Consider the following 57,671-nt stretch of genomic DNA (forward strand, 5'->3'; position numbering starts at 1 on the left):
TTTTGTCTTGACCCGGAAATAGGCTTTGAGTGGATAGGCGAATATGATATAACTGCCGATGAGCTGCTGTCCGGCGCGGGCGGCAACAACGCCACCAAAACCGAACAGGCTGAAAAGCTGATACTTGACCTACTGGCAGACGGAAAAGAGCTTGCCAGCGAGGACATAGAGAAAGCCGCAGCCGCCGCGGGGATTTCTGCCCGTACTGTCCGGGCGGCAAAGAAAAACCTTGACGGGCGCATTACCTCAAAGCGTATCGGCGCAGCATGGTATCACGCCCTAAAAAAGTGAACTGGCAAAATCCAAGTGGCAAAACCCAGATACCTTGCCACTTTGCCACTTCAACTATAATCCCACAGCCCCATGTATGACCGCGTGGGGCTTTATCGTTGAAAAAAGAGCCTATGTTGCGTCAATAACTCTAAAAAGCACTTGACAAAACGCTTCATGGGGCAGCAAAACGGATATTGCACCGTTTATGGACCAAAAACCGGAAAACAACATCATTCTGACGCAGAGCGAGGGGCTTATGATGTCCGGCAGGCCGAAGAACCCGGCCAACGCCCGGAATAAAAATGTGCTGGTGGTCGGCGGTTCCGGCTCCGGCAAAACGAGGTTTTTTATCAAGCCCAATCTCATGCAGATGCACAGCTCCTATGTCGTTACCGATCCGAAGGGCACGGTCTTGATTGAGGTTGGAAAGCTGTTAAGCCGGGGCACACCGAAGCTGGATAAGGACGGAAAGCCGGTCCGTGGCAAGAATGGTAAGATCGTGTATGAGCCGTATAAAATCAAGGTATTCAACACCATCAATTTCTCAAAGAGTATGCACTATAACCCTTTTGCGTATATCCACAATGAGAAGGACATTCTCAAACTGGTAACGGTGCTGATCGCCAACACGAAAGGCGAAGGGAAATCGGGAGACGATTTCTGGGTCAAGGCCGAAACACTGCTCTATACGGCGCTGATCGGCTACATCTATTATGAAGCGCCCTCCAATGAGCAGAACTTTTCCACGCTGGTGGAAATGATAAACGCTATGGAGGTCCGGGAGGATGACGAGACTTTCAAGAACGCGGTAGATTTGCTGTTTGACGCACTGGAGCAGAAAGACCCGGATCACTTTGCCCTCCGGCAGTATAAAAAATACAAGCTGGCCGCAGGCAAGACGGCTAAGTCGATCTTAATTAGCTGCGGCGCCAGGCTTGCCCCGTTTGACATTAAGGAAGTCCGGGAGATCACCATGTATGACGAGCTGGAACTTGACCTGGTGGGCGACAGGAAAACGGCGCTGTTCTTTATTATCAGTGATACGGACGCGACCTTTAATTTCCTTGTCAGTATGGCTTATACCCAGCTATTCAACCTGCTCTGTGAGCGGGCGGATGATAAATTTGGTGGCAGGCTCCCGGTCCATGTGCGGTGCCTGATCGACGAGGCGGCCAATATAGGCCAAATCCCGAACCTGGAAAAGCTGATGGCAACGATCCGTTCCAGGGAAATATCCGCCTGCCTGGTATTGCAGGCCCAGAGTCAGCTCAAAGCGCTTTATAAGGACAACATGGACACGATCATCGGCAACTGTGATTCTTCTCTTTTCCTGGGAGGTAAGGAGGAAACCACCTTGAAAAGCTGGAACTCCCTGCTGGGGAAAGAAACCATTGATCTATATAACACCAGCGTCACGAAGGGCACCCAGGAATCCCACGGGCAGAACTTTCAAAAGCTGGGAAAAGATTTGATGTCCGTTGACGAGCTTGCGGTGATGGACGGCGGAAAATGCCTCCTGCAGATCAGGGGCGTGCGTCCCTTCCTGTCCCGGAAGTATGACATTACCAAACACCCGAATTACAAATATCTTTCGGATTTTGACGAAAAGAACGCCTTTGACATAGAGAAATACCTGTCTACAAGACTGCCTGTACGTCCCAGAGAGCTGTACCCCAACTATGAGATCACGCCGGAAGAACTGGCAGCGCAGACAAGCGCGTAAAACCCGCCGTATCATTTCCTTATTGTATGGCGGGTTTTTCTATACCCTTTGGAAAGGAGGCGCCTATTGCGGATTCGTGATTCTCCCTGACAACTGAATATCCCCCGCAGGTCTTGTCCTGCCCCTTATGCTGCCGTCATGTTTTTGTAGGTTTTCTATTTGAACATGGCGGCGGCTTTTTTCGTTTCCGGCCCAATGCGGCCACAACAATAAATTCTATGAACATTAAGGAGGATTAACTTTATGGCTTTTTTTACAAGCGCGATTGACACGCTGAAAATTCTCGTGATCGCCCTGGGCGCGGGTCTCGGCGCATGGGGTGTCATCAACCTTTTGGAAGGTTACGGCAACGACAACCCCGGTGCAAAATCCCAGGGGATCAAGCAGTTCATGGCTAATTAAAGGGAACAAAAAGAAAGGAAAAACCAATCCAGACGGTATCAGCGGCAGGCTACAAGAATAAATTGTGATTTCACAAGATTGATGCTATAATAAGAGAAAAGTTCCTGCCGGGGCAGCCGCCCCGGTGGTATGGATAGAAAGGCAGGAAAACAATATGCACATCAGCTATAAACCACTCTGGCACACACTGTTAGAGCGTGATATGAGGAAAGAAGATTTAAGGCTTGCCGCCGGTATGACAACGAATATGATTGCCAACATGAGCAAAGAGGGAAAGCACATCAGCATGGACACATTAGCCCGTATCTGCGAAACGCTGAATTGTGAGATTACCGATGTGATTGAGTTAGTACCAGACGAGCCTGCTTCCACAGGAGGTAAGGAACATGAGCGAATTAAAACCAAGAATAACAGAAAACGGAATTGATTATATCCTTGTTGGAGATTACTACATCCCAGACTTGAAGCTGCCGGAGGAACACTGCCCTATCGGAAAGTACGGACGGATGCACCGGGAATATTTAAGGGAAGCCCACCCAGCCAGATTGAATACATTGATACTGACCGGAGAATTGTGGACATATCTTGCAGACCTGAACGAACAGGCACAGGAACGGTTAGACACCATCATGGAGCAGATGAAAGTTGCCGAGGGCGTGACCGAGGAATTGAAGCGTACCCGTCAAATGGAATGGGTGCAGCGTTGCAATAACATTCACAACCGAGCAGAAGAAATTGTTTTGCATGAGATGATTTATTCATAACGGTATGATAGAATGATTATGACAAATTAGAATTTGGGAGATGCCTATGAAGAAGTTTTTGAATGATATAAGGAATGCAGAAAATCCAATATCCAATAATAGAAAACTTATAAATACCATAGCGATATTGTTTCTCGGAATAGCTTTGGGAACTTTCTCAAAATATCTGGATTTTCGTCAAACTGAACTTCCAGGTGTGCTTATGGCAATAAATGGAGTCTTAGATATTGGTAATTTTCTTGGGCGTTTTGCAATCTGGATATTGATTGCACTGTGTATTTCTATTTATAGCAATTCTGCAATAAGAGCAAGCATCAATGTTTTTGTATTCTTTGTTGGTATGGTTGCAAGCTACTATTTGTATTCAAACTATATTGCAGGATTTTTCCCAAGAAGTTATGCGATGATTTGGTTTGGATTTACAGCTGTTTCTCCATTATTGGCTTTTGTCTGTTGGTATGCAAAGGGGAAAAGCAAACTGGCATTTATACTATCAGCGCTGATTTTGGCAGTATTGTTTAATATGACTTTCGTATATGGATGGGGATATTTCGAAGCACGCTCTGTTTTAGAATTGATAGTCTTTATTATCGGACTTACTGTTTTGAGGAGGGACACATTGAAAAGTTCTGTGCTAATGGGAACAATTAGTATAGTTCTTGCATTTTTACTTGATATGGTTATTCCATTTCATTTTGGATAAACAACTTCCAGTGTCATTCTGAAAATTTAACTGAATAACCACAGCACAAACCGCTGCTACATGGAAGCTAACAAACCATGCAACAGCGGTTTTTCTTTATCGTTTTTTCCTCTGGCTGATAGGCGTTCCCATTTTCTTTGATTTTTTGAGAATCCGAATCAGCCAGCGAAATTCTTCGTCTGACAGATTTTTATAGTTGATACCAAGCTGCTTGCAGTAAAGAACAACCAGCTTTTCATCCCGGCTGCCCTTGAAATTTTCGACCGCTTCCAGATTTTCTTTCAGTTCATTAGCAACGGTGGTCTGGGGCGCACTCTCACTGTCCTTTTTGTGGGCTTCCCGAATATCCCGGATAATCAGGTTGAGGTCATCCAGAACCATGTGACTGAAATACTCATCATCACTGATATGGGCGGCTTGCAGCACTTTCAAATGCGGGTCATCTTCGCCTGGGCGATACCGTTCAATGATTTCATGCCGGACGGTATCGACAAGTGCATTGAGGTTTTGAATCTGCATGGTAGCAATCCCGTCCACATAAATCTCAATGTCTGCAAGAAACTTGATGAAATCTTTATGTGTAGCAAGCTCACAGAGCAGACGGTTGTTAATCCGACCGCTTTTCAGCAGTGCCACCATCTCATCATTCAAATGCAGCTCCGTCAATGGTGTGTTGATCTGCTCCCTGTTCTCTGTCCGGCACAGTAGATAATCAACAGAGACCCCATAGAAGTCTGCCAGCGTGATAAGGTTGCCATGATTGATTTCCTTAAAATCCTCTTTTTCATAACTTCCAAGAGCTGATTTGGAAATGCCTGTCAGCTTTGATAGTTCTTCCAGATTTAAGCCTTTGTCCTTGCGGAGTTCCCAAAGGCGTTCCTGTATGCTTGTTGCTCCTTTCATGGGCGCACGCTCCTTTCCAATGGTTTCATTGCTGCCGCTTATCTGGATTATATCACACTTTCCGCAATCGTGGAAATTTCTGATTTTTACCCCTAATTCCTACTTTGTGGACATACGGCACAGGGCACAAAAATGTTCTATGATACAGGTAGTTCATCGATGGATTATTCCAATCGAATGACCAGCCTGTGTGGGATATGCTTCCCCGGCGATGTAGTGCCATGACTTTTGGCAGGGATGTGGAGGAACCCTGACCGAAACGAGCGTACCAAAGGGAGCGATACGCCGCTGTGAGATTCAGGGGAGGAACGACACCGGGGAGAACTGGCGAACTGACACCGAAATGATACCGAAACACGACAATCTGATAGGGGGATAGTCTACCCTATCGCTGATACTTCGGGAGATTTTAATCGGCTCTATGGCTGTAATTTTGCCGAAAATCGCCCCGAAACCATACACTAAAACGGGAGGAAACACAATATGCCGAGAATGAGTAAAAAGAGGAAGCATGAGCTTTCCTTTTACCTCAATGACCGGGGGCGTGTCACTTACAACGAATTATGCCGGAAATGCCAGCATGGGTGCAGGCAGAGCTTCCGGGCGGTTGTGATTGACTGCCCCCGTTATTTATCCAAACGAGCAAAGAAAAAGGAGGAACACACCGAATGAATTTTGAATTTATGACGATAGACACACCATTGCCGCCCTGTATGCCCTTTCCCAGAGCGTTGACAGGATTTCCAGTCAGCAGCACCGCAAAGGTCATGTACTGCCGGATGCTGGACGCTATGCTCTCCAAAGGTCAGGAGGACGAGAACGGAATCCTGTTTGTCTGCTTCCCTGTCACAGCCATTGCCGCAGTCCTGTCCCGCAGTCCCATGACGGTCAAGCGTTCTCTGAATGAACTGGAAACCGCCGGACTTATCATGCGGGTGCGTCAGGGCGTTGGAGAACCAAACAGGATTTATGTGCTGATACCGGGAAAGGAGGACGCTGCCCTTGCCTGATACCTCAAAGCTGGAAAAGATAAACCGGGAGCTGGAGAAAAGCGAAAAGAAACTGCGGAAAGCCATCAATGATGAAAAGGCATTGCAGCACCAGTTAAAGCAGCTTACCCGAAAGGAACGGACGCACCGGCTCTGTACTCGTGGCGGTATGCTGGAAAGTTTTCTGCAAGAGCCGGAACGCCTGACAGATGATGATGTCATGCTGTTGTTGAAACTCATTTTTCACAGGCAGGACACGCAGGAACTATTGAAAAAACTGTTGGAACGGGAGAAGCTGGAAACCCCTTAGTTTACTAAGGGCGCAATTATACACCACCCAGAGGTTGGTGCATTGCGTTCTCCGAAGGCTCCTCGCCGGAGGGCTGTGATTTTCCGCAGTCATGGTCTGCTCCAAATCATACAGGGGACGCTACGCTTCCCCTGCGCTGGCTGCCGCCAGCTACCCTTTTGTGGACTTGCCATCTGGGGACACCTTGCGTTGCAAGCTGTTCCCAGCCGACAAGTTTCATAAAATATGCTATCTTTTCGATAGCCAATGAAGTATAATGAAGATGACAACAAATCGGTAGTTGACAAGGAGTTTTGATAGCGTGAAAAAAATATTTCTTAAAATTGTGATAGGGGTTGTTCTTGCTTGTATTTTATTTGTTTGTTTTCTTTATACGAACAATGAGATCGGCGTGACTTCATCTAAGCTGGAGGCAGATATTCGTTCGTCGCAGAAGATTAAGGATGATTGGACGGTCGATGGAAGCGTTTCCAGCACGATGGCTGCATATATTTCTTACCCTCAGGATTTGAGTGACCATTCTTTTTCCGTCTATGTCAACCGTCCTGGTCTTTCCTTTGGATACTTTTTCCGTGGGGGTGGAAACCTTTCGGGGGTTCAAAGAGGAATTGCCGAGTACACCGTAGAAGGATATAATGAGCGAGCATTTATTTCTATGAATCAGCAACAGGTAACACAGCTTGAAATAGATGACGGCAACACAATTCAAGTGCTTGACATTGACAGCAATAAACCTTTTGCGATTGTTTTGCCTATAAGTGCGGGAACCATTACATTCTATGATGTGAATGGCAATACTGTGGAATACTGGAACAATTCTCTTTGACAACTTCCAGTTTGTCAGCTTCACATCGGGTCAACTTGCCCCGAACTTTTACAATTAAATACCCGCCGCCCACATAGCGGCACACCGAGCAGGAAATCTGAAAAAGGTCTCCTGCTTTTTTTCTGCCCAAAATGAGATGGTAAAACGCCACCCCATCCACCAATTACCGAAAGGAGGGACACGAAATGCCCTGTCCACACAACGAAATCACGATTGTTCAGCGCAGCCAGCGGCAGTCTGCGGTTGCCGCCGCTGCTTACCAGAGTGGCGAAAAGCTGTTCTGTGAATACGACCAGCAAGTGAAGCACTACCCGGAAAAGCGTGGTATCGTCCACAATGAGATTCTGCTCCCAGCAAATGCCCCGCCGGAGTATGCAGACCGTAATACCTTATGGAACGCCGCCGAAGCGGTGGAGAAGCAATGGAACTCCCAGCTTGCAAGGAGGTGGGTGCTTACCATCCCCAGAGAGATACCGCCCGACCAGTACGCTGTCCTTGTCCGGGAGTTTTGCCAGCAGCAGTTTGTTTCCAAAGGCATGATTGCTGATTTTGCAATCCATGACCCCCATCCGCCGGGACACAATCCCCATGCCCATGTCCTGCTGACTATGAGAGCAATGGACGAACATGGAAAATGGCTTCCCAAGAGCCGCAAGGTTTATGACCTTGATGAAAGCGGAGAACGGATAAAACTTCCGTCCGGCAGGTGGAAAAGCCACAAGGAGGATACGGTTGACTGGAACGACCAGAAGTATTGTGAAATCTGGCGGCATGAATGGGAGGTCATCCAGAACCGCTATCTGGAAGCCAATGACCGCCCGGAGCGTGTGGACTTGCGTTCCTATGCCAGACAGGGGCTTGATATTATCCCTACTGTCCATGAGGGGGTTGCTGTCCGGCAGATGGAAAAGCGTGGTATCCAGACGAATATCGGAAATCTGAACCGGGAAATCAGAGCCGCCAACAGTCTGATGAAGTCCATCCGGCAGCTTATCCAAAACCTCAAAGGCTGGATTACCGAGCTGGGAGAAAAACGGAAAGAGCTGCTTGCACAAAAAGCGGCGGAGGAAGCGACACTTCTTCCCAATCTGCTGATGAAGTACATGGAGATACGAAAGGAAGAACGGAAGGACTGGACGAGGGCTGGACAGAACCGGGGGACTTCACAGGACTTAAAGGCAGTCAGCGAAGCCCTGTCCTATCTCCGGCAAAAGGGGCTTTCCACTGTGGAGGACTTAGAAGCATTTCTGGAATCTTCCGGGAAATCAGCCGCCGATTACCGCAATCAGATGAAGCCAAAGGAAGCCCGGAGCAAAGTGATTGACGGGATTCTTGCCAGCCGGACAGACTGCAAAGAATGTAAGGCTGTCTATGAGAAGTACCAGAAGATATTTTTTAAGAAAACAAAGGAGAAATTCAAACAGGAACACCCGGAGGTTGCCCGGTATGAGAAAGCCGCTGACTACCTTGCCAAGCACCCGGACGATAAGGACAGTACCCAAAAGGAGCTGCAAGAGGAGCAGGAAACGCTTCTCAGCGAAATCGCAGAACTGAAAGTACCGCTGACCGAGGTACAGGAGGATTTGAAGAAGCTGCGGGACATCCGCTACTGGGTACGGAAAGCCACACCCGGCACAGAAGAAAGCAAAGAGCCGTCCAAGAAGCAGCCCATCAAGGAAGTCTTGCAGGATAAGGCAGACGAGAAAAAAGCACAAAGAACTGCCCAGGAACAGACGAAACACAAACAACAGGATATGGAACTTTAACAGGCACTTGCCATTTTCAATCAGAGAATGTCAGGTGCTTTTCTTTTTTCAAGGAGGGATAGATTTGAATGTATTTGAAGCTGTGAAGCAGTCCGTCACAACAAGACAGGCTGCGGAGCATTATGGAATCCATGTAGGTCGGAACGGGATGGCTTGCTGCCCGTTCCATAACGATAAAACCCCAAGCATGAAGCTGGATCGGCGTTACCACTGCTTCGGCTGCGGTGCGGATGGGGATGTGATTGATTTTGCCGCCGCCCTGTATGGGCTGAGAAAGAAAGAAGCCGCCGTACAGCTGGCACAGGACTTCGGGCTTTCCTATGAGGACTGGAAACCGCCGGGAAAGGAAAAAAAGCCAAAGCCCCGGCAGAAATCCCCGGAGGAACAGTTTCAGGAAGCAAAGAACCGCTGCTTCCGTATTCTTGCCGATTATCTCCACTTGCTTATGGCATGGAGAAAGGACTACGCCCCGCACTCCCCGGAGGAAGCCTTTCATCCCCGGTTCGTGGAAGCCTTACAGAAGCAAGCCCAAGTGGAATATCTGCTGGATATATTGCTGTTCGGGGAGACAGAGGAAAAAGCGGCTTTGATTGCGGACTACGGAAAGGATGTGATACAGCTTGAACAGCGAATGGCAGAGCTTGCAGCCGCAGACGCAGCAAGAATTAAAAAACACCATGAACGCCATGCAGCCACCCCAGAGCATTGAGGAAATCAAAGCGGGACTGGAAACTACCGAGAAAGGCGGTGTCCGTCAGAGCATACGGAACTGCCTGACCGTATTCCAGCGTGACCCGCTGCTTTCCGGGGCTATCGCATACAACATCCTGACCGACCGCAAGGACATCATAAAGCCCATCGGCTTCCACAGAGAAAGCACAGCCCTGAACGATACGGATATGAAGTATCTGCTTCTCTATCTGGAAGAAACCTATGGGCTTACCAATGAGAAAAAGATTGATAATGCCATCGGGATTGTGGCGAATGAAAACAAGTACCATCCCATCCGGGACTACCTAAGTGCCCTTGTGTGGGACGGGACAGAACGAATCCGTTTCTGTCTGCGGCACTTTCTGGGGGCTGACGCAGACGATTACACCTATGAAGCGTTGAAGCTGTTCCTGCTGGGTGCAATCTCACGAGCCTTTCAGCCGGGGTGCAAGTTTGAAATCATGCTCTGTCTGGTAGGCGGTCAGGGGGCTGGCAAGTCCACTTTCTTCCGTCTGCTGGCAGTCCGGGACGAGTGGTTCTCCGATGATTTGCGGAAGCTGGACGATGAAAATGTGTACCGCAAGCTGCAAGGTCACTGGATTATCGAAATGTCGGAAATGATGGCAACCGCCAACGCCAAGAGCATTGAGGAAATCAAGTCGTTTTTAAGCCGGCAGAAAGAGGTCTACAAGATACCCTATGAAACCCACCCGGCAGACCGCCCCCGTCAGTGCGTGTTTGGCGGCACTTCCAATGCCCTTGACTTCCTGCCCCTTGACCGTTCCGGCAACCGCCGCTTTATCCCGGTCATGGTGTACCCGGAGCAAGCTGAGGTTCACATTTTGGAGGACGAAGCCGCTTCCAGAGCCTATATCGAACAAATGTGGGCAGAAGCGATGGAGATTTACCGAAGCGGCAGGTTCAAGCTGGCTTTCAGCCCCGCCATGCAGCGGTATCTCAAAGAACACCAGCGGGATTTTATGCCGGAGGACACCAAAGCCGGGATGATACAGGCGTATCTTGATAAGTACACCGGGAGCATGGTCTGTTCCAAGCAGCTCTACAAGGAAGCCTTAAACCATGCCTTTGACGAGCCGAAGCAATGGGAAATCCGGGAAATCAACGAGATTATGAACCAGTGCATTTCCGGCTGGCGGTACTTCCCGAACCCAAGAATGTTTTCAGAATATGGCAGACAAAAGGGCTGGGAGCGTGAAAACCCGGCAACGGACTCCGGCAACCCGTCTGAAAAAACGATGGATGGTTTTGTGGAGGTCACAGAACAGATGGAGCTTCCATTCTGAAAATGACCGCCCGTTGCACCCCCTGTTGCTATCCCGTTGCCGAGCCGGTTGCCGGGGAAAACCCCTTATTTCCGGGCTTTTCTCCCTTATAACAACCAAAACAACAGAAAAATAAAAGAAAAGTATAAATAGTAACCATCGCCAGATTGAGATTGTTTGCAAGGTCTTTTGAAGCCCGTTGCCGGACTTCGTTGCCGACACCCTCTGTCTGGCTATTTTCATGTATGGAGGATAACTGCCTATGGCAAAAAACAAAACAGAGATTCATGTGACCACTGTATTTGACGGGGAACTGGACGCAACCGATGTGTTCGTCAGTCTGATTTCCCAGAAATACGGTAAAACAAATACAAAAGAATATCTTGCCAAAAAGAAAGATATAGGCTATAATGAAGATGAGGTTCAAAAGAGCCAGATACCGTCTGGATTGTGTGGGTAAATGGCTATGATGAACGAAATGGAATACAGAACAATCGGTTCGGCACTTGCCGGGGGCTATCGTGCGGCGGTCTATTGCAGGCTGTCAAAGGACGATGACCTGCAAGGCGAAAGTGCCAGTATCGCCAACCAGCGGGATATGCTGGAAAAATACTGCGAAAAGCAGGGATGGGAGGTTGTGGCAGTCTATCAGGACGATGGCTTCACAGGTCTTAATATGGAGCGTCCTGATTTACAGAGAATGTTGAGAGCCATTGAGCGCAGGCAAATCAACCTTGTCATCACGAAAGACCTCAGCCGACTGGGGCGGAACTATCTGCAAACCGGGCATTTGATTGAGGACTTTTTCCCAAGAAACGGTGTCCGCTATATCGCCATGAATGACGGTATCGACACCCTGCGGGATAACAACGATATTGCCCCGTTCAAGAATATCCTGAACGAGATGTACAGCAAGGATATTTCCAAGAAAGTCCATTCCTCTTATCTTCTGAAAGCGCAGAAAGGACAGTTTACCGGGTGTCTTGCCCCGTTTGGGTATCGGAAAGACCCGGAGGACAAAAACCATCTGCTCATTGACGAGGAAACCGCCCCGATTGTGCGACTGATTTTCGGATATGCCCTGAACGGTCATGGTCCGAACTATATCCGCAGACGGCTGGAGGAAGAAAAAATCCCCTGCCCCACATGGTGGAACCGGGAACGGGGGCTTCGCAATACCCGCACCAAATGGGAAAAGAAAGACCCAGAAAAAGGACGGTATATGTGGGACTTCTCCGTTATCAAAGACCTTTTGATGAATCCCGTCTACACCGGGGCGATTGCTTCCCAGAAAAAGGACTACCGTTTCAAAATCGGCACGATTGGGGAAAAGAAGCCGGAGGACTGGATTGTGGTGGAGGGGCAGCATGAACCGCTGATTGACCGCATGAGCTTTGACATTGTGCAGAATAAGCTGAAATCCCGCCAGCGTCCGGGGCAGACCAATGAAATCAGCCTGTTTGCCGGACTGATAAAATGCGGCGAGTGTGGGAAGTCGCTGACGGTACGCTACACAAACGCAAAACATCCTCAGCAGATTTATTCCTGCAAGACCTACAATGCCTTTGGAAAGAACCACTGCACCCAGCATCGGATTGACTATGACACCCTTTACAGCCATGTGCTGCGGAAAATCCGGGAATGTGCCAGAGCTGCCCTGATGGACGGGGAAGCGGTTGCCGACCGCCTGACCAATACCTGTGAAGCCGAGCAGCGGGAACAGCGGGAAGCAATGGAACGCTCCCTTACAAGGGACGAGGAACGGATTGAGATTCTGGACAAAATGGTAATGCGGCTTTATGAGGATATGATTGCAGGGCGTATCAGTGAACAGAATTTCAACACCATGCTGGAAAAGACACAGACCGAGCAGACGGAGCTTAAAACAAAAGTGTCCGAGGGCAGAAAGCGGCTGTCCGATGAAGTCCAGCTTGCCAATGATGCAAAACAATGGGTGGAAGCCATTCAGGAATACGCCAACATCACAGAGCTGGACGCAGCCACCCTTAACCGCTTAATCAAAGAAATCGTCGTGCATGAGCGCATTGACGAAGATAAAACAAGACACATTTCTATCGAAATTCATTTTAATCTCAAACCCATCCCGGAGGTGGAACAGGTCACTGCCTGACCTGTCCCGCCGGGACGGTTCTCTTAAAAATACCATATAGATTTTTTGTACGCCGCCGCCCGCCATCGAGCAGAGTTTTACACCTAATTGGGGATAAAACAGCTTATGGCGGGCGGCGGTATCGCCCTGGTGGGTGCCACGCTGATTCCGCTCCTGTCCGGCCTGTTCAGTTAATAGCCGATGGGCAGTCTGTTTGATTGGATAACAGACTGGATCAAAGAGGGCCTGATCGAAGCGATCACCGGGCAGTACACCAGTATTTTTGAATCGGTAAACAGCCAGGTCGCGGATGTGGCCGGGCAGGTCGGACAGACCCCGCAGGGCTGGAATGGCGGCGTGTTCAGTATGATCCAGAATCTTTCTGAAACCGTCGTCATTCCCATTGCGGGCATGATCCTGACCTTTGTGCTGGTATATGAGCTGATTCAGATGATTTTGGAAAAGAACAACATGCACGATTTTGATACGTTCAACATCTTCAAGTGGATCTTCAAGACCTTTGTAGCCACCTACCTGCTTACCAACTGTTTTACGATTGTCATGGCGGTGTTTGATGTCGCCCAAAATGTGGTATCGCGGAGCGCCGGCGTGATAAACGGGAACCTGGATGTCACGGCGGCGCTGGCTGACCTGGAAACGCAGCTTGAAGCAATGGGGATGTGGGAGCTGATCGGCTTATGGCTGGAAACCAACATCATCAACCTGTGTATGTGGGTACTGTCTATTGTGATCTTTGTCATTGTCTATGGCCGCATGATTGAAATATATCTCACGGTCAGCCTGGCACCCATACCGTTTTCCACAATGGCAAACCGTGAATGGGGACAGATGGGGACGAATTACCTTCGTTCCCTGTTCGCTCTGGGATTCCAGGGGTTCTTAATTCTGGTATGCGTCGCGATCTACGCGGTGCTGGTCCAGTCGATCCCCTCGTCCGGCGATATTCACGGTGCGATCTGGGGCACGGCGGGATATACCGTACTGCTGGCCTTCGCCCTCTTTAAGACAGGCTCGTTATCTAAAAGTATATTCAACTCGCATTAGCGGGTAACAACTACATTTTAACAAGGAGGAACTTTCATTATGAGTAAAACCAATACCGAACCCATGCAGCCGGACACTCAGGCGTCCGAAAGCTTGAAGCTGGATGTAACCGTGCGCCCGATTGCCCCGATGGGGAACCTCTTGGCCTTTGCCAACGTGACGATTGGCGACTGTTTCAAGATCGACGGCTTCCGTATCTGCTCCGGCGAGAACGGCCTGTATGTCAACATGCCTTCCACCCAGGATAAGCAGGGAAAATGGAGGGATGTGTGCTGGCCGGTGACGGCGGACTTTCGCAGGCAGCTCAACGACGCCCTGATCGAAGGGTACGGCCAGGCGATTGAAAATTTGCAGGCCACCCTTGAAGCGACCAGGGACGCAGAAAAGCCTTCCCTGACCGGCGCCCTGAAAGAAAATGCCGGAAAGGTCAAGACGCAGCCGGCAAAGCCCGCGCCTGCCAAGAGTGAGCAGGCCCGCTGATGGCGGAGGCTAAGAAATATGGCATTGTGTACGCGGACCCGCCCTGGCGCTATGACATGAAGCGCGGCAAAGGCGTGGCAGAAAACCATTACCCCACCATGAGCATGGATGAAATATGCGCACTGCCGGTTGCAGACCTTGCGGCCAAAGACAGTGCGCTTTTTCTATGGGCCACCTTCCCGCAGCTTAATGAGGCGTTCCGGGTGATTGAGGCATGGGGCTTCCACTATAAGACCCTGGCGTTTCTGTGGCTGAAGCAGAACCGGAAAGCCGATAGCTGGTTTTATGGGATGGGCTTCTGGACCCGCTCCAACGCGGAGGTATGTCTGCTGGCAACACGCGGGCACCCGAAACGCCAGTGTGCGGGAATCCACCAGTTTGTGATCTCCCATATCGAGCAGCACAGCAAGAAACCCGATGAAGTGCGGGACAAGATCATAAAGCTCATGGGAGATCAGCCCAGGGTGGAGCTTTTTGCCAGGCAGCAGACCCCCGGCTGGGATGTATGGGGCAATGAAGTGGATTGCAGTATTACAATGCCGCAAAACGGATAAAAAAGATTCTCGCAGATCGGAGGTGACAACGAAATGCCTTATGTACCCGTACCCAAAGACTTAACCAAAGTCAAGACCAAAGTAGCCGCTGGCCTGACAAAGCGCCAGCTTATTTGTTTCAGTCTGGCCGCGCTGGTGGGGCTGCCGGTATATTTCCTTACCCGCGGCGCCATCGGCAATTCGGCGGCGGTGCTCCTTATGATCGGCCTGATGATGCCCTTTTTCTTCTTTGCCATGTATGAGAAGGACGGGCAGCCGGCGGAAAAGCTGTTAAGGAACCGGCTCCGCTATAAGCTCTGGCCGAAGGACCGCCCTTACCGGACAGAAAACTTCTACAAATCCATATCCAAAAAGGAGGTATCACAGATTGCCAAAAACCAGACAGCAGGAGGCGCAGGAAAAACGTCTGCAAAGAAACGTAAAGCAGGCAAAAAAGACCCGCACCGAAGCAAGAAAGGCAGGAAGTAAAACTGCCTCTCCTGCCGGGCCGAAGAAAAAGCCCGGCTTTTTTTCCGGGCTGAAAGCGGACGCCCCGCAGACGGTCCAGCAGAGTATTCCCTATAAGGAAATGTACCGGGACGGTATCTGCCGTGTGAGCGGCAATTATTACACCAAGACGGTGCAGTTCTTTGATATTAACTACCAGCTCGCGCAGGCGGACGACAAGGCGCAGATTTTTGAGGGCTACTGCGATTTTCTCAATTACTTTGACGCCTCGATCCATGTGCAGCTCACCTTCATCAACCAGCGGGCCAATATGCAGGACTTTGTTCACAGCATAGAGATTCCTGCCCGTGGCGACGAGTACGACGGAATCCGCAGGGAGTACGCGGATATGTTAAAGAACCAGCTCCAAAAGGGCAACAACGGCCTTACCAAGCGGAAATACATCACCTTCGGGATTGAAGCGGAGGACCTTCGCACGGCGAAAATGCGTCTGGAACGGATCGAAACGGACGTGCTGGGGAACTTCAAAGCCCTGGGCGTGCAGGCAAGGCCCTTAAACGGGCTGGAACGTCTGGAGCTTCTGCACAGCCAGCTCCACCCGGACGGCCAGGAGAAACTTCATTTTAACTGGTCGGATTTGCCGAAAACCGGGCTCTCCACAAAGGACTATATCGCCCCTTCCGGTCTCTCCTTCTCCCAGGACGGCAAGACCTTCCGGGTGGGCGACCATTCCGGCGCGGTGTCCTTCTTGCAGATTTTGGCCCCGGAGCTGACGGATCGGCTGCTGGCGGAACTGCTTGACCTGGATGACGCCGTGACAATCAACCTGCATATCCAGTCTATCGACCAGGCCCAGGCGATCAAGAACATCAAACGCAAGATGTCTGATTTGCAGAAGATGACGATTGAGGAACAGAAGAAAGCGGTCCGCTCCGGCTATGACATGGACATCATACCTACCGACCTTGCCACTTATGGGGAAGAAGCGAAAAATCTCCTGCAGGATTTGCAGAGCCGGAATGAAAGGATGTTCCTTGTGACGGTTCTGGTGGAGAATATCGCCCCGAAGCGCAAAAAGCTGTTTACGGATATTTTTTCCGCTTCCGGTGTGGCGCAGAAATACAACTGTGCCCTGAAACGCCTGGACTTCCAGCAGGAGCAGGGCCTTATGTCCTCTCTATGCCTGGGGCAGAACCAGATCGAGATCGAGCGGGGTCTTACCACCAGCAGCACGGCCATTTTCGTGCCGTTTACCACCTGCGAGCTGTTTCAGGAGGGCGAGGCTTTGTATTACGGTCTCAATGCCCTTAGCAACAACCTGATTATGGCGAACCGCAAGAACCTGAAAAACCCCAACGGCCTGTTCCTGGGTACGCCCGGCAGTGGCAAATCTTTCTCTGCCAAGCGTGAGATCGTCAATGTGTTCCTTCTGACGGAGGACGACATTATCATAGCAGACCCGGAAAATGAGTACGGGCCTTTGGTAAAGCAGTTTGGAGCTCAGGGGCAGGTCATTGACATTTCCCCTAACTCCACTAACTACATCAATCCGATGGATATAAACCTGGACTATTCGGATGATGAAAACCCGATCACCCTGAAAAGTGATTTTATCCTGTCTCTGTGTGACCTTATCATCGGCGGCAAGGAGGGGCTTTCCCCTATTGAAAAGACGATCATTGACCGCTGCACAAGGCTTGTGTACCGGGACTATTTGCAGGACCCGCGCCCGGAAAACATGCCAATCCTGGGGGATTTGTACGACCTCCTTCGCAAACAGAGCGAACCGGAGGCGCAGAATATCGCCACGGCGCTGGAAATCTACGTCAATGGTTCCTTGAATGTGTTTAACCACCGTTCCAATATCCAGATGGATCACCACCGGGTACTGTGCTTCCAGTTGAAGTCATTGGGAAAGGCCCTGAAAGAGATCGGCCTTCTTATCATGCAGGACGCGGTCTGGAACCGTGTTACGGCCAACCGCTCCAAGCATAAGACGACCTGGTTCTATATCGACGAATTCCACCTCCTGCTGAAAGGACAGACCGGAAGTTTCAGTGTAGAGATATGGAAACGGTTCAGAAAATGGGGCGGGATTCCCAGCGGTTTAACGCAGAATGTGAAGGACCTGCTGGCTTCCAGGGAGATCGAGAACATCTTTGAGAACTCGGATTTTATCTACATGCTCAACCAGGCCCAGGGAGACCGGCAGATTTTGGCGAAGCAGTTAGGCATTTCGCCCCACCAGCTTTCCTATGTGACCCATTCCGGCCCCGGCGAGGGTCTTTTGTTTTTCGGCAATGTGATTATTCCTTTCGTCGATCACTTCCCGAAGGACACCCTTCTGTATTCGGTCCTTACCACAAGGCCGGATGAAGTGGCAGGCGCATGAGCGCCGGCAGACCAGCAACGATAATTCAGACTGGAGGTGATGGATATGTCCCGTGATAAAGAGTTCAGACGGCCCAAAGACGCGGTGCGGCAGCCGGCGGGAAAAACAGAAACCGACGTCCGGACCGGCGAGATGCGCGGGCAGGATTTTGATCTGCGCCGGGCCCGTGACGCTCCTGTGCAGGAAGATAACCGCCATAGAGGGTGGAACCTGTATCAAGGGGCTTCGGAGGACGGCGCAGTTCCAGCAACGGATTCCAATACGTATGCTGCTGCTTCCCGGCAGCCAGTGGATGAAATGGCGGCTTATGAATCTGCGGACTATGGAACACATGCGGAGGCTTTTTCCCGGCAGTCGTCCGGGGATTCTGACAGCTTCATTCAGGACAGCCGCAGCGTTCCGCAGCAAAACGGGCCGGATTTTTCCGGGCGTGACAGCTTCCGCGAAAGCAGGCAGCAGGATTCCAGGCACAGTGATTCCGGCAGGCTCCAGCGCCGGGATGCAGACTTTTCCCGGCGCGGCGGCCAGGAGTTGCCCGGTTCCGGCAGTTCGGAGGCTTCCGCTGCTTCGGAGGCCGGCAGCACAAATGCCGGGGAAACATCGGGCAGACGCCGGATGCACCAGCATGGCAACAAGTACCAGCAGCGTTTCCAGGAGGCGGCAAAAGCCGAGGAACCCCAGGAGAAACAGCCGGGTTCAGCCGAGGGAGAACCGAAACGGCCTTCCAAGCTGGAATTTACCGCTGACGAGCTGCCACCGGAGGCGGCGGATAAAAAGCTGACCCAGGCGAGGCGCAGGGCCGAGCGTGTGGAAAAGAAGCTGGAGGACGCCGAGGCGCGTCTGCCTTCCCGGAAAAAACTGCGGATGGAGACGGCTTCCGACCCGGAGACCGGCAAAGCAAAAAAACGGCTGAAATTTGAGCAGGAAGTAAAATCCCAGCGGGCGCATGTAAAGGGCTCCCTTCCCATGCGCCCGGTAAAGGCGGCAGCGAATACGGCTGTCGGCTACGCCCATAAGAAAATCTACCAGGCGGAGGAAGAAAATGTCGGCGTGAAAGCCGCCCACCGCACCGAGCTTGTGGGTGAGGCCTGGGCGCGCACCCTGTACCACCGCCATAAAACAGCGCCATACCGCCGGGTGACAAAGTTACAGCAGAAATCAGCGAGGGCTAACGCGAAGCTTGCCTACCGGCAGACCCTTTCGGAACACCCGGAGCTAAAGAAAAATTTCCTTGCCCGGATGTGGCAGAAGCAAAAGCTGAAACGGCAGTATGCCAAAGCCGCAAGGGAGGCACAGAAAACCGGAAAGCGGGCAAAGAACGCAGCCGTTACAACGGAAAAGATCGCTGCTTCGGTGGTAAACACCGTCAAGCGTCACCCGGTTATCTGCAGCATTCTCGTCCTTCTGCTTTTGGTGGTATTTCTCATTTCTTCGCTGTTTTCCTCGTTTTCCAATATCGGGACCGGGGGCCTGGGAAGTATCGCCGCCTCTACCTATCTGGCGGAGGACCAGGACATCAACAACGCGGAGCTTATCTATACCGAGTGGGAAACAGACCTGCAAATGGAAATAGACCGTGTGGAGACAGACCGGCCCGGTTATGACGAGTACCGCTATAACATCGGCGCAATCGAGCATGACCCCTATATCCTGATGGGCTATCTCACTTCTGCCTATCAGAATTTCACCTATGAGCAGATCGAGGGCGTCCTGCGGCAGCTTTTTAATGAGCAGTATTCCCTTACCTTTACGGAGGAAACGGAAATCCGCTACCGGACAGAGACCCATGTTGACCCGGAGACCGGCGAGGAAACCGAGGAAGAAGTACCGTATGAGTGGCACATTCTGAATGTAAAGCTCACGGCCACGCCTCTTGCAAACCTGGTGGTGCAGCGCATGAGCACCGAGCAGAAAGAAATCTGTGAGATTCTATTGCAGACCAAGGGCAACCGGCAGTATGTGAAAAATGTCTTTGGGATAAACTGGCTGCCCTATGTCACCAGCTACTACGGCTACCGGGTACACCCCATCAGCGGGGAAAAGAACTACCATACCGGCGTTGACATCGGCATGGCCCAGGGCACGGAAATCTTAGCCGGCCATGACGGTACGGTTACGCTGGCAGGAAACGCGGGCGGCTACGGCCTGTGTGTCGCCATTGAAGGCGAGGCTTACGAGGGGCATACCCTTACCACGAAATACGGCCACTGTTCACAGCTTCTTGTGTCCGTGGGCCAGGAAGTAAAGGCCGGGGATGTAATCGCGAAGGTCGGCAGCACCGGCAATTCCACCGGGCCGCACCTGCACCTGGAGGTATTGGTGGACGGGCAGTATTTGAATCCGCTGTATTTTGCAGATACCGGTGACACCGGCAGTACCGGGCTGCCAGCCATTGGCGCAGGCGGAGGCGGCAGCTACTTTGATTACGATATTCCGCCGGAGGCCCTTGCGGATGAACAGTTCGCGGCCATGATCGCGGAGGCGGAGAAATACTTAGGCTATCCGTATGTGTGGGGCGGCGCAAGCCCTTCCACTTCCTTTGACTGTTCAGGCTTCGTTTCCTGGGTAGTCAACCATACCGGCTGGAACTTCGGGCGGCTTACCGCGGACGGGCTTTTAGGCGTGTGTACGCCTGTATCGAGTGCGGACGCAAGACCCGGCGACCTGATTTTCTTCCAGGGGACCTATAACACCAGCGGCGCAAGCCATGTGGGAATCTATGTGGGTAACGGAATGATGATCCACTGCGGGGACCCGATCTCTTACGCAAATATCAATACAAGTTACTGGCAGCAGCATTTTTACACCTTTGCGCGGCTGCCTTAACAGAATGGAGGTAACAACTTGAACCCTAAAATTGAAAAACTGGCAAAAGACATTGAAAAGACCAAGGCGAAGATCGCGGAGCAGCAGGCCAGGCTCCAGGATTTGGAGAAACAGAAAACGGAGCTGGAGAACACCGACTTTGTGGCGGTGGCCCGCAGCTACCACCTGACGCCCCAGGAACTGGCCGAATTCTTAAAAACGCGGCAGATGGCGTCCGCACAGGAGTCTTCGCCGCAGGAACAGGAGGAAGTGCATGAGGACTAAACGAATCTCTCTCCTTGTGGCGCTTGTCTTTCTCATAGGCGCCATGACCTTGCCCATGACGGCTTTTGCCGCCGGGGGCAAGGACACCACGCCGCCCACGCTTACGGCGGTGCTGGATGGGGAAACCGTAAAGATCGTAAGCAGCGACGACAATTCCGGCGTGGAGGCGGTCTATATCGACAAGACCCGTGTAAATTCCCTTGTGGACGGGAAAGCCTCTGTCGCGCTGAAGGATTATGCCGGCACAGATAAAAAAGTGAGCGTCTACGCGGTGGATTATGCCGGCAACCGTTCTGATGCCGTGCAATTTGACAACCCCTATTACAAGGAACCGGTGTCCACGGAAAAGCCGGCTGCCCCCACGCAGCCGAGCCAGAGCAGCACCCCGGCAACAAAACCGGTACAGACCCAGGCAGCTTCTTCCGGCAGCACGGGCACCCAAAGCAGCAGTTCCAATACGGGAACGGATTCGGGCGGCACAAGCTCCCAGGACGGCAGCTCCGGCAGTACAGGAAATTCCGGCACACCGGAGCCCACCACTTCCTCCGTCCCGGAGGGCGCTTTCACCCCGGAGGGGACCGGGACCGTGCTGGACAGCGCCACCGGCGAGGATGGGGATAAACAGTTTTACACCATTACCACCGAGGCCGGGAATGTGTTCTACCTTATCATTGACGGCAAGCGTGACGACAACAACGTTTACTTTCTGAATGGCGTCACCGAGGCGGACCTGATGGCCCTTGCGGAAAAGAATGATGGCAGCGTGAGCGTGATCCCCGCTGCGGATGTCTGCACCTGTAAGGAGAAATGCGAGGCCGGAAAAGTCAATACCGGCTGCCCGGTCTGCAAAAATGACTTAAACGGCTGCATCGGAAAGGAAAAGCCGGCAGAGCCGGAGGAACCGGCTGAATCGGAACAGCCAAAGAAAGATACCGGCAGCGTCGGCACGATCATCTTTATCATCGTCGCCCTGCTTGCAGTCGGAGGCGTCGGCTATTATGTGAAGATCGTGCGCCCGAAACAGCAGGCGGCGGACGAGGACGAATTTGACGAGGACGACGGCTACGGGGAGGGCTTTGACCCGGACGAGGCTTACGGCGAACCGGAATATCTCTCCGAGGATGACTTTGAGGATAGCACCCATGAGGACGGCGAGTAATGCGCCGTCCTTACCTATTTTATGAAAGTGAGGTCTTTCTATCGTGAATATGAAAACGAATACACACCGCCGCGGTCTGCACAGGATCGTGGCATTTTTACTCTGCGCGGTATGCGTCTTTAGCCTGCTTCCCGCCCAGGCGTTTGCGGCAGGCGTGGGCCAGAAAGCAAGCTCCTGGCTGGGCGACCAGTATGTAGGGTCTGACGGGCAGCATTATTATTCCCCGGTGCCTACCAATTTCCTTGCTTACAATTCAGACGGAACCACGGATAAACGTTCCGGCTCCGGCGGCAGCGCCTACCGGCACTACATGCTGACAGATTCGGACGGCGTGACCCATTCGGTCTACTGCGTGGAGAGCGGGATTCCCTACAACACTTCCGAAAATACCTATACTTCGGAGAACGGGACCAACAGCGATTACCTGAATATGCTCCCGTCCGCTGCCAGGCGCGGCATTACCCTGACTGCGATCTATGGCTGGAAACCCGGCGCCTCCCTTCCTGTTTCCGGAATCAATGAGGACGATTATAAAATGGCGACGCAGATCATCCTCTGGGAATACCAGCAGCAGCTTCGCAGCGACCCCTACAGCCGGCACAGCAACGGCCACGCTTCGGCGGACCAGTATTACAGCGTGGTTGCCGGGCGTCCTGCGGAAAAGGCATACAACTGGATTCTGGAACAGGTGGCGTCCCACTCCACCGTCCCTTCCTTTACCGCGGCGAATAAGGGGGATGCCCCTGTTCTGGAACTGAAATGGGACACCAGCAGAAAGGTCTATACCCTGACTGTTACCGACACCAACAACCTGAATATCGACCTGCAAATGCTTTCCGGCAGCGGCGTGACCGTGAGCAGGAACGGCAACCAGTACACCTTCACCAGCAAAAACATGATTATGGAGCCGGTGAGCTTTGAGTTCAGAAAAGACATTCCGGTTGCCAACGACATGCTGATCTGGGGCCGCCCTGGTTATCAGACCATGATGACCGGCGCCAGCGACCCGGTTTCCTTCTTTATGAACATCAAAACGGAGACCTACGGCACCGCGAAGATCGTCAAGACCAGTGAGGACGGCATTGTGTCCGGCATTTCCTTCCGCATTTCCGGCACGGATATTTTGGGAAATGAAGTCAATGAGACTGTTACTACCGGGGATAACGGCCAGGTGGAAAAGAAATTCCTGCCCGGCACTTACCTGGTGACGGAAATCCCGGTTGACCGCTATGTGACCCCTTCCGCACAGTACATCACTATTGAGAGCGGCCAGACTGCTTCCGTCCATTTCAGCAATATTTTGAAGAAATTCCGCGTGCATGTGGTAAAGAGCGACGCGGACACCGGGACCGCCCAGGGCGACGCCACCCTTGCCGGGGCGACCTATGGGATTTATAACAATGGCGAGCTGGTAGATACCTATACCACCGGGCCGGACGGCAGCTTTATGACCCGTTACTATGTCTGCGGCGATAGCTGGACGGTACGGGAAATCGAGCCCAGCACCGGTTATCTTCTGAATGATACGGTCTATGAGGTGGGCGCTTCCCCGGCGCTGTACGAGGTGGAGCTGAACACTACGGAGAACCAGGTCACGGAAACCGTGATCTATGGCAATATCCAGCTTGTCAAGCATACGGACGACCCGGACCCGGATGTGTCCGAAGATGAAAATACGGAAGAACCGAATGAGGGTGTGATCGAGCACCCGGAGGCCGGCGCCGTCTTTGAAATCTACTTGAAGGCGGCGGGTAGCTATGATGCGGCGAAGGAAAGCGAGCGCGACCTGCTCACCACGGACAGCGACGGCTTTACTTCCTCCAAAATGCTGCCTTACGGCCATTATACGGTCCACCAGACAGCCGGTGAGGAAGGCAAGGCGTTCATTCCTGATTTTACCGTCTTTATTTCCGCAGACGGCCAGACCTACAGCTATATTCTGAATAACCGCACCATTACCGCAAGGCTCAAGGTGGAGAAATGCGACGCCGAGACCGGGAGCATTATCCCGATGACCGGCACGGGCTTCCAGATCAAGGACCTTTCCACCGGGGAATTTGTCACCCAGGAAATCTTCTACCCAAACCCGGAGACCCTTGATACCTTCTATGTTTCGGACGAAGGCTGGCTCATGCTGCCGGAACCTCTGCATACCGGGGATTATGAGCTTTATGAGGTGGCGGCTCCTTACGGTTATGTCCTTTCCAGTGAGCCCGTACCGTTCACCATTGACGGCAGCGAGGCGGTTGTGACCGTCACACAGTACAACATGCCCCAGAAGGGCCAGCTCACCATCACAAAGACCGGCGAGGTGTTCGCTTCCGTCCAGGAAAACGACGGCCTGTATCAGCCGGTATATGAAGTGGCCGGGCTTCCCGGCGCAGTTTATGATGTGATCGCTGACGAGGATATTTACACCGGCGACGGGACCCTCCGAGTAGCAAAGGACACAGTTGTAGAGACCCTTACCACCGGGGAAGATGGAACCGCCACAAGCGTACTTCTGTACCTGGGCCGCTACCGTCTGGAAGAACGGCAGGCGCCGGCTGGCATGGTCGTAAATGCTGTCCCGGAATATGCGGAGCTGACCTACGCGGGCGAGACCGTGGAGGTCACGCAGACCGCAGTAGGGTTGTATGACGAGCGCCAGAAAGTGGATGTTGCCCTGTTCAAAGCTCTGGAAACAGACGAGCTTTTCGGGCTTGGCATGAATGAGGAATACAAGGACATTTCCTTTGGTCTGTATGCTTCCGCTGACTTGACGGCGGCGGATGGCAGCGTGATCCCGGCAGGCGGGCTTCTGGAAGTGGTCTCCGTTTCCGCAAATGAGGCGGGCGGCTATGACGCTTGCTTTGATTCCGACCTTCCGTTTGGCAGCTATTATGTGCAGGAGCGCACCACCAACAGCGCCTATGTGCTTTCCGATACCAAATACCCGGTAGTTTTTGAATATGCGGGTCAGGAGGCTGCTCTTGTCTCTATCCTGATAAATGAGGGCGAGGCTGTTCCCAATGACCTGCTCCGCGGACGCATTGACGGTGTGAAATATGGCGAGAGCACGGAGGTTGGCGAAGATGTGAAGCTGGCCGGCGCGGTGATGGGCCTGTTTAAGCCTGACACCGAAGAATTTACCGAGGAAAACGCGCTGCTTACCGTAACCACCGGTGAGGATGGCAGCTTTGCCTTTGAGAATATCCCTTACGGTCACTGGATTGTAAAGGAAATTTCCGCTCCCGCGCTCTATACGGTGAGCCCGGAGGAACACCACATTTATATCGGTGCGGACGGCCAGACAATCGAATTCCGCGTGGATAATACCCTGATCCGCGGACGGGTGCAGCTCCATAAGACCGAGGCGGTGGATGAACCTTCCTCTGTGGAGAGCGATAAGGAGAATACTTTCCTGCGCTTCCTCTCCGGCGCGGTGTTTGAACTGTATGAGGACGCCAACGGCAACAAGGAGCTGGATGCCGAAGATACGCTGGTCGGCGCCCTGAAAGAGACAGACGGCGGATTCCACATGGCGGAGGATCTTCTGGCTAAGGGCTATTTCGTAAAAGAAAAGAAAGCGCCGGAGGGCTACCAGCCTGACGAAAAGGCTTATTACTTTGCGATCACCGAGGACGGCCAGACCGTTGTGATCGAAAACGGCGAGGCAGGCCGGGGATTTACCAATGAGGCATACCGCGGCAACCTGAAAATCACCAAAGATTCCAGTGACGGACGCAAGGACGGATTTGCCATTGAGGTCAAGAGCGCAGACGGTTCTTACTGTGAGACCTTCACCACACCGAAATCCGGCGTGATCGAGGTCAAGGGGCTGCGCGTCGGCATTTATACCGTAACCGAGCTTTCCAACCGTGCAAGCAAGGATTATATCATTCCTGACGCGGCCACGGTGGAGATCAAGGCGGACCAGACCGCAACGGTCCAGTTCTTTAATGAGAAACCAGAAAAACCGGAAACTCCTGATAATCCGAAAACACCGTCCAAGCCTTCCACACCGTCTAATCCTGATAAGGCAGTACCGCAGACCGGTGATGACAATTTCATTTTCCTGTACGGCGGCCTTCTGGCGCTGGCTCTGATCGGCGGTGGGATGTTTGCTGCCCTCTATTTCAAGAAGGGGAAATACAGCAGACAGACCCCTAAGACAAAGGCTGCGGGCATTGCGGCCCTCTCCCTCTGCGCGGCACTGGCGTTAGGCAGCGGCTTCCTGATGGTCCGTGACCTCTGCCAGTACAGTGAAAGCGCCGGGGCTTATGATGACCTCGCAGGACTGGTGGAGCTGCCGGAGCGGACCGAAACACCGGAGGATATGGAGACCGGGACCGCACCCATTGAAACGGAACCTGCTGGGTCAGCCCCTTCCGTGGTTCTTCCTATGGTGGATTTTGAATCTTTGCGGGAAAGCGGGCCGGACATCATCGGGTGGCTTACCCTTCCCGATACGGTGATCAACTACCCGGTAACGCAGGCGGATGACAACGAGTATTACCTGCACCACCTGTATGACGGCACCTACAATAAGGTGGGATGCCTGTTCGCGGATTATGAGAACAAGGCGGATTTTTCTGACCGGAACACCATTATTTACGGACATAACATGCGGGACGGCTCCATGTTCGCCGCCCTGAATGAGTATGACGAACAGAGCTACTTTGATACCCATAAGCAGATGTACCTTGTGACCCCGGAGGGCGGTTATCTCTGTGAGGTTTTCGCGGCGTTTGTGGCAAAGCCTTCCGAATCCGGCAGCGATACCTCTCCCTGGCGTCTTAGCTGGAAGGATGACGGCGCTTATACGACCTGGCTTACCGCTATGGCGGAGCGTTCTGTTGTGGAAACGGACGTCACGGTGACAAGCAGCGATAAGGTGCTGACCCTTTCCACCTGCACGCCCGGAGGCGCGAGCCGCTTCATCGTCATGGCAAAGCTGGTGGAAGTAAACAACGAAGCAGACTGAAAACCGGTGCGGGGGCATGTGCTCCCGCACCAGTCATTTACAAGGAGGATTTTTTCTATGGTGAATACCATTGTTTCAATACCCGGCTATGTGCATTTGTACCGCTCCCTTCTTAGGTTTTACGACATGCCGGAAAATGAGATCAGGGAAATGCTGTACCTGCTGAACACGGCCAACCTGGACTGCTACGAGTATTACCACCCCGAGCGGGAACTGGCCCTGAGCGGCCCGGTAGCTTTCTGCCACTGGCTGGAGACGATGGACTGCCGGCCCTACCGCACGGAGGTACAGCTTTACAAGTCGCTACTGTTCCTACAGCGCAGCGTGGACCGTGACCTGATCGTGACTTCCCAGCGGGAGGCATTGCAGACGCTTAAATGTATTATCTCCAATATCGAATACCGCTTTTACAAGGCTTATGAAATGGAGATCGAGGACAAGCGGACCGTGTACGGGGAATGTACCTACCGGCTGGTCCCCAGGGAGGACGAGCCGAGCGTGTGCCTGATGCACGACTGGATTTATCTGCCAAGCGCGTAAACTGTCACGGATTCTATACAGGATTCGGGACAAAACCATTTTCAAAGGAGGGATGCCTTATCACGCAGAAAGAGGTCAATGCCGTTTTTGACGGTCAGGTGGCTCTATGCAGGGAAATCCTGCAAAAGAAAACAAAGGAATACACAGGGGGCGATACGGACCGGCTGGGGGCTTTCAAGGCTGCCGCTGCTTTACAGCACACGACACCGGAGCGTGCCCTTGCCGGGATGCTGGCAAAGCATATCGTTTCCCTGTATGACATGTGCTTTGCCGACGGCATGAGCTTTGACGCCGGCACATGGGACGAGAAGATCACAGACAGTCTTAACTATCTGTTTTTACTGAAAGCGATTGTAAAGGAGGGACAGACCAATCAACAGAATTGAAGTAAAGGTTTTGAACTGCCAGGCGGTGGCGGAGGCCGAGAAAAACATGGTGTTTGCGGCCAGGCTTACCCAGCGCGGGCATAAGATCAATACAATGGAGGATCTGACGGCGCTTTATGAAAAGTCGTTCAGCAATGATACCGTAACGGCGATCAGCAAGCTCCCGCACCCCACGATCCAGAAATTCGCGGTTATCACCGTTGCCATTGTAGGCGCAAGCAGGCGTTTCCTTGCGCAGATCACCAGGCACCAGAACGAGGTAAAGTTTATGAGTGCGTCCTTACAGTACAGCAACTATGCGGGACAGGCGGATTTTGCTGTACCCTATGAGATTTTGACTGCGCCGAAGGCAATTCAGGAAATGTATCTGGAAAGCTGTAAATCCGATATGGATTGTTACGAAGAACTGTGCGCGGCAGGGATCGGGCACGACGCGGCGGGCTATGTCACGCCCCAGGGCCTTAGGAATGTGCTGATTATCAGCGCAACACCTTACCAGTGGAAACATATCATCGGCCAGCGGGTATGCCGGCGCAATACGGACGAGACCCGGATCGTGCTCCTGAAAATCTGGCAGGAGCTTTTTTCATTGAGCCAGGTACTCTTTGCTCCCGATCTTACCGGCCCTTTCTGCCAGAGAGATCAATGTCTGGAGGGGAAAATGAGCTGCAAAAGAAAGATCGCGGGCAGCATGACGCCCGGCGGGATTTTGGCGGCGGATTACCCGCTGCTTATGGAAGGCGGCGCCCATGAAGATTAAGCTGATCGATTTTGGCGTGCCGGAGGATCAGAGACCCTACCGGCCACATGGGAACGATGCCGGCGCGGATGTGTATATGCCCTATGACTGCACCCTACAGCCCGGCGAGATTACGAAAATTCCCCTGGGATTTGGGATCGAGGTGCCGGATGGGTTTGCCGGATATGTGTTCCCCCGCAGCAGCATGGCTGTCAAAGGGCTGGTCTGCGAGCTGCCGCCTGTAGATTCCGGCTACCGTGGGGAAATCCATGCAATTCTTAGCAATGTGAGCAGCCAGACGCGGCACATTCCCAAAGGTTCAAGGATCGGCCAGCTCGTCATTACGCCGGTGGTGATCGCGGATTTTGTGACAGAGCTTGGGGAGCAGCGGGGCACCGGCGCCTTTGGCAGTACAGGGAAATGATAAAGAGTGCAGCAGGAAAATGAGCCGCCAGACAAAAGGCGGCTCATTTTAGGACAAAACAGGGATTATCGCCGGTATAGGGATGGGACATTATCAGGACATTACCGGATACAATATTAAGAAAAGCGGCCAACTGCTGGCCGCTCTACCGTTTGCTATTGAGTTCTTTCATAATGCCGAGAATATATTCCATTGATTTTGAGTCCAGTTTTTTGGCCTCAGTCATAAATTCCTGTAGTGTCTGCGGGCAGGCATTTCCTTCATCAAAGAATTCCTGGGGTGTTACGCCGAGATATTCGCAGATGTAGAAAAAGGACTGCATGGCGGGAAGTGACTTCTTATTCTCAATGTTATTGATGTAATTGTTCGCCTGACCCAGCGACAAAGACATGTCACGGGCAGATACTCCCTTTAGCGCCCTTAGCTTTGCCAGCCGTTCCGGGACAAAATCTTCATACATCATAGTCACCTCCTTCTGCATAATAGATTGTACCTTACAGGAGGTAAATATTCGGTAGATGAAAAAGGGTATTTGCGTTGACTTGCTAAAATAAACCTACTACACTATAGCAAGGCGGTAGTTTTAATCTATTATCGGAGGTGCCAGATGAAAAAGAAAACATGCTGTGTCACGGGACACAGGGATTTACCGCAGAATCAGATCAACTATGTAAAGGCTGCCCTGCTGCGTGAAATTGAAAAATCGGTTGCGGACGGCTTTACCTGCTTCATGAGTGGGGTCGCGGAGGGCGTGGATCAGTATTTTGTGGAAATAGTTATGGAAAAGCAGAAAGATGATCCTTCATTGGAATTGATTGCCGTAATCCCATATCAGAAACGGCTGGACAGTCTCAGGGCAAAGAGGCGGACCTATGAAATGCTGGAGGCTTGCCGTGATGTGGTTGTGATACAGGAGGAATACCAGCCCAGCGTCTATTCCCACCGCAACCGCTATATGGTGGAACACTCTGACCGGGTAATCGCGGTGTATGACGGGCGGGAAAAAGGCGGAACCGTAAGGACGATCCGCTTCGCACATCAAATGAAAAAAGAACTGCGGGAAATACCCGTGGGAGAAATCTATTTCCCGAAAAAGTAAAACAGAATAAGACAACTTGGCACAGCGCTCACTTGGACAGTGGGCGTTTTCTTTTGCCCGAAAGGAGGCATTTTTATGTGGAGTATCATAACACACCTTATCGCATTTACAGCCGGTACGGTAGCCGGCGTTGTGCTGCTCTGTCTGATGCAGGCAGGAAAAATGGCGGATGAAGGTTACGAAAATATGGAACGGAGGAATAATAGATGAATACTGAAATTGCGGAATATATCAAAAACCATATCCGGGAGTATTTACCGCCGGAGTATCAGGAGGCTCATATCACTCTGGAAGAAGTGACAAAAGGAAATGACCGGAGGCTTACCGGCCTTATGATCCGAAACGACGGAGAAATTACTGTCCCGACAATCTATTTGGAACCCTATGCCAAGCAGCTTGCGCAGGGGCGGCCAATGGATGAAATCATACGGGAAATCGTACAGATCAGGACGGAACAAGATACCAGGGTTCCCTTTGAAGTATCGGACTTAATGGATTACAGACAAGTAAAGCCCATGCTTGCTATCCGTCTATGCGATCCTGAACAAAACCGGGAGTATTTGAAAGATAAACCGTTTACCCCGTGCGGAGAGTTGGCTGCGGTCTACCGGATTCAGGTCATGGAGAGCAAAGAGGGTGTTGCCTCTGCTGTTGTTACAGATCGTATGATGGAATTGTGGGGTGTTACTAAAGAGCAGCTTCATCAGGATGCAGTTGCGGCAGAAACAGAAAGAAGCCCGGTCTGTTTTTACAGTATGGAAGATATGATGGACGAAATCATGTTCTCGTCAAAACCTGAAAATCTGTTTGAGTGCACAGAACCGTTGGATGCAGCTACTATGCCAATGTATGTTCTGACAAATGCCAGCAAAGTAAACGGTTCCGGGATTCTTGCGCGGGACGGGGTTCTGGATAAAATCGGTGAGCTGCTTGGAAAGAATTTCTATGTTCTCCCCTCGTCTATACATGAGGTGCTGATCGTACCGGATAATGGCGATATGCAGGCAAAGGAACTGGAAAGCATGGTTAAGGAAGTTAATGCGACCCAGGTGGCTCCGGCTGACCTTCTTTCCGATAAGGTACAGTATTATGACCGGGCGGCAAAAACTCTTGGCCGGAAACAGGAAAAGGGGCTCCTGGAACGGCTGGCAGAAAATAAGGCGCAGGTAAAAGAACAGGCAGAAAAAGCACCAAAGGAAAAAACAGCGGCAAAACAGGAACCGAGTTTATAAGGGCAGCTATGCGGCTGCCTTTTCTATATTCAAAGAAATGGAGGATGACAAGTGAAATTAGTGATTGCAGAAAAGCCCTCTGTCGCTATGGCTTTGGCGGCGGTATTGGGCGCAGATGAGAAAAAGGACGGCTATCTGGAAGGCGGCGGCTACCTGGTGAGCTGGTGCGTCGGCCACCTTCTGGAGCTGGCACAGCCTGAAGCCTACGGGGAACAGTATGCCAGATGGCGCTATGGCGATCTGCCGATCCTGCCGGACGAATGGAAATATGAGGTGCCGAAGGACAAGAAGAAACAGCTTGACCTCCTGTGCCGGCTGATGAAGGACAAACGGGTGGATTCCGTGGTGTGCGCCACTGACGCCGGACGCGAGGGTGAGCTGATCTTCCGTCTGGTCTATGAGTATGCCGGGTGCAGGAAACCGATGGAACGCCTCTGGATTTCCAGTATGGAGGACGCGGCGATCCGGGACGGTTTTGAACACCTGCGCCCCGGTAAGGATTATGACCGTCTCTATGAGGCCGCGGTTTGCCGGGCCGGTGCGGACTGGCTGGTTGGGATCAATGCGACCAGGCTGTTTTCTGTCTTGTACGGCGTCACCCTGAATGTCGGGCGCGTCATGTCCCCAACGCTGGCGCTTTTGGTGCAGCGTGAGGCAGAGATTCAGGCATTTACCAGCAGGCCCTTCTATGTCCCAGAGATCACTTGCGGCGGTCTTACTGCTTCCGGTGATAAGCTGGCGGAAAAACAGGCAGCAGAGACAATCCGCAGGGAATGTGACGGGCAGACGGCTTCTGTCCTTTCAGTGGAAAAGCAGGTAAAGACCGTACAGCCTCCCCGCCTCTATGATCTGACGACCTTGCAGCGGGAATGTAACCGTATCTACGGCTACACCGCCCAGCAGACCCTTGACTACCTGCAATCCCTCTATGAGAAAAAGCTGGCGACCTATCCCCGTACCGACAGCCAGTATTTGACCGAGGATATGCAGGCAACCGCCGCCTCCCTGATCCTGTGGCTGCGGGACAACATGCCTTTCGGGAAAGGATGCCTGGAAGAACCGGATATTGACCGGGTAACGGATGGCAGTAAAGTCACCGACCACCATGCCATTATTCCCACCGTGGAGATCGCCCGGACGGACCTGTCTGCTCTCCCTTCCGGGGAACGGGATGTTTTGGCGCTGATCGCCATGAGGCTCCTTTGCGCCACCGGCCAGACGCACCGCTTTGAGGCGGTCACGGTGGTACTGGATTGTGCAGGCCATTCCTTCACAGCGAAAGGAAAGACCGTCTTGCAGGCAGGTTGGAAGGAAATTGAACGGCTCTACCGCATGGGGCTGAAACAGGCGGAACTGGAAAAGGAGGACCCCGCAGACGCGGCCTTGCCGGAGCTTACCCAGGGCCAGACCTTTGAACCGGTGGCAGCAGGCGTCCGGGAAGGCAAGACCTCCCCGCCAAAGCACTATACGGAGGATTCCCTGTTGGCAGCTATGGAAACGGCAGGCGCGGCAGACGCACCGGAGGATGCAGAGCGCAAGGGTTTAGGCACCCCGGCTACCCGTGCGGCTACACTGGAAAAGCTGGTAACAACCGGCTTTGTGCAGAGAAAGAAAAAACAGCTCATTCCCACGGAAAAGGGAACCAACCTGATTACGGTCCTGCCGGATAATATTAAATCCCCGCTGCTTACCGCGGAATGGGAATCCAGACTAAAACAGGTGGAGCGCGGCGAGATCAGTGCGGAGGCTTTCATGGAAGGGATCGCCGATATGAACAGGGGGCTTGTCAAAGAACATACCGCACCGGAGGAACGGTTTGCCGGCCTGTTCCCTTACGCAAAAGGAACCCGGCGCGAGGCTGTCGGCACCTGTCCCCGCTGCGGCGGCACTGTGTATGAGGGCAAAAAGGGATTTTTCTGTGAAAAGCGAGACTGCTCCTTTGCCCTCTGGAAAGATAACAAATTCTTTACAGGTAAGAAGAAAACCCTGACAAAAACCGTTGCGGCGGCCCTTCTGAAAGAGGGCCGCGTTTCTATGTCCGGGCTTTACAGTGAAAAAACGGGCCGGACCTATGACGCGGTTGTGGTGCTGGATGATACGGGCGGCAAGTATGTGAATTTCAAGCTGGAATTTCCGGCGAGGAAAGGTGGGCGCAAATGAGCGCCCCACCGGAAAGAGAACTGACACGATCCGAGCGGGCGGCAATCCGAAGGCTGGTGACGAGTTTGTGCGCCAACTATGACTGCCAGGATAAGCTCTGCCTCCCCCTGGACTGTCCCTGCTACATGCTGAATAAATGGTGGACCGGCGCGTTCTGCCGTTATTTCCGGGCGGCGGTGCTGCCTACGGAGCCAAAGCTGGAATCTGCCCTGACCGGTGAAGATACTTCTCTCAGGCAGAAGATATGCCCGGTCTGCGGAAAGGCTTACCTTCCGGTCACAAGCCAGGCGTATTGTTCGGATTTTTGCCGTAGCTTTGCCAGACGGAAATCCGAGCGGGAACGGAAACGGCGCAGGCGGCAAAACAGAGGGTGATGTGTCCGCAACTTAGCCCAATCAGGCCAGTGTTTTCAAGGGTTTTAAGGCCCTGTTTACGGGGCGCCTATATTAGAATACTCCCGGCCTCTGAAATGGGGCTAAGTTGCGGACAAAGGGCGCATTTTAGTGCTCTATTTTTATGACAGTTTGGAGGGATGCTTATAGAAAAAATACCGATTGTGCCGGAGATCATGCGGATCGATACCAGGACGCAGGCCATTGACATGCAGCAGATCGGCAACCGGCGCTTCCTGTTCAATCCAAAGACCGGCGTGCTGGTCCTGGGCCGCCAGTATCAGGAAACAAGTCTTGTAAATGCCAGCCATGCCGTGGAGCTGGCAGATGCGGGAATCACAAAAGATTTTGACGATTTTGTGCGGGGCTGGATCGGGACCGGCAGGAACTATCCCAAAGGGGTGATCCACTTTGCCCCATGTGTAGATTCCGGAAACATTTCTCTTTTTGACCGGGCTTTTGACACGCTGGAAATGTTCAGGGAAAACGGTGCTCTGGCCGGAACGGTGGTACGGGGCTTCGGGAGCCGGTGGGAACAGCCCTTATCTGCGATCCTTACGGATTTACAGAAAGAGGAACAAAAGCCCTCCCTCCGGCAGCAGCTAAGGAAAACGCCGGAGGGCAAAGCTGTCCGGCACAGGAAAGAAAACCAACAACAACGATAGGAGGCGATTTTTTGAGTATCAACCATATTGAAACAGAGGACCTTCGCCGTATGGAGGGAAAAGGCGGCCTGATTTTGCAGGGCTGCGGCGGCGAGCTGCAGGAATGGCTTGACGGGATCAATGAAATGTTCACCGAGGCCGGTATTCTGAAAAACGGCGCGAAGTTCCAGGATATTTTTGCTTTTGAGTATAATGATTCTCCCTGTCTGCTCTATCCCTTTGAGGGTGTGGACCTGGAGATTGGGAAACTTGCCATGTGGCGTTTGCAGACCCATGAGACTTTCGGTGGCACATGGCTCTCTGATTTTGTCCCCAACCGTCTGGGCGGGTTTATCGGGGAACCGGCGCCGGAGCCGGAAAAGCCGGACTGCGCGCTGATCGGGCAGGACGGCAATATTTTTAACCTGGTGGGGATCGCTGAGCGCACTTTGCGGGAGCATGGGCTTACAGACCAGGCAAAGGAAATGAAGGACCGGGTATTTGCTTCCGGCAGCTATGGCGAGGCGCTTTGTATCATCGGCGAGTATGTGAATATCACAGATACGGAGCCGGAACAAAGGCCCTCCCTCCGGCAGCAGCTTAAAGAAACGAAAACAGCGGAACCGTCTGCCCGGCTAAAACCGGAAAAGCAGCAGGAACGATAACAGGAGGTGCCGATGGAAAAAGAAAAGACTTACGGTGTATGGGCGGTGCGCAGCGCCGCTTCAATCTTTGGGCGGGCGGAAAGCTGGTGCAAGGAGGCCGGCAGGCCCCTTGAATTTGCCTCCCAGGAGACAGCCGAGGCTTACGCGAAGGAGTGTAACAGCCGCACGACTGCCAACGTCCACTATTTTGTAAAGGAAAAGGAACCGGAACCGGGTGCTGTCCGAAAGGACGGAACACAGCCGGACAGAGCTGCCCGCGCCCATGAGGAACAGACGCCCCGAAACGCGGCGATGGAAAAACTGAATGAGATTCCCGGCAGGCAGCTTTCCAAAGATCCGGACCCTTTGGTGGAAATCCGTTCCGCGGTACACAGCAATTATGCCGGCATGGTCGCCATGCTTGCGGCAGACAACCGGGTCTATCTGGGCCGCGAGGAACACTATCACTATCAGGACGGGCTTACCTCCTATTACGATAACGGCGACGGCTCCCTATGCTTTGTCACAGACCGGGCGGATATGTATTATTTCCTCTACGGTGAGGGCTGGGCCCATTCTCAGGCGGAAATGCTGGAGCGTGGGCTTACATCGGATCAGTATGCGGAGTTTGCCCGGCTACAAAACGGCGTTCTCCGGCAGTTTGAAGCACAGCGGGAAATCCTGTTCGCCGGGCAGCCCTTCCAGCCGCCTGAAAGCTATCTGCGGAACGCGGAGCTTTACGAGGAAGGACAGACCGGCAATTATAATATGCTGGACGGCAGGCTGAACAACGAGCCCCCGGTGAAGCCGGACCTGACGGACGGCCAGACCCACGAGGAAATCCGGGAGCTTGCCCCGGAGACCTTGCCGGAAGAAAAGCCCTCTGTCCTGGACCGCCTGAAATCCGAGCGCCCGGAGCATGAGGCAAGGCAGATCACACCGCCTGTCCCGGAAAGGGGGCTTTGAGTATGGGGACCAAATTTGAAGGCGTAGACATACTGGACTTTCTGGGGCAGGTCGTAGAACTGCATACACAGCATTATAAAGAAGATTTTGACGTGGATAAAGAACTGATCCAAAAGGTGGCCTTATCAGGAGAACCGGAGGAGCGGCGCCTTCTCTGGATGTCACGGCCCTGCGGCACCTATTGTTTGAGCGAGCGGGAGGTGTATCTACAGGAAAGCAATGAAAATAAAGTGTGGATGTTCTACCATGAGCAGACGAATGACCCGATTTTAGCTTATGCCCTTACATTGGATGGTTTGCAGGATGGAAAAGTGACCGGCACCATCTACCCTCTGGATTACCCTTCCCATGTGGAGCGGGTGAAATCACTGTCCTGTCCCATTGACCGGGTAACGGTGACATTCGAGGACGGCGTACAGTTTACCTTGCCCTATCAGTCCCGGAGACGGCAGATCAATGAGCTTATGCCGGAGCACGGCACGCCAAAATCCATGCAGTACGCGCCGGAAAGCGAGCGGGAGCTGGCGGTGATCCTGCGCCGGGAACGGCTGAAACGGGATTACCATGCAAAGCCGGGCAATGTTCAGGAATACATGGAAAAATTAAAAAAGGCGTCCATGCGCGGCAGGCTCAAAGAGGCCCAGGCCGCCGTCGCTGCTCCCGGTAGAGGCGCACCCCATAAAGGCGGGCTGGACCGATGAAGGGCGGACGGGATAAGCGGTCTGTCCGTGTGGAGTTTGTTCTGACCGAGGCGGAGGCTGCTTTGATAAAAGAGCGCATGGCAGAGCTGGGGATCACCAACCTTTCCGCTTATCTCCGCAAAATGGCGGTGGACGGTTACATCATTCACCTGGATATGGGCGACATTCAGGAAATGATACGCCTCCTTCGTATCTGCTCCAACAACTTAAACCAGTACACCCGGCGTGCCAATGAAACCGGCAGCGTTTATGCTGCGGATGTGGAAGATCTGCGTACCCGGCTGGATGACCTGTGGAATGGTATGGATAAGCTGCTCCGGGGATTTGCAAACATTTCGTAAACGGAGAAAATAGCCGTTGCTTTCCGGGAACCGGCACGGTAGAATTTTGGCAGAGGGACATGATATTTTCCCGTGGAAGGAGGCTTGACCTATGCGTCTGATATTCAAACTGTTGGCGTTTCCCTTTGTCCTGGTTACGGGGCTTCTTTATCTGGTGTGCAAGTTCCTGGTGATCGCATCCGGCGCGGTGCTGGGGATTTTATCAGGCATTGTATTTCTGGCGTCGCTGGTGCTGTTCTTTACTGCCGGAGTGTGGGCCGGGCTTGCATGGCTGGTGATCGCGTTTCTGATAAGCCCCTACGGTCTGCCAATGGCGGCGGCCTGGCTGGTCGGGATGATCGGCGGCGCAAACCACGCACTCAAAGATTTTGTATTTGGATAAACTTATGGGCGGGGCATTTTCGGTGTCCCGCCCTCTTTTTCACTATTCGGGGCTGTCTCACAAGGCAGCTTTTTCTATTTGGAGGGATCACATGAAAGACACAACACAGCTATATATCTATCCGGCTTCCTATGTGCGTGAGCATGGAGAACTGGAACAATACCGTGCTTCCTATAAGGCAAATATCGCCTGTAAGGAGGCAATCGAACAGGCCATTGCCGATCACTACCGGGATAACCGCCTCGGAACGGAGGCAGTACATCAGGTTTTGGAACAATTCGGTTATGACCGGATGTTTTATGTGCTTGCGGGCACGGTCCGGCAAAAGGATTGGGATGGGCGTATTTCCCGCGATAACAAAGCCTGGGCGAAAACCATTCCGGTCTACGAGAACCCGGACGGCTTCGGCCAAGATCGGAATGTTTACTTTGTGGTGGATCGTAGCCACCCCGGACTTGTCGATCTCTTTCTTACGCAGGCCCGGCTCGATTATACAAAGGAACATGGGAAGAAAGTCTCGATCCGCGAAGGCATAAAACAGAGTACAGAGCGGACGGCAGCCGTACATGCACCAACAAAACGGAAAGAGCCGGAACGTTAATACATTTTCAAATTCGCACAAAACAGATACTTTCCCTATTGCTTCGTGCAGTTCAAAAAACGATTATTTCTAAATCCGTTCAAAACCATTGTATTTTCTCTTGCTTTGCGTTATAATGAAAACAAAAAAGGAGGCTGTGCAATGGAACGATACAAAGAGCTTGCCGCTTTGCGCTGTTTTACACATGATGATATGGTGCAGCTCGCCGGATCAGAAAGTTCCGCTGTATGGCAGATAAAGAGTTATCTGCAAAAAGGATATATCGAGCGTGTGCGCCGCAATCTATATGCGGTCATCAGCATGGAAACCGGACAGGCGATCCCGAACCGCTACCAGATAGCTTCCCGCGTGACAGACGATGCCTGTGTGTCCCACCACAGCGCCTTTGAATACTACGGATATGCGAACCAGGTTTTTTATGATGTGTACTTCACCACCCAAAAGCGCGTCCGCCCGTTCTCTTATGACGGCGTAAATTACTGTCCGATGGCCTGCCGGGGAAATACGGACATCATAAAAACAGACACCGGCATCCGCGTGACTTCTTTAGAGCGGACCGTGATAGACAGTATAGCGGATTTTGAAAAAATCGGAGGCCTGGAAGAATTGTTGCGCTGCCTTCTCCTGATTCCTTCGCTTGATTACAGCAAACTGCTTGACGCGCTGGAACTGTATGGCCGGGCGCAGCTATATCAAAAGGCCGGATTTATTCTTGAAGCATGGAAAGAGGAACTGTCTTTACCGGAACCGTTTTTTGTGGAATGTGAAAAACGGTCTTCTGCCAGTAAAACCTATCTCTTTGAAAAGCAGGGCGATTTTGTCCTTCATAACAGATGGAAACTGTTTGCTCCAAAAGATTTGAAAACGATCATAAATAAGGGGGTAACTGATTATGATGCGCTTTGACCGTATTACGCTTGGCAGGCAGGCCAAAGAACTCGGCTTTGTCCGTGACACCTTTGAGAAAGTCTGCCGCCTCGCGGATGTTCTTTCTTTTATGGAAAGCGATGGGTTGCTTGCGGACAGCCTTGCCCTGAAAGGCGGCACGGCGATCAATCTGACGATTTTTGATCTGCCCCGCCTGTCGGTTGATATAGACCTGGATTTCTCAAAGGATGTATCAAGGGAAGCTATGCTAGCGGAGCGGGAGCAGATCAATGAACACATACAAAAATACATGGCGGCTTCCGGCTATACGCTGAGTTTGAAATCAAAGCAATACCACGCGCTGGATTCCTTCGTGTACGAGTATGTGAATGCCGGAGGAATGAAAGACAACCTGAAAATTGAGATCAACTATATGCTCCGCTGCCATGTGCTGCCTGTTTCCCGCAGACCGGTTTATTTGCCATGGAACGATCAGGAGCTTACAGTATTAAACGTTGATCCTCTGGAAATCTTCTCCGCAAAGACGGTCGCCCTCTTAAACCGGGCGGCCCCGCGGGATTTATATGATATGTTCAATATGCAAAAGTATGGATTGTTTGACGAGACGCAGGAACCGCTTTTCAGAAAGTGTATCATGTTCTACGCGGCGATTGCTTCGGAAACCGTGCCGGAATACTTTGACCTCAATGGTATCGGCAGCATATCCGCACGGAAAATCAGGACGGACCTTACACCGGTGCTGCGCCGTGGAGAACGCTTTGACCTGGCCTGTGCGCAGAAACAGGTAAAGGATTATTTAGCCGCGATTCTAAAACCGGAAGATACGGAGCTGTCCTTCTGGCAGGCTTTTGCAGAGGGAAACTATCAGCCGGGCCTTTTGTTTGACGATGCTGATATTCTCTCGCGTGTTGAACATCACCCGATGGCACTATGGAAATGCGGCGGGCGGATGCCAAAGTAAAAAGATACACCGGCACTATAACGAATACATACCAAGGGCTGTCCTTCCGGGCAGCTCTTTCATTTTGGCAAGGGGGTGATCCTGATAGCAACCACAAGACTAATGCCGCTGCATGTGGGAAAAGGGCGGGATGTGTCTACGGCCATTGCGGACATCATTGACTATGTGGAGAATCCGCGGAAAACGGATTTTGGAAAATTCATTTATGGCTATGAGTGTGATACCCGAATCGCGGATGCGGAGTTCCTTCTTTCCAAGCGGCAGTATTTGAACCTGACCGGGCGGGACCGGGGCGCGGATGATGTGATCGCCTACCACCTCCGGCAAGCCTTCAAGCCCGGCGAAGTCACGCCGGAAGAAGCGAACCAGATCGGGCGGGAGCTCGCACTGAAACTGACAAAGGGCAATCATGCCTTTGTGGTGTGTACCCATGTGGATAAGCACCATGTTCATAATCACATCATCATCAATTCCACCGCCCTTGACTGCACCCGGAAATTCCGCAACTTCTGGGGCTCTACCTGGGCGATCCGGCGCATGAATGACAAGCTGTGTCTGGAGCACGGTCTGTCTATCGTGGAAAATCCAAAACCCAGCAGGGACCACTATGGCACATGGCTGGGAAATACGAAACAGCCCTCCTTCCAGGAGCAGCTACGCCGGGCAATCGACGCGGCCCTGGAAGAAAGGCCGAAAGACTTTGAGGACTTCCTGAAGAAGCTGGAGGCTGCCGGAATCGAAGTCAACCGGGAACGCAAGAACCTCCGGCTCCGGGGGCCGGGGCAGAAAAACTATACCCGGTGCAATACGCTGAAAGGCGACTATACCGAGCAGGCGATACAGGAACGGATCGAGGGCACCCGCACGGCAAAACCCCGCCGTACTTTTTCGCAAAAGCCCGTTCCAAAGGCTGGGCTGCTGGTGGATATTGAGGCAGCGGTCCGGGCCGGCAAGGGACCGGGCTATGAACGCTGGGCGAAGGTATTTAACTTAAAACAGCTCTCCCAGGCGGTGATCTACCTGAAAGAGCATGGAGATATGAGCTATGAAGATTTGCTGGAAAAAGCTGCTGCGGCTACCATCAGCTTTAATGCACTGTCGGCAAAGATCAAGGAACTGGAATCGCAGATGACCGCCAATGGAGAATTGCAGAAACAGATCGTGAACTATGCCAAGACGCGGGCGGTCTATGTGGAATACCGCAAGGCTGGTTATAGTAAAAAGTTCCGGGCGGAGCATGAGGCGGATATTCTATTACACCAGGCGGCGAAGAAATATTTTGACAGCATAGGAATCACAAAACTGCCCTCCGTCAAATCGCTCCGAGAGGAATACGCCGGTCTGCTGGAACAGAAACGGAAAGCCTATGCCGCCTATAAGCAGGCCCGGTCTGATATGAAGGAGCTTCACAATATCAAGGCCAATGTGGACTATCTGCTGGACATTCCTGCGTCTCAGGAGCAGCAGAAAGACAAGCAAAAATCCCGACAATAGTTTTATGTTGCTCCCAGTTTTCAGCGTTCCGAAGGAACGCGCAGCCGTCACCGCAGGTGACGATCTCAGGGGTTTGGGGATATGTCACCAACAAGCATTTTAGAGGGTTTCACGGCAACGGGAAATCCTCTAAAATACGCAATCTTACGGAAGATTGCATTGCTTGCCGGTAGTATCGTGAATTACTGATAACCAGTTTTGTTCTCTAATCTTTGCATATTCCACAGAGATAAATTGACTTTTCAAGGCAAGTGGTGTAGACTGTGATTAGCTAAAACTAACCAAAAGGAGGGCGCACAATGACAAATCAATACATGACAAAGCTGTACCATGATCTGCTCTCCAACTCTCCGCAGACAGTGACAATAGATATTCCGGCTGATATGGGAACAGGTCAGATTTCACAGGTTGTTACAAAGCAAGGAGCTGTTGTATCAGACTGGAAAATGAATTATTTTTCAGATATGAATGTGCAGGGTGTAAGCTGCGAAGATTATATTCAACTTTTATTTTGCTTTAATGATGGCGTATCGTGGAATATTGCAGATGCACGTCAATGTGTCAGCATACAGAAAGGCGAATCCTGTATTTATCGAGGACATGGTAAGATGGAATATCTGTGTTATTCCGGAAAGACAAACTTTCTTTTCAAAAATATAAAAATTCCCATGCCCTATTTTCATAAAATTTTGAGTGACTACTTTGAAGATAGTGAGATAGATGCTTATGAGAAAAAATTATTGACTGGCATTTCAAAAGTGAGTATCACCCCGTATATGGAACATATTTTTGCGGAGTTAAAAGATTTTACGCAATACCGGGGCGGTTTAGGGTATTTATTTCTGGAAAGCAAGGTCTTTGAATTGCTGTCCGTGTATTTGAGTGAAGTATTGGAACTCAGTATTCTTTCATCGAGTTATATCAGCATTTCTAAAAGTGACAGGGACTCAATTACCGAGGCAAAGCGGATTATCGACAGCCAGCTTGCTTTTGCACCGAGTTGTGAGAAACTGGCGAAAAAGGTCAATATCAGTGTTTCCAAGCTGACAAAGGGATTTAATTCTTTATTTGGGACATCGGTTCACGCATACATCATAGATCAAAGACTGGAAAAAGCGGCAGGGCTGCTTTTGGAAAGCGACTTGAATGTAAGCCAGATCGCAACGCTGGTTGGATATTCAAAACCAAGCAATTTTGCGGCTGCGTTCAAAAAGAAATATGGAGTAATACCTAAGAACTATAAAGATGAAAATACGATTGGCTAAACCTAAAAAAATACCGTTTTTGGGTAGAATGAAATCGGGTTTGGGTTGGATTCATTGTCGGTAACAGTTACAATATGTGGTGTGGTTAGATTATGCTAACTACGCCACATTTTATTTTTCCGTACAAGGATAGGAGGATATTGTTTATGGATGCAAAGAAAAAAAGTGCTTCCCGACTTGAGGGAAAGGACTTAATCACGATTGGCATTTACACGGTTATCTATGTTGTTATTGTCATGCTGGTGGCGATGCTTGGCTTCATCCCCATTTTTATTCCGCTGATGGCGGTGCTGTGCCCTTTGATTGGTGGCATCCCCTATATGCTGTATGTTACAAAGGCTAAAAAATTCGGGATGACCGCAATCATGGGTTTCCTGATCGGCCTGGTCATGGTGTTCTTTGGTAACGGCTATCTTACGATGGTAACAGGGCTGGTTGGCGGTCTGATTGCTGATGTAATTTTGAAAAACGGCGGATATAAAAGCGCAAAGAGCAGCGTTCTATCCTGCGGCGTGTTCAGCATTTGGGTGTTTGGCAACTTTGCTCCCATTTTCCTGAACCGCGAAAGCTATATGGTTATGCTGACTGAAGGCTATGGTGCGGAATATGCTGCTACGCTTAATAGCTATATGCCGATGTGGATTGCTCCTGTTCTGCTGGTTGCCTGCTTTGTGTTCGGACTTGTCGGCGGTCTGCTTGGCAAAGCAATTTGTAAAAAGCACTTCCAGCGTGCAGGTATTGCGTAATGGCGCGGGAAATTCTGCTCAGCAAAAAAACAGAACAAGGGTTGCGGCTTGATCCGCGTACAAAGCTGTTGCTCATCTTCATCATAAGTATTTTTGTCATGGGAGGAACAGGCGGAGAGGCTATGGGGCTGATCCGCCTTGTTCTTTGTGCGGTTCCGGCACTGTTGTTGCTTACTTCAAAACAATTTGTAAAAGCCGTAAGCTATATTGCTGTGTTCTCTGTTTTTTACGCTGTTCAAGTTTATGTTTTACCACACCTTACAGGAATATTGAATTTTCTCGTGCTGTTTACAACAGGATTTTTCTGCCGTATCCTTCCCAGCGTTGCAATCGCTGCGTATGCAGTCAAAACAACAACGGTTAGTGAATTGATTTCGGGCATGGAAAGAATCCACATGCCTAAAGAAGTGACAATCCCCTTAACTGTCATGTTCCGCTTTTTTCCAACTGTCTTTCAAGAGTCGGAAGCAATCAGTGATGCCATGAAAATGCGGGGGATTAAACTCGGTGGGAAAAAATCTTCAAAAATACTGGAGTATAAGTTGATTCCAATGATTACCTGTTCCGTGAAAATTGGGGAGGAACTTTCCGCTTCTGCGATTACCCGTGGCCTTGGCGCTCCCGTTAAACGGACAAATATTTGTCAGCTTAAATTCAATTTCGCTGATGTGGTGCTGATTTTGTTCTGCTGCTTTGTAGTATTTTGGGCGATTGCTTCCCCGATAATTTCCGCAGGAGGGATTTTGCCATGATAGATTTTCAAAATGTTTCTTTTTCTTATGGTGAAGAATCCAGCGGCGGAGGGATTAGAAATGTCAATCTCACCATAAACACAGGGGAATTTGTTTTACTCACGGGAGAATCCGGCTGTGGGAAAACAACGATTACCCGTTTGGTAAACGGGCTGGTGCCTCATTATTACGAGGGCAATTTAGAGGGTGATGTCCTTCTGGACGGAAAAAGCGTATCAGATACGCCGCTTTATGACTTGGCTGCTATGGTGGGATCTGTATTCCAGAATCCCAAAAGTCAGTTTTTCAACGTGGATACGGATAGTGAATTAGCCTTTGCCTGTGAAAATTTAGGCTATCCCCAGGAAGATATCCTGAAAAGGATTGACCGTACAGTTTCCGATTATCATATTGAAGATTTGATGGGGCGAAGCGTGTTTGCTCTGTCCGGGGGCGAAAAGCAAAAAATAGCCTGTGCTTCATCAAGTGTATTGCTACCGGGAATTATGGTCCTTGACGAACCATCTTCTAATCTGGATATGGCTGCTATTGATGACCTGCGGCAGGTCTTGAGCCTCTGGAAAAAGCAGGGCAAAACAATTCTGATTGCAGAACACCGCCTTTACTACCTTCACGATCTTGCAGATCGTGTGCTGTATGTAAAAGATGGGGAGATTGAACGGGAATACACGCCTGCTGAATTTGACAGTTTATCGGATAGCACTCGAAAAGAAATGGGGCTGCGGCCGTTTTCTCTCTCGAAGTTGAAACCCGCGAATCAGTATCAGGCGCATACAGCTAAACTGATGGAATTTCAAAATTTCTGCTTTGCGTATAAAAAGCGGGAACCGGAAAGCCTCCATATTCCGAGTGCTGAACTGCCTGTTGGAGAAACGATTGCCATTATCGGCCTGAATGGCGCTGGAAAATCTACTTTGGCCCGCTGTATTTGCGGACTGGAAAAGAAGTGTGGCCTTTTGCAGGTTGACGGGAAAACCCTTGATTGGAAAGCCCGGCTCAAACATTGCTACATGGTAATGCAGGATACCAGCCATCAGCTATTTACCGAAAGCGTGATGGATGAAGTGCTTCTGAGCATGGACAACGAGGATGAAACTGTTGCAGATGAAATCCTTAAACAGTTTGATCTGCTGGAATATAAAGACAGGCACCCGCTTTCTCTTTCCGGCGGGCAAAAACAGCGGGTAGCGATCGCATCTGCCATTGTGAGTAACCGGGAGATCATTGTGTTTGACGAACCAACCAGCGGGCTTGATCTCAAACATATGTGGGAAGTTGCGCGGAGTTTGAAGTCACTCGCGGATCAGGGCAAAACGCTTCTTGTTATTACGCATGATCCGGAGTTGGTGATGGCGGGATGTTCGTATGTAGTCCATATGGAAAAAGGGCAAATAAAAGAAAGCTATCCATTGGACGAATCCGGCAGTAAAAAGGTTTTGGATTTTTTCCGAATCCGCCAGTGAATTTTAGAAATTATGAATGTCAGGGCCGCCTTGACTGGACAGAAAGATAATGATAAGAGGCCGCTTTACTTTGGCGGCCTCTTGTTTTTGAAGCACAGACAGTACGGCTCAATATAAGGAGGGCTTATGTTCAAAAAAATCTTTGAGTACGCAGGGCCATATAAGAAAAATATGTATGTGGCCACGGTTGTCGTACTGGTCAGCGTTCTTATGGGCGTCCTGCCTTTTGTGCTGGCCTATCAGGTCATTTCGCCATTGGTTATGGGCGATTCTGTTGAGACAGAATTTGTTTTATTGCGTGTTATAGGGGTTTTGATCTGTCTTGTTTTGCAGGCGGTTTTATATGGATGGGGATTATCAATTTCTCATAAAGCAGCATATAACACATTGTTCCGGCTGCGGGTATCTCTGCAAGAGAAGTTTGAGAAACTTCCCCTTGGCATTGTGGAGGAAAAAGGGACAGGGACAATCAAAAAGCTGTTTGTCGATGATGTGGACAGCTTGGAATTGCTCCTTGCTCATTCAGTCCCGGAGGGTATCGCAAATTTGCTGATCCCGCTGGTGATTTATGTTGCTATGTTTTGTGCGGACTGGAAACTGGCTCTTATGTCTTTGGCCTCTATCCCGATCAGCCTGCTCTCCATGGTCATTATGTACTCTGTTGGAATGAAGCGCATGGGTCCCTACTATCAGTCTGCACAGAAAATGAACAACACGATCATTGAGTACATCAATGGTATGGAGGTTGTCAAGGTTTTCAACCGGGAGAGTGAATCTTACGAGAACTTCCGCAAGGATGTAACGGACTATCGGGATTATACCTTGGCATGGTATAAGGCCGCCTGGCCCTGGATGGCGATATACGGAAGTCTGCTGCCCTGCACTGTTATTCTGACTTTGCCTCTTGGGGCATGGTTTGTTCTCTGTGGCATAAGCACTTTACCTGATTTGATTTTAGTCCTCTGCCTTTCCCTCAGCATTGGGATTCCTCTCCTGAAAGCACTGGGCTTTATGGAGACGATTCCGAATCTGAATTATAAGATCACGGCACTTGAACAGATGTTAAATGCGGCACCGCTGCAAGCTGCTGAGGATGATTTCCACGGACAGGATTTTAACATTTCTTACGATCATGTTTCCTTTGCGTATCAAACGACACAGCCTGGCCCAGATGGGAAACCGATAATAGCGGAAAACGAAGTCCTCCACGATATTACCCTTGTGGCAAAAGCAGGACAAAAAACTGCCCTGGTTGGTGAATCCGGTTCTGGCAAGAGCACCCTTGCAAAACTGTTGATCCACTACTATGACCCGCAGAAAGGGAGCATTTCCATTGGCGGGCAGAAACTTTGTGATATGAGCCTGGAGGCATTGAACAGCCGCATTTCCTATGTGGCTCAGGATCAGTACCTGTTTAACACCTCCCTGCTGGAAAATATCCGTCTTGGACGTTTGGATGCTACCGATGAGGAAGTAATGGAGGCGGCGAAGAAAGCCCAGTGTATGGAGTTTCTGGAAAAGCTGCCGCAAGGTATTCACTCCATGGCGGGCGATGCGGGGAAAATGCTTTCCGGGGGGCAGCGCCAGCGAATTTCCCTGGCGCGAGCAATATTGAAGGATGCCCCGATTGTAGTGCTTGACGAGGCCACGGCCTATGCTGATCCAGAAAATGAGGAAAAAATGGAGGCTGCTATTGCGGAGCTGGTGAAGGGAAAAACCTTGGTAGTTATCGCTCACAAACTTCCCGCTATAATGAACGCAGATCAAATATGCGTTATGGATCACGGAAAGATGGTGGCAACCGGAAAACATCAGGAGCTGATTCAAGCTTGCCCAGAATACCAAAAGTTGTGGAAAGCGGCTCAGGACAGCGCCGAGTGGAAAGTATCTACTGCAAAGGAGGGAAGATAAATGTTTGCATTGATTTCAAGAATCCTGAACCTCTCCGGGAGGTATAAAAGCCGTATTCAGGCTGCATTTCTATGTGCATTTGTCGAGTCCATTCTCTCCAAAATGCCGATCTTCATGGCGTTTATTGTCTTTGCCGGGTTTGCTGATAATACGCTGACTGGAAAGACCTGTCTGTTTGTCGGACTTGGATTATTAGCTGTTGTAGTGGTTCAGACAGTGGTTCACTATTTGAGCGACCGTCTGCAAAGTGCCGCTGGATTTATGATCTTTGCTGATAAACGGATGGAGTTGGGAAATCATTTAAGAAAAATGCCGATGGGTTACTTTACATCGGGGAATATTGGCAAAATCAGCTCTGTTCTCAGTACGGATATGGTTTTCATTGAGGAAGTTTCTATGAGTACCATTGGCAACATGATGAGCTATATGCTGTCTACTTTGGTTTTAGCTGTTTTTATGTTCGTACTGGATTGGAGACTTGGGCTGATTGCGGTAATCATTACCTTGCTGGCATCGCTGGTTGCAAAATATATGAATAAGGTTTCCTTCAAGGAGGCTGTCGGGCGTCAAAACCAAAGCGAGAATTTGACGGATGCGGTCTTGTCTTTTGCTGAAGGAATTGGGGTTATCAAAAGTTACAATCTGCTCGGAGAAAAATCTGACGAATTAACGGAAAACTTCAAAAAATCAAGGGATGTCAATACGAAGTTTGAGCAGAAAATGACACCGTGGACCACTGGCTTAAACATTCTCTATGGCGTGGGTATTGCCGCTATCTTCGGTTTATCCGTTTTTTTACATCAGGAAGGCGTACTCTCCCTGGCTTATCTTTTGGGCGTGCTGCTGTTTGTCTTTGATCTCTTTGGGCCTCTGAAAGCTCTTTATGGAGAAGCAACCCGACTGACCGTGATGAATGCCGCATTAGACCGCATTGAAGCTGTTTTGGACGAGCCCGAACTTCCCGATAACGGAAATCAACATATTCTGTCACAGGCACAGCCGGATCAGCCAGAAGTACAATTTAGCGATGTGGCCTTCGCCTATCAGGACAAGGAAGTCCTGCACAACATCAGCTTCTCTATGCAGAAGAATACCATGACCGCACTTGTGGGACCGTCTGGCGGTGGCAAATCCACGATTGCGAACCTTCTGGCGCGGCTGTGGGATGTGAAATCTGGAACGGTAACGGTTCGCGGGACGGATATTCGGGATGTGCCGCTGGCTGAGTTGATGGAACAAATCAGCATGGTATTCCAGCGCGTGTACTTATTCCAAGACACAATTTATAACAATATCAGCATGGGCAAACCTGACGCCACTGAACAGGAAGTCTATGAGGCAGCTAAGAAAGCTCGGTGTTATGACTTTATCATGGCTCTGCCGGATGGATTTCAGACTGTTGTTGGCGAGGGCGGCGCTACTTTGTCCGGCGGCGAGAAACAGCGTATTTCTATTGCCCGCTGTATTCTGAAAGATGCCCCGATTGTAATTTTAGACGAAGCAACAGCCAGTGTCGATACTGATAATGAAAGTTACATTCAGGAGGCAATCAATGAGCTGGTCAAGGGTAAGACATTACTTGTAATTGCACATCGGCTGAATACCATCCGGCAGGCAGATCAGATTTTGGTAATCTCTAATGGACAGATTAGCGAACAGGGAACCCATGATGAGCTTATGGCAAAAGCCGGAATTTATCAGGAATTTGTCAATATCCGAAAAAAATCTGCTGGATGGAGCCTTACATAAGGGAGGAACGGATGAAACTTCATGCGTCAGGCGAGGACTACTTAGAGGCCATACTAATGCTGCAAAAGAAATCCGGCATGGTACGCTCTGTTGATCTTGCCCGACACATGGGCTTTAGCAAACCGAGTATCAGCCATGCAGTAGGTGTCCTGCGGGACGGTGGCTTTCTGACCGTGGATAAAGATGGTTTTCTCCATCTGACAGACATAGGCCGGGAGATTGCCGAGAAAATTTATGAACGGCACCGATTCTTTACGGAGCAGCTTGTCGCTGCCGGTGTCGATCATGAAACGGCAGAGCAAGACGCCTGCCGGATAGAACACGCAATCAGCGAGGAATCCTTTCAGAAATTGAAAGACGCTTTAAGGAAGGAAGGTGATGACATGGGAAACTAGCGGTACTTGATTTATCGGAGAATGGCCGGCAGATTGGTGAGAAACTTTTTGTTTTGCTTGATGTTGAGCAGAAACGCGAAATGATACAGTTTGTCCTTGAAACAGAACAACAGCAGGGCTTTTCGGCCATCCCATGTACTAACCCGGATTCTTTTGGCGCACGGATAGATACGTCTCAACCTTTAACAGAAATTCGGGAAAGTGATCTGTATTTTTGTCTGGAAGAAAGAGAGGTCGCTGTCCAAGGGAAAAAGGTAGATTTGTCGGTCAGAGAGTTTAATGCCCTTTACTTATTGCTTATGAATCGAAGACGAGTAATGACCTTTGAAACCATAGCCTACCATGTATGGAGTGAGGAATATGTTGAGAACGAACTAACTGCGATTCATAACATAATGAGTCGGCTGCGGCAAAAACTCAAAATATCCCCGGACATTCCAGATTATATTATCAGTGTGCGCGGTGTTGGATATAAATTTGACACAACGCAGCAAAAGAAGTGAAATTACAACATCTTGATTAACTTCTGAGAAAAAGGTGAACGGAGGCTGATTACTATACCCTATATAATGTCCCCAAAGTAACAGATTGGGGGAAGTATAAAAGCAATACCGTTCTAATCTGTTTGTGCTCCCCCAGGTATGGGGGCAGACATGCACATTTGGAAGGTCCAATATTTCTACAGAAACCGACAACGATATAGCCGAAAATCTTTTAGTGCCGCAGCTCAAAACGCTGCGGCGCTTTTTGTATCGACATATTTTTATCCTTTTCCCCAATACTCAACAAAATATTCCTATGAGCGCGTTCCTGAAATAAAACAGGTACGCGCTTTTTTCATATCTGAAAGGCGGACAAGCCTATCTGATTTTTTTCTTGTAGGCGGAACTCCTGGCTGTCGCTCCCCGCCCTCTGATTTCGATTTTGCCTATCAACTCAAAAATTGAAATTGGAGGATAATCTAATGAAAAAGATCAATCTGCGGGATTATTACCCGTTTTATACAACTGATACCATTGTGGAAGTGCCGGACGAAGTGGCTGATTTGCTCCATGAGTATAAGCTGAATGAGGCGGCTTATATTTTGCGTACATACCGGCACAAAGCATATTTTTCGCTGGACTATGATGCCAATGTCGAGCGTGACGCTCTGGTAATTGTCCTGACACCTGCGGATATTTTGGAACGGAAAGAAGAAAATGCCAGGCTGTATCAGGCACTTGCCTCTTTGCCGGAGAAACAGCGGAATCGGATTTATGCGCACTATTTTCTTGGCATGAGCAAATCGGATATTGCAAAAGCGGAGGGCACCCATAAGAGCCGAATTACTCGCTCTATCAATGCCGGCCTGCGAAGTTTGGAAAAGTTTTTGAAAGAACTTTCCTGACAGACGGCAACTTTGCCCCCGAAAATGAAATGAATAATAGAGGGACATATTCGGCAGACAAGTCCAATGGGTGCGGCCATACAGCACATGCTCTGGTCCACCCCAACTATAAAATGTCATAATGGCCGTGCCCTCGTTGCACTTTGACAACCGAATATACGTTGCTATGGGTACGTCATTCTGTGTTCCGAGCGGCAAATGGAGCGGCGCAAAGACAGGCAGCCAGGGAGGTGATGAATCCGGCTGTCCGAGCGATCCACGCAATCCATTGACCCGGCTGTGGCAGGCCGGGCGCGACGACGGCGCAGATCATAATGGTACTTTTTCACAATCTCTCACGGACTTGAAGGGAAGTCCCTGCGGTGTGCGCTTGCTCTGGCAAAGCGGCGGCATCTGCGGGGCTATGATGCGGTAAAGCTGGCCGCAGCCTATGGCAACCCCGCTTTGTGTAGACAGAGCTGCCGGGGGGCGTGGCAAATACGGCAAGCAAAATCGAAATCAGATACAATGGGCCGGACCTGTTTCTATTTATAGGGCGGGTCCGGCTTATTCATGTGGTTTTGATAGACCAGTAATTTCAGGAAGGAGTTGGTATTATGGAGAATATTACTGCTGGCGGAAGCGGTTCATTGGTAGACATTCGGGATGTCACCGTGGATAAGGAGCTTCCCCGCGAGGAACGAATCACTGAATTTGTGCGCCAGATCAAAAACCCTTACCGTTTTAAGTGCGGACGTTTTACCGTCCGGGCCAGCTTTGCCCCTGGCGGTGCCACCCTGGAGGAATGTATCAAGGGTATTTTACGGTGAAGCAAAATTTCTTCCAGAAAAGGGCTGACTTTCCCGTAAGAGCGTGGTACAATAAGAGTCGGAAAAGGAATTGAATACGGCATAACCACACTTCTTGAATTGCGGGGATTTTTCTGCGCAACGAAAGGAGTGTTTTTTTATGCAGGTTTATAAAGCTATTAAGTATATCCGTCTTTCCTATACGGATGACAAGTCGGTGGAAAGTGACAGCGTTGCCAATCAGCGGCGGCTCATTGATGATTTCATTGCCCGGCACCCGGAGATTGAGGTTGTGGCAGAAAAGATTGACGACGGTTACAGCGGTGTCCTCTTTGACCGTCCAGCATTTCAGGAAATGATGCGGATGATCGAACAGGGCGAGGCTAACTGTGTCATTGTAAAAGACCTTTCCCGCCTGGGGCGTGAGTACATAGAGACGGGCCGTTATATGCGTCGGGTATTTCCGGCCTACGGCGTCCGTTTTATCGCCATCAATGACAATGTAGACACGGAAAATGACGCTGCAGATGATCTCACCGTATCGGTAAAAAACATTATGAACGAGGCATACTGCCGGGATATTTCCGTAAAGACCCGGAGTGCCCTGGATGTGAAACGACGCAGCGGTGATTTTGTTGGAGCTTTTACTATTTACGGTTATGTAAAAACTGGCGACAAGCATAAGAGTTTGGAAGTTGACGAGTATGCAGCGGGTGTGGTACGGGATATTTTCAGAAAGCGTCTGGAAGGATTCAGTGCTTCCCATATTGCTGATGAACTGAACCGCATGGGTATTCTCTCTCCGCTGGCTTATAAGAGGAATCACGGGATGCCCCATGCCAAAGGCGGCTATACGGACCGTAAGGATTGTAAATGGTCTGCCACTACCATCATCCGCATTTTGAAGGACGAAACCTATACCGGGACACTGGTGCAGGGAAAACAGACAACGCCCCACTTCAAATTGAAGGAGCGTGAGGATAAGCCTTCATCCGAGTGGATTCGTGTAGAGGGCACCCATGAGGCGATTATCCAGAAACACGATTTTGACCTGATTCAGCGACTTCGCCGGATTGACACCCGGACCTCTCCTAAATCGGATAAGGTATATCTGTTCTCCGGTATTTTGATCTGTGGATGCTGCGGCTGCCGCATGACCCGTAAGACAAACCGCTACAAAGACAAGGAATACCACTACTACTATTGCCCTACGGGCAAAAAGAATGGCTGCGCTTCCTCTGTGATGCTGAAAGAGGACGACTTGATCGAGTGTGTGCAGGACAGCTTAAAGGGCCATATTGAAAATGTGGCTTCTCTGGATTCGCTGTTGTCCAGTATCAGTCAGGAACGGATCAACCGGGAACTGGCCCAGGAATACGCCGGACAGATCAGAGCCAATGAAAAACAGTTGGCACAGATTGAGGGTTTCAAGACGAAGCTCTATGAAAATCTGGTGAGCGGGATTCTTACCAAAGAAGAATATCTATCCTACAAGCGGAAATACAATGCGGACATTGAATTGCTGCAAAAGGCAGTTGCGGAATGGGAGGAACGGCTGACAGATGTATTGGAAAACCGCAGCGAGCGGAACCGCTGGATCAATCACTTCATGCAGTTTTCCACGATGGAGGAAATTGACCGCCGCGCAGTCATGCAGCTTATCCGCAGTATTCGCGTGATTAGCAAGGACGAGCTGCATATTGAATTTAATTATCAGGACGAATACAAAAAAGCGGTTGCCCTGGCAGAGCAGATCGTAGAACAGGCCGCGGAAAGGAAGGTGGGTTAAATGGCAAGAAAGAGCAGAAAAGAAACAGTAATCACGGCTGAGCCAGTACCATCTTTATATGTTCATGTAGCACTGTATATCCGGCTTTCCGTGGAGGATAACAAGAAACGGGGATGTTCGGTGGAAAACCAAAAGCTGGTCCTGAATGATTTTCTTGCTGATAAACCGGATTTTGTCGTCTATGATACCTATATCGACAACGGCATGACGGGCACGAATTTCCATCGTCCGGGCTTTCAACAGATGCTTTCGGATATTGAGGCAGGCTATATCAACTGTGTGATTGTTAAGGACCTATCCCGCCTGGGGCGTAATTCCATTGATACCGGCTATTATATCGAACAGTATTTCTACACGCACAATGTCCGTTTTATTGCGGTTACAGATCAGTTTGATACGGCAGACCCCGGCAATCTTCACGGAGGCATTATGCTTCCGCTGAAAAACATGATAAATGAAGCCTATTCGCTGGATATTGGCCGGAAGATCAAGGCCCAGGCAAGGCAGGCCATGAAAGACGGTGACTATATTGGCGCACGGGCTCCATACGGCTACCGGAAAGACCCGGAGAACTGTCATAAACTGCTGATTGACGAGGCCGCCGCTCCTGTTGTGCAGCAGATTTTCCAGTGGGCTTATGAGCGTGTAGCGTTAAACCGTATTGTGCGTAATCTGAATGAAATGGGGATTCCTGCCCCAAGCCATTATAAAAAGACTACCGGTGAAATTACCAGCCCTGGGCTGATCGGGAGCGGGAAATGGCAGACCCGTACTGTAATGAAGATACTGGAAAGTGAGGTTTATACCGGTGATCTGGTACAGGGCAAGACCAAAATTGTAGACCACCAGCAGGTACAGGCCGGAGACGATAATCTGATCGTTGCAAGGCATACCCATGAGCCTATTATCAGCCATGCGGTTTTTGAGGCGGTACAGGACTATCGGAAACAGGTCTGCGAGCAAAGCAAGGCTGTGCCAAAAAAACCATATACCCCCAATATCTTTAAGGGAAAGGTATTCTGTGCGGATTGCGGCAGGAGTCTCCACCGGCAGCGGGCGGAGCGCAAAAAAGGGCCGGATATTTACTGGTTTCATTGCCTTACCAACAGCCGGGTAGAAAAAGATAGCTGCAAGGGTGTGATGATACAGGAAACGGAGCTGATCGCTACGGTCACATCTGTTTTGGAGAAAGAGCTGACGGTTGCCCTGGGAATGTCTCTCCCCCTCTTTCAGTTGGAGGCAAGGCAAAAACAGGAAAAGGATAAACTCAGGGGCCAGATGTCATCCAAACGGCAGGAAATTGAAAAGAAACGCCGGTTGATCCGCGGCCTATATGAGAACTTTGTACAGGGTGTTTTGACAAGCGAGGAATACTTTGAACTGAAAGCGGATTATGAGGAATCCATCAATACACTGTCCGGTGAGATCACCGAGCTTGAAAGGGATATGGATGCTCTCGACGAACAGTTTGTACGCTACCGGACTATGGAAAAGGATGCAAAGTCACTGGCAAAGGATCACCTGCTTACGGCAGAACTGATTGACCGGCTGATTGAGCGGATCGAGATAGACCACAAACGGGATATTCATGTGACCTTCCGCTTTAAGAGTGAATTTCAGGGAAAGGAAGTGGAGTCATGCGCAAATATGTAATTGCCCTTTATATTCGGTTATCCGTGGAGGATATTAAGACAGAAAGTTTGAGTATTCCGAACCAGCGCCTTATCCTGCGGGAAAAAGCCATGTCGCTGCCGGAATGGGATAATGGCGAGGTTTTGGAGTTTGTCGATAATGGCCATACGGGTACGAATTTTGAACGTCCCGCAGTGCAGGAGCTTTTGACGATGGTGCAGGCAGGAAGTATCGACTGTATCATTGTCAAAGACCTATCCCGGTTTGGACGCAACAGCATTGAGACCGGTTATTTCATCGAGCGGGTGTTTCCGCTCTATCACACCCGGTTTATCTCTGTCAGCGACGATTTTGACACCGTCAATTTCAAAGGAGATACCGGAGGGATTGATGTTGCCTTTAAGTATCTTATCAGCGAGTGCTACAGCCGTGATATGTCCATGAAAACAAAAAGCGCCAAATATGCGAAGATGCGCCGGGGCGAGTACCAGAGCGTTATCTGTCCTTACGGCTACCGCAAAAGCGCAGACGGGCGTATGGAGCCGGACGAAAATGTTGCGGGAAATGTCCGTCTGATATTTGAATGGGCGGCTGAAGGCAATACCGCAGCAGAGATCACCCGCAAGTTGTACGCCCTCCATATTCCCACGCCTGGAGAGTATCGGAGGGATAACGGAAAAGACCATTATAATGTGTCAAGGACACACGGCGTATGGAGCAGTTCAACAGTCCTGCGGATGCTGGAGGATCAGCGGTATATCGGCACCTACATAATCGGCAAACGCAAGGTGCAGGAAATCGGCAGCCGCTGCATGAAGCTCAAAGATGAAAGCGAGTGGTTCAAAATCCCCGACCATCATTCCGCGATTGTCAGCAAGGAATTGTTTGAGCAGGCCAATACTTCTATTAAGCGTTTTTCCCTCCCCAATAAAAAAAGGCGTGACTATCTGCTTCGGGGAAAGGTGTTTTGTGGATGCTGCGATCATGCTATGTCACTCAGAAATGGAGCATGGTTTTATTGCCGTCATTCCGAAGTGTCAGAAAGTTTTCCCTGTCATGGCGTGCGGGTAAAGATGGCTGATCTGGAGCAGGTAGTCTTTGAGACGATCCGGGCGCAGATGTGTCCGGCGTTGGGAATCGACGGCAGTAAAGATAAGCTGGATTTACAGACGGTCCAGCAGGCCGAGCATGAAGATAAGTTGCGGGCTATACAGGACAGCAAACGGCAGCTTTATGAACGGTATGCGCTTGGCGAGATCGATCTGGAAACCTACCGGTCACAGAAAGCAGTATATGACGCGGAACTGGTACAGGCCAAGAATGTCCATGCCGCTATCACAGCGCAGACCAAACAGATACAGAGTGATTATGAGGCGAGGCTGAAACAGCGGGAAATTGTTCAGGAAGTAGGCAGCACCGATGTCCTGACGCAATCGCTGATAGACCGGCTTATCAACAGGGTATATGTTTTTCCTGGGGATCGGATTGAGATAGAATATGTTACGCAGGACTTTTTAGGAACGGAGAAATCTGGAAAGGAAGCATGAGCCATGAATACCGTATGGAACAGCTACGGGCAGCTATTGCAGCTGCCCGAAAAAACTTCAAAAAAGATGCAAATTTTTTTGTCGTGGGCTTGACATACGGGTGTCGCAAGGCATGAATTTTAATACGATGAACACCTGCTAAATTTGACAACTTTTCCAAAGCTCTGGGAAGCGTTGTTTTACTGGTTGGAGTTCCGTTATAACTTAGTACAAGTGGACAATCGGGAAGAACCTGTTGCTGAACACTTTGCCAAGCATTTAGCTCATTGAGTGTATCAAAGGTCTTCTCTGGGTGTTGTCCGGCAAATTAAACGATGCTCCATCCGGCAGATTATTTCGAGCTGATTTGGAGTTCCTACAGAGATGCCCGTCACTTTAAAAGCAACTGTTTCATCGAATTGTTTTCCTGACAGAAAAACTCCCGCAAATTAATTGCGGGAGCCTTCTCAACCAAGGGTGCTGTCATTGATTGCCTGCATCACGATGTCAGCTGTGATCCGGTTGGCTGACTGACTATGTCCGATTACAAGCGAAGCGTTGCAGAGCTTGCTGATCACACGGGCTGTTCCATCAGAAGCATTCAAGATTGCTTCAATGGCTGCATCATCAAAAACAGGTGCTGTACAGCCTGCCTTTTTCAGTTTCCATTCCATGTAAGCACGGCCTTCTTCTTTTGAGTAGCCATCAACGTTGTAGTTCATGATGATACGCTGACGGAGCGGTTCATGGATGGAAAG

60 protein-coding genes and 3 pseudogenes (2 of these 63 cut by a window edge) are annotated in these 57,671 nt (G+C 50.7%); 58 read left to right on the forward strand and 5 right to left on the reverse strand.

The window, feature by feature from the left end:
* The 6 genes and pseudogenes from WMO41_RS02420 to WMO41_RS02445 all read left to right on the forward strand — a co-directional run.
* Positions 1-291, forward strand: partial view of an AAA family ATPase gene (locus WMO41_RS02420; protein ID WP_349228454.1) — the end only. Its footprint begins 1,587 nt before the window's first position; 291 of the gene's 1,878 nt are visible here — the last part of the coding sequence; the start codon falls outside the window, past its left edge; the stop codon is at positions 289-291.
* Between the two features lie 148 nt (positions 292-439).
* Positions 440-1,996: pseudogene (locus WMO41_RS02425) on the forward strand (VirD4-like conjugal transfer protein, CD1115 family); the annotation flags it as partial.
* 243 nt (positions 1,997-2,239) lie between these two features.
* Positions 2,240-2,398 (forward strand): Maff2 family mobile element protein, encoded by a 159-nt coding sequence (locus WMO41_RS02430; protein ID WP_178819303.1) that lies wholly within the window; start codon positions 2,240-2,242, stop codon positions 2,396-2,398.
* Positions 2,399-2,552: 154 nt separating this feature from the next.
* On the forward strand, positions 2,553-2,825 hold the full coding sequence (locus tag WMO41_RS02435) for a helix-turn-helix domain-containing protein (protein ID WP_073382926.1): 273 nt from the start codon (positions 2,553-2,555) through the stop codon (positions 2,823-2,825).
* The gene (locus WMO41_RS02440) at positions 2,785-3,162 is read left to right on the forward strand and encodes a TnpV protein (protein ID WP_349228455.1); all 378 of its coding nucleotides are present in this window, start codon (positions 2,785-2,787) and stop codon (positions 3,160-3,162) included. Before WMO41_RS02435 ends, WMO41_RS02440 begins: the two co-directional genes overlap by 41 nt.
* Positions 3,163-3,208: 46 nt before the next feature.
* Positions 3,209-3,865: a hypothetical protein gene (locus WMO41_RS02445; protein WP_118021013.1), complete on the forward strand. Its 657-nt coding sequence runs from the start codon at positions 3,209-3,211 to the stop codon at positions 3,863-3,865.
* A gap of 96 nt (positions 3,866-3,961) precedes the next feature.
* On the opposite strand, the gene WMO41_RS02450 is transcribed toward WMO41_RS02445, so the two are convergent.
* Positions 3,962-4,768, reverse strand: coding sequence for a helix-turn-helix domain-containing protein (locus WMO41_RS02450; RefSeq protein WP_270853993.1), 807 nt, complete (start codon positions 4,766-4,768; stop codon positions 3,962-3,964).
* A gap of 483 nt (positions 4,769-5,251) precedes the next feature.
* On the opposite strand from WMO41_RS02450, the gene WMO41_RS02455 reads away from it, so the two are divergent.
* The 7 genes from WMO41_RS02455 (at position 5,252) to WMO41_RS02485 (ending at position 10,674) form a co-directional block, all read left to right on the forward strand.
* On the forward strand, positions 5,252-5,440 hold the full coding sequence (locus tag WMO41_RS02455) for a hypothetical protein (protein WP_005930722.1): 189 nt from the start codon (positions 5,252-5,254) through the stop codon (positions 5,438-5,440).
* Positions 5,437-5,778 (forward strand): replication initiator protein A, encoded by a 342-nt coding sequence (locus WMO41_RS02460; protein WP_003020305.1) that lies wholly within the window; start codon positions 5,437-5,439, stop codon positions 5,776-5,778. Before WMO41_RS02455 ends, WMO41_RS02460 begins: the two co-directional genes overlap by 4 nt.
* Positions 5,771-6,067: a DUF3847 domain-containing protein gene (locus WMO41_RS02465; RefSeq protein WP_117517545.1), complete on the forward strand. Its 297-nt coding sequence runs from the start codon at positions 5,771-5,773 to the stop codon at positions 6,065-6,067. Before WMO41_RS02460 ends, WMO41_RS02465 begins: the two co-directional genes overlap by 8 nt.
* 301 nt (positions 6,068-6,368) lie before the next feature.
* Positions 6,369-6,893: a hypothetical protein gene (locus WMO41_RS02470; protein ID WP_002569224.1), complete on the forward strand. Its 525-nt coding sequence runs from the start codon at positions 6,369-6,371 to the stop codon at positions 6,891-6,893.
* 185 nt (positions 6,894-7,078) lie between these two features.
* Positions 7,079-8,659, forward strand: coding sequence for a MobQ family relaxase (gene mobQ / locus WMO41_RS02475; RefSeq protein ID WP_349228456.1), 1,581 nt, complete (start codon positions 7,079-7,081; stop codon positions 8,657-8,659).
* A gap of 64 nt (positions 8,660-8,723) precedes the next feature.
* Positions 8,724-9,368 carry a CHC2 zinc finger domain-containing protein gene (locus WMO41_RS02480; RefSeq protein ID WP_117530288.1) on the forward strand — a complete coding sequence of 215 codons (645 nt, stop codon included), beginning with the start codon at positions 8,724-8,726 and terminating at the stop codon, positions 9,366-9,368.
* Positions 9,337-10,674: a virulence-associated E family protein gene (locus WMO41_RS02485; protein ID WP_349228457.1), complete on the forward strand. Its 1,338-nt coding sequence runs from the start codon at positions 9,337-9,339 to the stop codon at positions 10,672-10,674. Before WMO41_RS02480 ends, WMO41_RS02485 begins: the two co-directional genes overlap by 32 nt.
* Before the next feature lie 28 nt (positions 10,675-10,702).
* On the opposite strand, the gene WMO41_RS02490 is transcribed toward WMO41_RS02485, so the two are convergent.
* Positions 10,703-10,942, reverse strand: coding sequence for a hypothetical protein (locus WMO41_RS02490; RefSeq protein WP_021682886.1), 240 nt, complete (start codon positions 10,940-10,942; stop codon positions 10,703-10,705).
* Between WMO41_RS02490 and WMO41_RS02495 the strand changes: the two genes are divergently transcribed.
* The 16 genes and pseudogenes from WMO41_RS02495 (at position 10,916) to WMO41_RS02570 (ending at position 29,005) form a co-directional block, all read left to right on the forward strand.
* Positions 10,916-11,113, forward strand: coding sequence for a hypothetical protein (locus WMO41_RS02495; protein ID WP_002569220.1), 198 nt, complete (start codon positions 10,916-10,918; stop codon positions 11,111-11,113). The genes WMO41_RS02490 and WMO41_RS02495 overlap by 27 nt on opposite strands.
* On the forward strand, positions 11,114-12,784 hold the full coding sequence (locus WMO41_RS02500; RefSeq protein ID WP_099357301.1) for a recombinase family protein: 1,671 nt from the start codon (positions 11,114-11,116) through the stop codon (positions 12,782-12,784).
* Positions 12,785-12,874: 90 nt separating this feature from the next.
* Positions 12,875-12,958: pseudogene (locus WMO41_RS02505) on the forward strand (Maff2 family mobile element protein); the annotation flags it as partial.
* A gap of 6 nt (positions 12,959-12,964) precedes the next feature.
* Positions 12,965-13,828 (forward strand): VirB6/TrbL-like conjugal transfer protein, CD1112 family, encoded by an 864-nt coding sequence (locus WMO41_RS02510; RefSeq protein ID WP_009249965.1) that lies wholly within the window; start codon positions 12,965-12,967, stop codon positions 13,826-13,828.
* A 39-nt stretch (positions 13,829-13,867) separates the two neighbouring features.
* On the forward strand, positions 13,868-14,308 hold the full coding sequence (locus tag WMO41_RS02515; protein WP_009249966.1) for a SpoVG family protein: 441 nt from the start codon (positions 13,868-13,870) through the stop codon (positions 14,306-14,308).
* Positions 14,308-14,862, forward strand: coding sequence for an MT-A70 family methyltransferase (locus WMO41_RS02520; RefSeq protein ID WP_009249967.1), 555 nt, complete (start codon positions 14,308-14,310; stop codon positions 14,860-14,862). The genes WMO41_RS02515 and WMO41_RS02520 overlap by 1 nt, the downstream gene beginning before the upstream one ends.
* A gap of 33 nt (positions 14,863-14,895) precedes the next feature.
* Positions 14,896-15,330, forward strand: coding sequence for a PrgI family protein (locus tag WMO41_RS02525; protein WP_044983744.1), 435 nt, complete (start codon positions 14,896-14,898; stop codon positions 15,328-15,330).
* The gene (locus WMO41_RS02530; protein WP_009249968.1) at positions 15,230-17,701 is read left to right on the forward strand and encodes a VirB4-like conjugal transfer ATPase, CD1110 family; all 2,472 of its coding nucleotides are present in this window, start codon (positions 15,230-15,232) and stop codon (positions 17,699-17,701) included. Before WMO41_RS02525 ends, WMO41_RS02530 begins: the two co-directional genes overlap by 101 nt.
* Before the next feature lie 45 nt (positions 17,702-17,746).
* Complete coding sequence (locus tag WMO41_RS16040; RefSeq protein WP_009249969.1) at positions 17,747-20,527, forward strand: CD1108 family mobile element protein; 2,781 nt, start codon at positions 17,747-17,749, stop codon at positions 20,525-20,527.
* 18 nt (positions 20,528-20,545) lie between these two features.
* Positions 20,546-20,791, forward strand: a complete 246-nt coding sequence (locus WMO41_RS02540) for a DUF4315 family protein (RefSeq protein ID WP_009249970.1) — start codon at positions 20,546-20,548, stop codon at positions 20,789-20,791.
* Positions 20,781-21,950: a DUF4366 domain-containing protein gene (locus tag WMO41_RS02545; RefSeq protein ID WP_009249971.1), complete on the forward strand. Its 1,170-nt coding sequence runs from the start codon at positions 20,781-20,783 to the stop codon at positions 21,948-21,950. The genes WMO41_RS02540 and WMO41_RS02545 overlap by 11 nt, the downstream gene beginning before the upstream one ends.
* Before the next feature lie 49 nt (positions 21,951-21,999).
* Complete coding sequence (srtB, locus tag WMO41_RS02550; protein WP_044983842.1) at positions 22,000-26,916, forward strand: class B sortase; 4,917 nt, start codon at positions 22,000-22,002, stop codon at positions 26,914-26,916.
* A gap of 57 nt (positions 26,917-26,973) precedes the next feature.
* A complete protein-coding gene (locus WMO41_RS02555; RefSeq protein WP_009249973.1) occupies positions 26,974-27,456 on the forward strand; it encodes a hypothetical protein in 483 nt (160 codons plus the stop codon).
* Complete coding sequence (locus tag WMO41_RS02560) at positions 27,417-27,842, forward strand: hypothetical protein (protein WP_009249974.1); 426 nt, start codon at positions 27,417-27,419, stop codon at positions 27,840-27,842. The genes WMO41_RS02555 and WMO41_RS02560 overlap by 40 nt, the downstream gene beginning before the upstream one ends.
* The gene (locus tag WMO41_RS02565) at positions 27,829-28,602 is read left to right on the forward strand and encodes an FAD-dependent thymidylate synthase (RefSeq protein ID WP_044983745.1); all 774 of its coding nucleotides are present in this window, start codon (positions 27,829-27,831) and stop codon (positions 28,600-28,602) included. The genes WMO41_RS02560 and WMO41_RS02565 overlap by 14 nt, the downstream gene beginning before the upstream one ends.
* Positions 28,592-29,005 carry a dUTP diphosphatase gene (locus WMO41_RS02570; RefSeq protein WP_009249976.1) on the forward strand — a complete coding sequence of 138 codons (414 nt, stop codon included), beginning with the start codon at positions 28,592-28,594 and terminating at the stop codon, positions 29,003-29,005. Before WMO41_RS02565 ends, WMO41_RS02570 begins: the two co-directional genes overlap by 11 nt.
* 145 nt (positions 29,006-29,150) lie before the next feature.
* On the opposite strand, the gene WMO41_RS02575 is transcribed toward WMO41_RS02570, so the two are convergent.
* Complete coding sequence (locus tag WMO41_RS02575; protein WP_009249977.1) at positions 29,151-29,465, reverse strand: helix-turn-helix domain-containing protein; 315 nt, start codon at positions 29,463-29,465, stop codon at positions 29,151-29,153.
* A 90-nt stretch (positions 29,466-29,555) separates the two neighbouring features.
* On the opposite strand from WMO41_RS02575, the gene WMO41_RS02580 reads away from it, so the two are divergent.
* The 29 genes from WMO41_RS02580 to WMO41_RS02720 all read left to right on the forward strand — a co-directional run bounded on the left by WMO41_RS02580 (position 29,556) and on the right by WMO41_RS02720 (position 56,934).
* On the forward strand, positions 29,556-30,104 hold the full coding sequence (locus WMO41_RS02580; protein ID WP_330621745.1) for an SLOG family protein: 549 nt from the start codon (positions 29,556-29,558) through the stop codon (positions 30,102-30,104).
* Positions 30,105-30,179: 75 nt separating this feature from the next.
* Positions 30,180-30,314 (forward strand): DUF3789 domain-containing protein, encoded by a 135-nt coding sequence (locus WMO41_RS02585; RefSeq protein WP_009249979.1) that lies wholly within the window; start codon positions 30,180-30,182, stop codon positions 30,312-30,314.
* A complete protein-coding gene (locus WMO41_RS02590; RefSeq protein WP_009249980.1) occupies positions 30,311-31,336 on the forward strand; it encodes a DUF5688 family protein in 1,026 nt (341 codons plus the stop codon). Before WMO41_RS02585 ends, WMO41_RS02590 begins: the two co-directional genes overlap by 4 nt.
* 51 nt (positions 31,337-31,387) lie before the next feature.
* On the forward strand, positions 31,388-33,496 hold the full coding sequence (locus tag WMO41_RS02595) for a DNA topoisomerase 3 (RefSeq protein WP_009249981.1): 2,109 nt from the start codon (positions 31,388-31,390) through the stop codon (positions 33,494-33,496).
* Positions 33,493-33,870 (forward strand): cysteine-rich VLP protein, encoded by a 378-nt coding sequence (locus WMO41_RS02600; RefSeq protein ID WP_009249982.1) that lies wholly within the window; start codon positions 33,493-33,495, stop codon positions 33,868-33,870. Before WMO41_RS02595 ends, WMO41_RS02600 begins: the two co-directional genes overlap by 4 nt.
* 158 nt (positions 33,871-34,028) lie before the next feature.
* On the forward strand, positions 34,029-34,553 hold the full coding sequence (locus WMO41_RS02605) for a hypothetical protein (RefSeq protein ID WP_009249983.1): 525 nt from the start codon (positions 34,029-34,031) through the stop codon (positions 34,551-34,553).
* Positions 34,554-34,564: 11 nt separating this feature from the next.
* Complete coding sequence (locus WMO41_RS02610) at positions 34,565-35,197, forward strand: hypothetical protein (RefSeq protein WP_009249984.1); 633 nt, start codon at positions 34,565-34,567, stop codon at positions 35,195-35,197.
* A gap of 12 nt (positions 35,198-35,209) precedes the next feature.
* Positions 35,210-36,142 (forward strand): DUF4316 domain-containing protein, encoded by a 933-nt coding sequence (locus tag WMO41_RS02615; protein WP_009249985.1) that lies wholly within the window; start codon positions 35,210-35,212, stop codon positions 36,140-36,142.
* 2 nt (positions 36,143-36,144) lie between these two features.
* The gene (locus WMO41_RS02620) at positions 36,145-36,843 is read left to right on the forward strand and encodes a hypothetical protein (protein WP_009249986.1); all 699 of its coding nucleotides are present in this window, start codon (positions 36,145-36,147) and stop codon (positions 36,841-36,843) included.
* On the forward strand, positions 36,840-37,184 hold the full coding sequence (locus WMO41_RS02625) for a plasmid mobilization protein (RefSeq protein ID WP_009249987.1): 345 nt from the start codon (positions 36,840-36,842) through the stop codon (positions 37,182-37,184). Before WMO41_RS02620 ends, WMO41_RS02625 begins: the two co-directional genes overlap by 4 nt.
* A 91-nt stretch (positions 37,185-37,275) precedes the next feature.
* The gene (locus WMO41_RS02630; RefSeq protein ID WP_009249988.1) at positions 37,276-37,566 is read left to right on the forward strand and encodes a CD1845 family protein; all 291 of its coding nucleotides are present in this window, start codon (positions 37,276-37,278) and stop codon (positions 37,564-37,566) included.
* A gap of 91 nt (positions 37,567-37,657) precedes the next feature.
* Entirely contained in the window at positions 37,658-38,167 is a 510-nt protein-coding gene (locus tag WMO41_RS02635; RefSeq protein ID WP_009249989.1) for a DUF3849 domain-containing protein, read from the forward strand.
* 141 nt (positions 38,168-38,308) lie between these two features.
* A complete protein-coding gene (locus tag WMO41_RS02640; protein WP_009249990.1) occupies positions 38,309-39,073 on the forward strand; it encodes a type IV toxin-antitoxin system AbiEi family antitoxin domain-containing protein in 765 nt (254 codons plus the stop codon).
* Positions 39,060-40,016 carry a nucleotidyl transferase AbiEii/AbiGii toxin family protein gene (locus tag WMO41_RS02645; protein WP_009249991.1) on the forward strand — a complete coding sequence of 319 codons (957 nt, stop codon included), beginning with the start codon at positions 39,060-39,062 and terminating at the stop codon, positions 40,014-40,016. The genes WMO41_RS02640 and WMO41_RS02645 overlap by 14 nt, the downstream gene beginning before the upstream one ends.
* Before the next feature lie 84 nt (positions 40,017-40,100).
* Positions 40,101-41,510 (forward strand): relaxase/mobilization nuclease domain-containing protein, encoded by a 1,410-nt coding sequence (locus WMO41_RS02650; RefSeq protein ID WP_044983844.1) that lies wholly within the window; start codon positions 40,101-40,103, stop codon positions 41,508-41,510.
* Positions 41,511-41,809: 299 nt separating this feature from the next.
* Positions 41,810-42,775 (forward strand): helix-turn-helix domain-containing protein, encoded by a 966-nt coding sequence (locus tag WMO41_RS02655; RefSeq protein WP_009249993.1) that lies wholly within the window; start codon positions 41,810-41,812, stop codon positions 42,773-42,775.
* 146 nt (positions 42,776-42,921) lie between these two features.
* Positions 42,922-43,521: an MptD family putative ECF transporter S component gene (locus WMO41_RS02660; RefSeq protein ID WP_009249994.1), complete on the forward strand. Its 600-nt coding sequence runs from the start codon at positions 42,922-42,924 to the stop codon at positions 43,519-43,521.
* Complete coding sequence (locus WMO41_RS02665; RefSeq protein WP_009249995.1) at positions 43,521-44,273, forward strand: energy-coupling factor transporter transmembrane component T; 753 nt, start codon at positions 43,521-43,523, stop codon at positions 44,271-44,273. The genes WMO41_RS02660 and WMO41_RS02665 overlap by 1 nt, the downstream gene beginning before the upstream one ends.
* Positions 44,270-45,736 (forward strand): ABC transporter ATP-binding protein, encoded by a 1,467-nt coding sequence (locus WMO41_RS02670; RefSeq protein ID WP_009249996.1) that lies wholly within the window; start codon positions 44,270-44,272, stop codon positions 45,734-45,736. The genes WMO41_RS02665 and WMO41_RS02670 overlap by 4 nt, the downstream gene beginning before the upstream one ends.
* A 126-nt stretch (positions 45,737-45,862) precedes the next feature.
* A complete protein-coding gene (locus WMO41_RS02675; protein ID WP_009249997.1) occupies positions 45,863-47,647 on the forward strand; it encodes an ABC transporter ATP-binding protein in 1,785 nt (594 codons plus the stop codon).
* On the forward strand, positions 47,648-49,396 hold the full coding sequence (locus WMO41_RS02680) for an ABC transporter ATP-binding protein (protein WP_009249998.1): 1,749 nt from the start codon (positions 47,648-47,650) through the stop codon (positions 49,394-49,396).
* A gap of 11 nt (positions 49,397-49,407) precedes the next feature.
* Positions 49,408-49,791, forward strand: coding sequence for a metal-dependent transcriptional regulator (locus tag WMO41_RS02685; protein ID WP_349228458.1), 384 nt, complete (start codon positions 49,408-49,410; stop codon positions 49,789-49,791).
* Positions 49,792-49,844: 53 nt separating this feature from the next.
* Positions 49,845-50,294 (forward strand): winged helix-turn-helix domain-containing protein, encoded by a 450-nt coding sequence (locus tag WMO41_RS02690; protein WP_349228459.1) that lies wholly within the window; start codon positions 49,845-49,847, stop codon positions 50,292-50,294.
* Between the two features lie 461 nt (positions 50,295-50,755).
* Positions 50,756-51,178: a sigma factor-like helix-turn-helix DNA-binding protein gene (locus WMO41_RS02695; RefSeq protein ID WP_009250001.1), complete on the forward strand. Its 423-nt coding sequence runs from the start codon at positions 50,756-50,758 to the stop codon at positions 51,176-51,178.
* A gap of 166 nt (positions 51,179-51,344) precedes the next feature.
* Positions 51,345-51,593: a hypothetical protein gene (locus tag WMO41_RS02700; RefSeq protein ID WP_156887068.1), complete on the forward strand. Its 249-nt coding sequence runs from the start codon at positions 51,345-51,347 to the stop codon at positions 51,591-51,593.
* Between the two features lie 181 nt (positions 51,594-51,774).
* On the forward strand, positions 51,775-51,987 hold the full coding sequence (locus WMO41_RS02705; protein WP_009250002.1) for a DUF6870 family protein: 213 nt from the start codon (positions 51,775-51,777) through the stop codon (positions 51,985-51,987).
* Positions 51,988-52,126: 139 nt separating this feature from the next.
* The gene (locus WMO41_RS02710) at positions 52,127-53,755 is read left to right on the forward strand and encodes a recombinase family protein (RefSeq protein ID WP_009250003.1); all 1,629 of its coding nucleotides are present in this window, start codon (positions 52,127-52,129) and stop codon (positions 53,753-53,755) included.
* On the forward strand, positions 53,756-55,408 hold the full coding sequence (locus WMO41_RS02715) for a recombinase family protein (protein ID WP_009250004.1): 1,653 nt from the start codon (positions 53,756-53,758) through the stop codon (positions 55,406-55,408).
* Positions 55,393-56,934 carry a recombinase family protein gene (locus WMO41_RS02720; RefSeq protein ID WP_009250005.1) on the forward strand — a complete coding sequence of 514 codons (1,542 nt, stop codon included), beginning with the start codon at positions 55,393-55,395 and terminating at the stop codon, positions 56,932-56,934. Before WMO41_RS02715 ends, WMO41_RS02720 begins: the two co-directional genes overlap by 16 nt.
* Here the strand turns inward: WMO41_RS02720 and WMO41_RS16045 are convergent.
* Positions 56,888-57,211, reverse strand: a pseudogene (locus WMO41_RS16045) (hypothetical protein); the annotation flags it as partial. The gene WMO41_RS02720 and the pseudogene WMO41_RS16045 sit on opposite strands and share 47 nt — an antisense overlap.
* 169 nt (positions 57,212-57,380) lie before the next feature.
* Positions 57,381-57,671: the end of an ExeA family protein gene (locus WMO41_RS02725; RefSeq protein WP_349228460.1), read on the reverse strand. Its footprint extends 513 nt past the window's final position; only the last 291 of its 804 coding nucleotides appear in the window; its start codon lies off the right edge, out of view; its stop codon occupies positions 57,381-57,383.

Source organism: Ventrimonas faecis (assembly GCF_040096075.1).
In the GTDB taxonomy this organism is placed as follows: domain Bacteria; phylum Bacillota; class Clostridia; order Lachnospirales; family Lachnospiraceae; genus Brotaphodocola; species Brotaphodocola faecis.

Excerpts from the sequence above, each read along its gene's own strand:
- WMO41_RS02485 (WP_349228457.1), top strand. The coding sequence starts at position 9,337 with ATGAACGCCATGCAGCCACCCCAGAGCATTGAGGAAATCAAAGCGGGA.
- WMO41_RS02720 (WP_009250005.1), top strand. The coding sequence starts at position 55,393 with ATGCGCAAATATGTAATTGCCCTTTATATTCGGTTATCCGTGGAGGAT.
- WMO41_RS02635 (WP_009249989.1), top strand. The coding sequence starts at position 37,658 with ATGAAAGACACAACACAGCTATATATCTATCCGGCTTCCTATGTGCGT.
- WMO41_RS02430 (WP_178819303.1), top strand. The coding sequence starts at position 2,240 with ATGGCTTTTTTTACAAGCGCGATTGACACGCTGAAAATTCTCGTGATC.
- mobQ (WP_349228456.1), top strand. The coding sequence starts at position 7,079 with ATGCCCTGTCCACACAACGAAATCACGATTGTTCAGCGCAGCCAGCGG.
- WMO41_RS02500 (WP_099357301.1), top strand. The coding sequence starts at position 11,114 with ATGGCTATGATGAACGAAATGGAATACAGAACAATCGGTTCGGCACTT.
- WMO41_RS02705 (WP_009250002.1), top strand. The coding sequence starts at position 51,775 with ATGGAGAATATTACTGCTGGCGGAAGCGGTTCATTGGTAGACATTCGG.
- WMO41_RS02440 (WP_349228455.1), top strand. The coding sequence starts at position 2,785 with ATGAGCGAATTAAAACCAAGAATAACAGAAAACGGAATTGATTATATC.
- WMO41_RS02435 (WP_073382926.1), top strand. The coding sequence starts at position 2,553 with ATGCACATCAGCTATAAACCACTCTGGCACACACTGTTAGAGCGTGAT.
- WMO41_RS02545 (WP_009249971.1), top strand. The coding sequence starts at position 20,781 with ATGAGGACTAAACGAATCTCTCTCCTTGTGGCGCTTGTCTTTCTCATA.
- WMO41_RS02695 (WP_009250001.1), top strand. The coding sequence starts at position 50,756 with ATGAAAAAGATCAATCTGCGGGATTATTACCCGTTTTATACAACTGAT.
- WMO41_RS02680 (WP_009249998.1), top strand. The coding sequence starts at position 47,648 with ATGTTTGCATTGATTTCAAGAATCCTGAACCTCTCCGGGAGGTATAAA.
- WMO41_RS02585 (WP_009249979.1), top strand. The coding sequence starts at position 30,180 with ATGTGGAGTATCATAACACACCTTATCGCATTTACAGCCGGTACGGTA.
- WMO41_RS16040 (WP_009249969.1), top strand. The coding sequence starts at position 17,747 with ATGTCCCGTGATAAAGAGTTCAGACGGCCCAAAGACGCGGTGCGGCAG.
- WMO41_RS02615 (WP_009249985.1), top strand. The coding sequence starts at position 35,210 with ATGGAAAAAGAAAAGACTTACGGTGTATGGGCGGTGCGCAGCGCCGCT.
- WMO41_RS02525 (WP_044983744.1), top strand. The coding sequence starts at position 14,896 with ATGCCTTATGTACCCGTACCCAAAGACTTAACCAAAGTCAAGACCAAA.
- WMO41_RS02640 (WP_009249990.1), top strand. The coding sequence starts at position 38,309 with ATGGAACGATACAAAGAGCTTGCCGCTTTGCGCTGTTTTACACATGAT.
- WMO41_RS02570 (WP_009249976.1), top strand. The coding sequence starts at position 28,592 with ATGAAGATTAAGCTGATCGATTTTGGCGTGCCGGAGGATCAGAGACCC.
- WMO41_RS02575 (WP_009249977.1), bottom strand. The coding sequence starts at position 29,465 with ATGTATGAAGATTTTGTCCCGGAACGGCTGGCAAAGCTAAGGGCGCTA.
- WMO41_RS02490 (WP_021682886.1), bottom strand. The coding sequence starts at position 10,942 with ATGAATCTCTGTTTTGTTTTTTGCCATAGGCAGTTATCCTCCATACAT.
- WMO41_RS02665 (WP_009249995.1), top strand. The coding sequence starts at position 43,521 with ATGGCGCGGGAAATTCTGCTCAGCAAAAAAACAGAACAAGGGTTGCGG.
- WMO41_RS02710 (WP_009250003.1), top strand. The coding sequence starts at position 52,127 with ATGCAGGTTTATAAAGCTATTAAGTATATCCGTCTTTCCTATACGGAT.
- WMO41_RS02555 (WP_009249973.1), top strand. The coding sequence starts at position 26,974 with ATGGTGAATACCATTGTTTCAATACCCGGCTATGTGCATTTGTACCGC.
- WMO41_RS02715 (WP_009250004.1), top strand. The coding sequence starts at position 53,756 with ATGGCAAGAAAGAGCAGAAAAGAAACAGTAATCACGGCTGAGCCAGTA.
- WMO41_RS02515 (WP_009249966.1), top strand. The coding sequence starts at position 13,868 with ATGAGTAAAACCAATACCGAACCCATGCAGCCGGACACTCAGGCGTCC.
- WMO41_RS02675 (WP_009249997.1), top strand. The coding sequence starts at position 45,863 with ATGTTCAAAAAAATCTTTGAGTACGCAGGGCCATATAAGAAAAATATG.
- WMO41_RS02510 (WP_009249965.1), top strand. The coding sequence starts at position 12,965 with ATGGGCAGTCTGTTTGATTGGATAACAGACTGGATCAAAGAGGGCCTG.
- WMO41_RS02455 (WP_005930722.1), top strand. The coding sequence starts at position 5,252 with ATGCCGAGAATGAGTAAAAAGAGGAAGCATGAGCTTTCCTTTTACCTC.
- WMO41_RS02620 (WP_009249986.1), top strand. The coding sequence starts at position 36,145 with ATGGGGACCAAATTTGAAGGCGTAGACATACTGGACTTTCTGGGGCAG.
- WMO41_RS02625 (WP_009249987.1), top strand. The coding sequence starts at position 36,840 with ATGAAGGGCGGACGGGATAAGCGGTCTGTCCGTGTGGAGTTTGTTCTG.
- WMO41_RS02460 (WP_003020305.1), top strand. The coding sequence starts at position 5,437 with ATGAATTTTGAATTTATGACGATAGACACACCATTGCCGCCCTGTATG.
- WMO41_RS02520 (WP_009249967.1), top strand. The coding sequence starts at position 14,308 with ATGGCGGAGGCTAAGAAATATGGCATTGTGTACGCGGACCCGCCCTGG.
- WMO41_RS02660 (WP_009249994.1), top strand. The coding sequence starts at position 42,922 with ATGGATGCAAAGAAAAAAAGTGCTTCCCGACTTGAGGGAAAGGACTTA.
- WMO41_RS02445 (WP_118021013.1), top strand. The coding sequence starts at position 3,209 with ATGAAGAAGTTTTTGAATGATATAAGGAATGCAGAAAATCCAATATCC.
- WMO41_RS02655 (WP_009249993.1), top strand. The coding sequence starts at position 41,810 with ATGACAAATCAATACATGACAAAGCTGTACCATGATCTGCTCTCCAAC.
- WMO41_RS02590 (WP_009249980.1), top strand. The coding sequence starts at position 30,311 with ATGAATACTGAAATTGCGGAATATATCAAAAACCATATCCGGGAGTAT.
- WMO41_RS02700 (WP_156887068.1), top strand. The coding sequence starts at position 51,345 with ATGGGTACGTCATTCTGTGTTCCGAGCGGCAAATGGAGCGGCGCAAAG.
- WMO41_RS02630 (WP_009249988.1), top strand. The coding sequence starts at position 37,276 with ATGCGTCTGATATTCAAACTGTTGGCGTTTCCCTTTGTCCTGGTTACG.
- WMO41_RS02600 (WP_009249982.1), top strand. The coding sequence starts at position 33,493 with ATGAGCGCCCCACCGGAAAGAGAACTGACACGATCCGAGCGGGCGGCA.
- WMO41_RS02645 (WP_009249991.1), top strand. The coding sequence starts at position 39,060 with ATGATGCGCTTTGACCGTATTACGCTTGGCAGGCAGGCCAAAGAACTC.
- WMO41_RS02685 (WP_349228458.1), top strand. The coding sequence starts at position 49,408 with ATGAAACTTCATGCGTCAGGCGAGGACTACTTAGAGGCCATACTAATG.
- srtB (WP_044983842.1), top strand. The coding sequence starts at position 22,000 with ATGAAAACGAATACACACCGCCGCGGTCTGCACAGGATCGTGGCATTT.
- WMO41_RS02495 (WP_002569220.1), top strand. The coding sequence starts at position 10,916 with ATGGCAAAAAACAAAACAGAGATTCATGTGACCACTGTATTTGACGGG.
- WMO41_RS02450 (WP_270853993.1), bottom strand. The coding sequence starts at position 4,768 with ATGAAAGGAGCAACAAGCATACAGGAACGCCTTTGGGAACTCCGCAAG.
- WMO41_RS02605 (WP_009249983.1), top strand. The coding sequence starts at position 34,029 with ATGCTTATAGAAAAAATACCGATTGTGCCGGAGATCATGCGGATCGAT.
- WMO41_RS02670 (WP_009249996.1), top strand. The coding sequence starts at position 44,270 with ATGATAGATTTTCAAAATGTTTCTTTTTCTTATGGTGAAGAATCCAGC.